Below are 56815 nucleotides of genomic sequence, written 5' to 3' on the forward strand. Positions count from 1 at the left end.
GCGGCGGCGCCGCGCAGCGCGGTGCCGAGCACGGGGTAGTACCAGTCCATCGAGTAGCGGTCCTTGTCGAGGAACCGCTCGGGGTGTTCGGCGATCGCGTGGCGCAGCCGTCCGGCCGCCAACTCCCAGTCGGGCTGGGGCTCTTCGAGGTAGTCGGCGATGGCGAGCCCGCAGCGCAGGGCGTGCAGGATGCTGGACGACCCGGTGAGCAGCGCCTCCTCGGGGGCGGTGCCGTCCTCGTCCAGTCGCCAGGCGATCGGCCCGCCGGGCAGCCGCAGTCCGACGGTGAAGTCCAGCGCGCGACGGACGACCGGCCAGAGCCACTCCAGGAAGGCGTCGTCGCCGGTGCTCAGGTGGTGGTGCCAGGCGCCGACGGCTATGTACGCGCAGAAGTTGGTCTCCTTCGACGCGTTGGTCACCTCGCCGTCGGTGTAGCCGGCGTACCAGGAGCCGTCCGGGTTCTGGTGCTCGGCCAGCCAGCGGTAGGCGTTCTCGGCGGCGGCGTGTTCACCCGCGGTGTCCAGGGCCATCGCGGCCTCGGTGTGGTCCCAGGGGTCGAGGTGGCCGCCGCCGAACCACGGGATGGCGCCGTCGGGCCGCTGGTCGGCCAGGATGGAGCGCACGGTCGCGGCGGCCTGCTCGGCGTCGAGGACGCCGTCCAGCAGCAGGGCCTCCGGGACGGCGGCGGTCACTCGGCTGCCCGGTGCGGCTTGGAGGCGTACACGACGAAGCTCTTGCCGATCACCGGGTTGAGCGCCTTCTCGGCCGCCTTGGTGAGTGTGCTGATGACCGGTGTGCCGACGATGTCCCAGACCAGCAACTGGTGGTAGGCCTTGACCGGCAGCGCCTTGTCGTTGTTGACACCGACGGCGCACTTGATCCACCAGTACGGCGAGTGCAGCGCGTGGGCGTGGTGGGTGCCGTAGGGCGTGAGGCCGGCGTCGCGGACCTTCTGGACCAGTTCGTCGCCCTTGTAGATCCGGATGTGGCCGCCCTCGACCTCGTGGTACTCGTCGGAGAGCGCCCAGCAGATCTTCTCGGGCAGGTAGCGGGGCACGGTGACGGCGAGCAGTCCGCCCGGCTTCAGCACCCGGACCATCTCGGCGAGCACGCCCTTGTCGTCGGGGATGTGCTCCATCACCTCGGAGATGATGATCTTGTCGAAGGTGTCGTCCTCGAAGGGCAGCGCCAGCGCGTTGCCCTCCATCGCGACGGCCGAGGCACCCGCCGGGGCCTCACCGGCCTGCTCCATCGCCGCGAACCACTTGCGCACCTCGGCGATCTCGTCGCCGTTCTGGTCCAGGGCGACGACGTTGGCACCGCGCCGGTAGCACTCGAACGCGTGTCGGCCCCCGCCGCAGCCCAGGTCGAGCACCCGGTCGCCGGGGGCGAGCGGGAAGCGGGAGAAATCGACGGTCAGCACTGCGGGCTCCCATTCATTGCTGCTGTACTCGACCCCGAGGGGTGATCCCCGGGATCCGTTCTCCTACTGCGAAGTTGACGAGGTGCCGGGGCGGCCTCAGGCGACGTAGCGCCAGCCCTTGCCGGAGCGGGCACGCTGCCCTGTCCCGGTGGCGATGGCCGCCCGGTAGCGGTCGGCGGTCAGTTCGGCGGCCCGCCGCCAGGTGAAGTTGGCCAGCACCCGCTCCCGTCCGGCCGCACCGAGCCGCTCGCGCAGCCGCGGGTCGTCCAGCAGCCGCCCGAGGGCCGCCGTGAGCGCGCCCGCGTCGCCGGGCGGCACCGCCAGGCAGGTCTCGCCGTCGGGGCCGGCGACCTCGGGAATGGCGCCGCCGGTGGTCGCCACCAGCGGGGTGCCGGTGGCCATCGCCTCGGCGGCGGGCAGCGAGAAGCCCTCGTACAGCGAGGGGACGCAGGCCACCTCGGCCGAGCGGTAGAGGTCGACCAGCTCCCGGTCGCTCAGACCGTTGCGGAACTCGATGTGCTCCTGCAAACCGAACCGCCGTACCGCCTCGGCCACCGGGCCGTCCTCGCGGCGCTTGCAGACCACCACCAGATGCGCCTCGCGCTCGGTCCGCAGCTTGGCCAGCGCCTCGACCAGGTAGATCAGGCCCTTGAGCGGGACGTCCGCGCTGGAGGTCGCGACGATCCGGCCCGGCACCACCGGGACCGACTCGTCCGGTGACCAGAGCCGGGTGTCAGCGCCGATCGGGACCACCGAGATGTTCCCGGGCGCCGCGCCCAGGTGCTCGGCTATCTCGCCCTTGGAGCTGCCGGAGACGGTGATGATGTGGTCCAGGCGGCGGGTCACCCTGCCCTGCATCCGGGTGAAGCCGTACCAGCGCCGCAGCGACAGGCGGCGCAGCATGGTGGCGGCCGCGTCCAGCTCCAACTGCCGGTCCACGGTGATGGGGTGGTGGATGGTGGTGACCAGTGGGAAGCCGTGCCGGGCGAGGCCGAGCAGGCCGTAGCCGAGGGTCTGGTTGTCGTGCACCACGTCGTAGCGGCCCTTGTGCGCGGCCAGGTACCGGCGGGCCCGCAGCGAGAAGGTCAGCGGCTCGGGGAAGCCGCCGGTCTTCATGGTGGCGACCTCCAGCACGTCCACCGCGCCCCGGTACTCGGCGAGCCCAGGGGTGCGGAACGGGTCGTCGGCCCGGTACAGGTCCAGGCTGGGCAGTTCCACCAGCCGGACCGAGCCCGGGCCCTCGACCTCGTCCAGAACCGGGTAGGGCTGCGCGCCGATCACGTCCACGTGGTGGCCGAGCCGGGCCAGCTCACGGGAGAGGTGCCGGACGTAGACCCCCTGGCCGCCGCAGAACGGGTCACCGCGGTAGGAGAGCAGGGCGATCCGCAGCGGTGTCGGCAGCGCGGTCATCCGGGGCCCCTTATCCCTACTCACCCGGGCACGGACTGCCTCGGCGGTAAAGTAGATCACGTTTCATGGCGGTGTGGAGCTCACCGCCCAGCGAGTGAACAATGAGAGACCTCGAAGATACCGGCCCGTAGCTTGCGCTCAGGATCCAGGGCTGGTGATTCACGCCACGCTGCGCCCCGCCCGACCGCGGGCGAACGCCCGGCCGGGGTCCGCGAGCCCGCAGCGAGAAGGAGCCCGCCTTGTCCACCCTGCCCCCAGCCGCCGCGCTCTCCACCTCCGCCCCGCCGGCGGATGACCTCACTCCACGTCAGGCCGAGCGCCGGCGGCGCATTCTGCGGGCCTCCACCGCGCTGGCCGCCCGGGGTGGCTACGAGGCGGTGCAGATGCGCGAGGTCGCCGAGGGCGCGGACGTCGCGCTCGGCACGCTGTACCGCTACTTCCCGTCCAAGGTGCACCTGCTGGTGGCGGTGATGCTGGAGCAGCTCGGACGCCTGCACGAGCAAGTGCTGCGCCGCCCGCCCGCCGGGGAGGACCCGGCCGCCCGGGTGGCCGAGGCGCTCACCCAGGGGTTCCACGCGCTCGGGCGCGAGCCCCGGCTGGCCGAGGCGATGGTCCGGGCGCTCTCCTTCGCCGACCGCTCGGTGAGCCGCGAGGTGGACGAGGTCAGCTCGCTCACCTCGGCCATCGTGCTGGCCGCCGCCCGGCTCGGGGGCGAGCCCACCGCCGCGCAGCAGGCGGCGCTGCGGGTGATCGGGCACACCTGGTACGCCGCGCTGCTGGGCTGGCTCTCCGGCCGCGCCTCGCCGGCGGACGTACGGGCCGATCTGCACACGGCAGCGCGGCTGCTCACGCTGCCTTAGCGTCGGGGAGCCCCGGTACGGCCTGTCCACCGAAAGCACTCGCAGGCGTACGCGCCTTCCCTCGCGCGCCGTTCGTGCGCCCCTGTGGGCGCGATATCCGTCCACGCTCCAATCGAGCCGTAACTGATACCTGTTCCAGTTCGGGCGGCGCGGTGGCACCCGGGCGGGCCGGATAGAGTCGATGACTCCGGCCCGGTGATCCCGTCGAGGTCCACGGACCGCCCGTACGGGCCGCCGCACCGCTCATCGAAAGGCATTCCACCGTCATGCTGACCGCCGCCCGCCTGGGCGCCACCTCGCTGGCCGGCCTGCTGCTGGCCGGTGCCGCCAGTGCGCCAGCGCTGGCCGACACCGCCTCTCCCGCCGCCACCGCGCCCGCGAGCGCGCCGGCCGCCCAGCCCGCCCCCGCGGAGCTCTACGGCAAGGGCGACCCGACGTACGACGGCGTCTGGCGCCAGTCGCTGGCGCTCACCGCGCTGGCCGGTGCCAAGGTCACCCCGTCCGACAAGGCCGTGGGCTGGCTGACCGGACAGCAGTGCGCCGACGGCGGCTGGCCGTCCTACCGGGCCGACACCGCCGCCTGCGACCCCAAGACCGAGGACAGCAACGCCACCGCCGTGGCGATCCAGGCGCTGTCCGCGCTCGGTGGGCACCAGGAGGCGGTCGGCAAGGGCGTCGAGTGGCTCAGGAACAACCAGAACGCGGACGGCACCTGGTCCTTCAACCCCGGCAACCCGGGTGACGCCAACTCCACCGGACTGGCCGTCAGCGCCCTGCTCACCGCCCACACCGACCCGGCCGCCGTGGCCAAGGACGGCAAGTCGGCCTACGACGGCCTGGGCGGCTTCCAGCTCGGCTGCGCCTCCCCTGCCGCGCAGCGCGGCGCCTTCGCCTACCAGCCCGGCCCGGACGGCACCCTCGCCGCCAACGGCCTGGCCACCACGCAGGCCGCGCTCGCCGCGGCGGGCGGCGGACTGCTGGTGACCAGCACCGACCGGGCGGAGAGCGCGCCCAAGGCACTCGACTGCCCGACCGGTTCGACCGAGAAGACCGTGCCGCGCGCGCACTCCGCCGAGGCCGCCACCGCGTACCTGCGCGCCCAGCTCGCCGCCAACGGCCAGCACCTGATGCAGGCCCTGCCCGGCGCCGCGCCCGCCCCGGACTTCACCGCCACCGCCTGGGCCGTGCTCGGCCTGATCCAGGCCGGGCACCCGCAGGAGGCCGCCAGCGCCGCCGACTGGCTGGCCGGGAACGGCTACGACTGGGCCGCCAAGGGCAAGTCGGGCACCGACCCGTCCGCCGCCGCCGCGATGCTGCTGGTCGCGCAGGCCGCCAAGCTCGACCCGTACAACTTCGGTGGCACCGATGTGGTGCACCTGCTGATCAACGCGGGCCCGGCCCCGAAGCAGGTCCCGGCCGCCGCCGCCTCCGCCGCCTCGGACAACCCCGATGGCACCAAGGCCCCCGGCTCCGGCATCACCGAGGCCGACGACAACAGCGGCTTCTCCCCGATCTGGCTGGTCGGCATCGGCCTGCTGGTAGGTGTCGGCGGCGGTCTGCTGCTCAGCCTCAACCGCCGTCGCGGCGCCCACCAGCAGGACGCCGAGGCCAAGCCCGACGCCTCGCCGGCTGTCGACAAGCCCGCCACCGACCAGCCCGAGCAGGGCACTTCCGACAGCGGCAAGCCCGAGCAGGGCACGCCCGACGACGGCAAGCCCGAAGGCGACCCGAAGAAGTGACCCGCGTCCCGCGCCGTACGGCGGCGGCCCTGCTCGCCGCCGTACTGGCCGTCCCGTTCACCTTGCTGCTCGGCGCCGCGCCCGCGCAGGCCGCGGGCTACCGCTACTGGTCGTTCTGGAAGTGGTCCAACTCGGCCTGGACGTACCAGCAGCAGGGTCCCACCGTCTACGTCCCGCAGGACGGCGGCGTGGACGGCTGGCGCTTCGCGGTCAGCCCGGACGGCGGTCAGGACGCCGCCCGGCCCACCGCCGCCGGGGACTTCGGCGCGATCTGCGCCGCCACCCCGGCCCAGCCCGGCAGGAAGCGGGTCGCCGTGGTGCTGGACTTCGGCACCGCCGCCGACGCGCCCTCCGGTGAGACCCCGCCCGCCCCGCGCACCGCCTGCGCCGCCGTCCCGGCCACGGCCAGCTCGGCCGAGGTGCTCGCCGCCGCGCTACCCCCGCTGCGCTACAGCGCAGGCGGCCTGCTCTGCGCCATCGCCGGCTACCCGCGCACCGGTTGCGGCGAAACCGTCCCGGACGCCGGAGCCGCCACGGCCGAGCACGCCGACCACCCGGGCAGCGGCCCGTCCCTCGGCCTGATCGCCGGTGGCGCCCTGGTCGCCGCCCTGGCCGGCGGGGCGGTCTGGCAGGCCCGGCGCCGCCGCAACCGGCCGATTCCGTAAGCGTTTCCGAGGAACTCCCGCCGTGCCCAAGTCCCGCACCCCACGCCCTGCCACCGGCCCCCGCCAGCTGCACCCCGGCGCCTGGTGGCTCTGGGCGCTCGGCCTGGGCGCGACGGCCTCCCGGACCACCAACCCGCTGCTGCTCCTGCTGATCGTCGCCGTCGCCGGGTACGTGGTCGCCGCCCGCCGCGGGGACGCGCCCTGGGCGCGCTCGTACGGGACGTTCCTGCGGCTCGGGCTGCTGGTGCTCGGCATGCGGATGGTCTTCGCGGTCTTCCTCGGCTCGCCCGTCCCGGGCACCCACGTCCTGGTCACCCTGCCCCAACTCCCGCTTCCGCACTGGGCGCAGGGAGTGCGGATCGGCGGCCGGGTGACGGCGGAGGGCCTGCTCTTCGCGCTGTACGACAGCCTGCGGCTGGCCACCCTGCTGGTCTGCGTCGGTGCCGCGAACGCGCTCGCCAGCCCGGCCCGGCTGCTGCGCGCCCTGCCCGGCGCGCTCTACGAGGCCGGGGTGGCCGTGGTGGTGGCGATGACCTTCGCGCCCAACCTGGTCGCCGACGTCCAGCGGCTGCGGGCCGCCCGCCGGCTGCGCGGCGGCTCCGACCGGGGCGTCCGCGCGGTCCTCGGCGTCGGACTGCCGGTGCTGGAGAGCGCGTTGGAGCGCTCCGTGGGCCTGGCCGCCGCAATGGACACCCGGGGCTTCGGCCGCACCGCCGCCGTGCCGCCCCGGGTCGCCCGGACCACCGCCGCACTCACCCTGCTCGGACTGCTCGGCGTGTGCGTCGCCGCGTACGGGCTGCTCTCGGCGGACGGTGCGGGCTGGGCCCTGCCGCTGCTGCTGCTCGGCCTCGCCTCGGCGGCCGGCGGTCTGCTGCTCGGCAGCAGACGTGCCGTACGGACCCGGTACCGCCCCGACCCCTGGACCGCGCGCGAGTGGTCGGTCGCCGGCTCTGGCGTGGCCGCCGCCGGGCTGATGGTGTGGCTGGCGAGCCGTGACCCGGCCGCCCTCACGCCGTCGCTGATCCCGCTCACCGCGCCCGGGCTGCCGCTGCTGCCCGCCCTCGCCGTACTGGTCGGCCTGCTGCCCGCCGCCACCGCCCCTACCCCGCCCCGGAGTTCCTCGTGATCACCTTCGAGCAGGTCTCGGTCCAGTACCACGAGTCGGCCGAACCGGCTTTGCACGGCGTCGACCTGACCATCCCCGAGGGCGAACTCTGTCTGCTGGTCGGCCCGTCCGGCGCCGGGAAGTCCACCCTGTTGGGCACCGTCAGCGGACTGGTCCCGCACTTCACCGGCGGGGTGCTGCACGGCCGGGTCACCGTGAACGGCCGCGACACCCGCACCCACCGGCCGCGCGAACTGGCCGACGTGGTCGGCACGGTGGGCCAGGACCCGCTCGCCCACTTCGTCACCGACACCGTCGAGGACGAACTCGCCTACGGCATGGAGTCGCTGGGCCTCGCCCCCGACGTGATGCGCCGCCGGGTCGAGGAGACCCTGGACCTGCTGGGCCTGGCCGAGCTCCGCGGCCGCGCGCTCACCGCCCTCTCCGGCGGCCAGCAGCAGCGGGTCGCGATCGGCTCGGTGCTCACCACCCACCCCAAGGTGCTGGTCCTGGACGAACCCACCTCCGCGCTCGACCCCGGCGCGGCGGAGGAGGTGCTGGCGGTGCTCCAGCGGCTGGTCCACGACCTCGGCACCACCGTGCTGATGGCCGAGCACCGCCTGGAGCGGGTCGTCCAGTACGCGGACCAGGTGCTGCTGCTCCCCGGGCGCGGTCAGACGCCGGTGCTGGGAGAGGCGGCCGAGGTGATGGCCCACTCCCCCGTCCACCCGCCAGTGGTGGCACTCGGCCGCGCCGTCGGCTGGTCACCGCTGCCACTCTCGGTCCGCGACGCCCGGCGCAGGGCCGCACCGCTGCGCGCCCGCCTGGACGGCCGCACGCCCGCGCCCGCCACCGTCCCAGCGCCTGCGCGGGCTACCGCCACCGTGGACCGCCTCGCCGTCCAGCGTGGACCGGTGCCCGCACTGCGCGGGGTCCGGCTCGACCTGCACCCGGGCGAGATCACCGCCCTGATGGGGCGCAACGGCGCCGGGAAGTCCACCCTGCTCGGCTCCCTGGTCGGACTGCACCGCCCTACCGCCGGCTCGGTCCGGGTCGGCGGCCTGATCCCGCACCAGACCCGGCCCAAGGAGCTGATCCGCCAGGTCGGCCTGGTCCCGCAGGACCCGCGCGACCTGCTGTACGCGGAGACGGTCGCCGCCGAGTGCGCCGCCGCCGACCGGGACTCGGCCGCTGAGCCCGGCACGTGCCGTGCCCTGGTGGCCCGTCTGCTCCCCGGCATCGACGACGCCACCCACCCCCGGGACCTCTCCGAGGGCCAGCGGCTGAGCCTCGCGCTCGCCGTGGTGCTCACCGCCCGGCCCGGCGTGATCCTGCTGGACGAGCCGACCCGCGGCCTCGACTACGCCGCCAAGGCGCGCCTGGTCGAGATCCTGCGCGACCTCGCCGCCGAGTCGCACGCCGTGCTGCTCGCCACCCATGACGTCGAACTCGCCGCCGAACTCGCCCACCGCACGGTCATCCTGGCCGAGGGCGAGATCGTCGCGGACGGACCGACCCCCGAAATCGTGGTCTCCTCACCCGCGTTCGCCCCCCAGGTCGCGAAAATCCTCTCCCCCGTCCCCTGGCTGACCGTCCCCCAGGTGGTCGAGGCGCTCGCCGCCGAGGAGGCGCGGTGAGCACCCCGGAAGCGCTCGCCCGGCCGGTCCCGCTCGGACGGCGGTCGATCGCCCTGCTCGTCCTGATCTCCGCCATCGGCGTTGCCGCCTTCGGCTGGCCGCTGCTCGCCGACCGCTCCTCCGCACTGGTCGGCCACTCTGCCGACGCGCCCTGGCTGTTCGCCATGCTGATGCCGCTGCTGCTGGCCGTGGTGATCGCGCAGATCTCCGAGGGCCGCTCGGCGGGCGGCGGCGAGCGCGGCTTGGACGCCAAGGCGGTGGCCCTGCTCGGCGTGCTGGCCGCCGCGGGCGCGGCGCTGCGGCCGCTCGGTGCGGGGACGGCCGGGCTGGAGCCGATGTTCTTCCTGATGGTGCTGGCCGGCCGGGTGCTCGGGCCGGGTTTCGGCTTCGTCCTCGGCTCGGTCTCGATGTTCGCCTCCGCCCTGCTCACCGCCGGGGTCGGGCCCTGGCTGCCGTTCCAGATGCTCAGCATGGGCTGGGTCTGCCTCGGCGCCGGCCTGCTGCCGGGGGCGGCCTCACTGCGGGGAGTCCGCGAACGCGCACTGCTCGCCGGTTACGGCAGCCTGGCCGCCGTCGCGTACGGGACCGTGATGAACCTCCAGGGCTGGCCGTACATCGGCGGTCTGAGCAGCTCGATCGCCTTCGTCCCCGGCGACCCGCTCAGTGCCAACCTGCCCCGCTTCATCACCTACTGCCTCACCACGTCCCTCGGTTGGGACCTCCCCCGCGCCGCCCTGACCGCCGTCCTCTGCCTCACCGTCGGCGGCCCGGTCCTCCGCGCCCTGCGCCGGGCCGGCCGCCGCGCCGCCTTCACGGCCACGGCCGACTTCCGACCCTGAACCCTCCTGACAGGCGCGGGGAACCGCACGAGGGGCCACCCTCAAGTCGCCCGGCTTCTCGCGCAGTTCCCCGCATTCCTCGCCCGCTGCCGAAAGTGCGGGCCGATGGGACTACTTCTTCGGCCCGGCCGACTGCACGACCTCGAAGGACCACAGCGTGGAGTCGCTCGCCGCCGGGCGCTTGGGCGCCTCGCCGCCCTCCGCCGCCGGCCCCTGACGGTGCGCCGCCTGCATCGGCCCCTCCATCCACGCCTTGAAGTGCTCCTCGCTCTCCCAGCGCGTGTAGACGAGGTACTTGTCGGTCCCCTCGACCGGACGCAGCAGCTCGAACCACTCGAAGCCGTCCGAGTTCTCCACCGCACCGGCCCGCGAGGCGAACCGCTTCTCCAGCGTCTCCCGCATCTCCTCGGGCACGGTCAGCACATTGATCTTCACCACGCTGGGCATATGACACCTCTCATCGCTGGGCCCGCTACCGGGCGTCCAGTCTCGACCATGTGGGAGCAGTCTCCTACATACGACAGCCCGCGAAGCGAGGACGACTCTCAGGCTTCGGCGGCTGCCCAGCGGACGGAGACCGAAGCCCTGATCGTCGCGAAGGGCTGGGAGAGGAGCCGGTGCAGGGGCTCTTTTTCTGTGGCCTGATGCCCTCTTAACGCTGATCAGCCGGAAGGGTGAGGCTCGTGCACATCGGTGCAACCCACTCGCCAGCGGGAGCGAGCATGGCCCTAAAGTTCCTCGGCATCATCCCGAACACGCCCGTTGACGACTCGCCCACCATCTGGCTGGACGAGGACAGCGGCGATCTGTTGATCCAGTCCTACAAGGCCACGGCAGAGGAGGTGAAGGCATGTCAGGAGCTCGGCTCAATTCCCGGTCACTCGAGAGACGTTCCCGATCACGAGACGATCATTCGCCTTCCCGCTGTGATGCTGCAGTACATTCCGCGACCGGAGGGCGGCGACGGTGAAGTACCCCGTTCGTGAGGGGTTGGTCAAGGCGCAGCACTCTGCCATGCACCTTGAGATGCGCGACAGCTACACACCGAACGACCCCGAGTTCGCCCGTTGGCGCGCTGGTCACCGCTACGGCAACGATCCCGCGAAGCTCCCCGGCTGGTGGGGTTCATGGCGGGACTTGGTGGGCGAGACGACAGCGCGCGGGGTCCTAATGCGTAGGGCGCGCATCATTTCGGAGCCGATCACGGACTACATCCGGTATGAGCATGACCTGACGTTCGCGAACGTCGCGGCTGGGGAGCAGGTCCGCTGGCTGCCCCGGCGCAAGGCTGCCGACATCGCACTGCCTGGGACCGACCTGTGGATGTTCGACGGGTCGGCGGTGCTGTTCACCTACTTCTCGGGAGTCGGTGAGGTGGTGGACCGGGAGTGGCGCACCGAACCCGACGTCGTGAGGTTGGTCAGCACGGCATTCGAGGCGATCTGGGAGCGGGCAACACCGCACTCGGAGTACGACCCGGTCTGATCCAATCGTCCCAATGGTCACATCCGCTTCATCAAGTGCCCAGCAGGCCCGCCAGGTTCTCGCTGATCGTCTCGGCGAGATCCGGCGGGATGCTGGCCTGACCGGGCGCGACCTGGCCGGCCTGTGCGGCTGGCATCCCTCGAAGTCGTCGCGCATCGAGAACGCGCGCACCCCGCCGTCCGCCGATGACATCCACGCATGGTGCCTGGCATGCGGCGCTGAAGACCAAACAACAGACCTGATCGCCTCCCTGCGCGCTGTCGAGGGAATGTGGGTCGAGTGGCAGCGCATGGAACGCGCTGGCCTACGTCAGGCGCAGGAAGCCGTCCTGCCCCTATTCGAGCGCACACGTCGTTTCCGGTCCTACTCGTCTTGGCTCGTCCCCGGGCTGATCCAGACCCGCGCATACACCGAGGCCGTCTTGCGGGCCGTTCAGCGGCGGCGTGTAGCGGTGGACGACGTGGATGCCGCTGTTGCCGTCCGCATGGAGAGGCAGCATGTTCTCTCCGAGGGTGACCATCGGTTCGCGTTCCTGGTCGAGGAGTCGGTGTTGCGCTCTGCTATCGGCGGCATAGACGTGCTGGCCGGGCAGCTCGGGCATCTGGTCACGGTGGGGTCGCTGCCCAATGTCAACGACAACGGATCGCTGTCCTCGGACTGGCTAGGAACGTACAACGCCGTACCGCGCCACCTGTTCGCCCCTGACACCATCTGGCCCGGCATGGCGGATGGAGTCCGACAGGGCGAGGCGGTGAGCCGGAAGACGGACCCTGAAGCCTGGTGGAACCGCCGTCTACTCGGACATCCCGCTGACGACGCAATGGGACGACGGCGACCACCTGGGCGTGACCCGGGGCACCGTCCCCACGTCATCCAGCTCCATGCCGACCATGGTGTTCTCCATGCTGAAAGCACTTGAAGTCAGCGACGGAGACCGGGTGTTGGAGATCGGCACCGGCACCGGGTGGAACGCCGCTCTGCTGTCCCACCGCCTTGGATCGGGCAACGTCGTCACGGTGGAAGTGGACGCGAGCAGCGCAGCGGCAGCGCAACGACGCCTCGCAAGGGCCGGATACGCTCCGCTGCCGATCGTCGGCGACGGCGCAGCGGGCTACGCGAAGGGTGCGCCGTATGACCGGGTGATCGCCACGTGTTCCGTTCGGGAGATCCCGCACGCCTGGGTGGAGCAGACCCGGCCGGGCGGGGTGATCCTCGCGCCGTGGGGACCGGAGTACGGCGGAGAGGCATTGGTCCGGCTTACAGTCGGCGACGACGGCACGGCGAGCGGCCCGTTCGTGGCGTCGTCCGCCTTCATGCGCCTACGCCAGCAGCGCACCGACCGGCCGAACAGCCTCACCTACCTGTCCGGGCCGTGGCCTGCCGACGGCAAGCGTGGCACTACCGATCTCTCGCCGGACGAGATCGGCGGATGGCTCGACATGTTCGCAATCGGCGTGCGGGTCCCTGAGGCGTTCCCGCTGACCGAGCGCTACGCGGACGGGTCCTACACGCTGTGGCTCCACGACACTGCCGTCACGTCATGGGCAACGGCCGACTGGGAGCCGAACCGGACCGAATTCGAGATCGTGCAGTCCGGACCCCGCCGACTGTGGGACGACGTGTCCGCCGCACGGCACTGGTGGGACAAGCAAGGCCGACCCGGATTCGAGCGCTTCGGGCTCACGGTTGCCCCCGACCGTCAGACGGTCTGGCTGGACAACCCGACCAACCCGGTACCCGTCCGGGGCTGACCCTCTGAGCAGCCCCGTCCCTGCGTCTTTCCCCCGTGGCGCATGGGCGGGGCTTCGCCGTCCGGCTGCGCTTCCCATGGTGGGCGTCTATATGAGTCGCTTGACACACTCATTGATCTTCACGACAGCCATGGAAAACCTCTCGCCGTGCGACTCTCGGGCGACCGGACGCCGCCCTCGCCAAGCGTACGAGCCATGACCTGGGCTGCCGCCCCCGGCCACTCCCCTGGCCGTCTCCGCGCGCCGCGCACGTGCGCGGCAGGACCGGACCCACGCCCGGCCGACGGTCGCAAAGTCCTCAGACGCGCCGCCTCCTGACCGCCGGACGGCCGGGGTGCCGCCGGTACCGGCCGCGGATCAGCCGACCGGCGCGGATCAGGCCGAGCGCCCCTCGCCGCACTGGGGGTGTTCCGGCCCGGTGCGGTCCGGTCGGTCGCGGTCGTCGGCGCAGAGCTGCCTGCTGAGGCGGTTGAGCAGGTCGGCCAGGTCGCCGTAGCGCCTCTCGTCGTAGTCGTCCAGCAGGGCGGCGAGTTGGGAGCGCCGGGCGGCGACCAGTTTCTCGGCCACCTGCCGGCCGCGCTCGGTGAGGCGGATCGACAGGCCGCCGCGGACCGCGAGGCCGCGGCTCTCCACCTCCCGGACGGCCGCCTCGACCACCTCGATCGGGACGGTCCGGCGCTCGGCGAGTTCGGCCGGTTCGACCCGGCCCTGGTGATGCATGGCGAGGATCAGCCAGCTGGAGGCGGGTTCGAGGTCGAGTCCGGCCTCCTCGGTGATCCGCCGGAAGAGGTCGCGCCGGGCGTCCCGGGAGCCGAGTAGGGACAGCGCGCGGGCGATCTCGTCCAGCGAGGAGCGTTCGACGGGGTTGACGCCGATGCTCTCGCCCAGGTCGGGGGCGGTGACCGTGGTGCGGAGCCGCTGCTCGCGGATGAACAGCGACAGCACGAAGGCGACGACCGCCACCGGTACGGCGTACAGGAAGACCCGGGTGATCGACTCGGCGTACGCGCGGTGGACCGCGTCCTGCACGGCGGCGGGCAGGGCGGCGACGACCCGCGGGTCGGCGGTGACGGTCGCGGGGTTGAAGCCGGGTGGCAGCAGGAGTCCGGCCAGCACCTCGGGCAGCCGGCGGCCCAGGCCGGACGCGAAGACGGTGCCGAAGATGGAGACCCCGAAGGAGGCACCGACGGAGCGGAAGAAGGTCGCTGCGCCGGTGGCCACCCCGAGGTCCTGGTAGCCGACCGAGTTCTGCACGATCAGCACCAGCACCTGCATGACCAGGCCGAGCCCGAGGCCGAAGACCAGGAAGTAGAGGCTCGTCTCGGTGGTGGTGCTGTGCTCGGTGAGCCGGGAGAGCAGAACCAGGCCGATGGTGGTGACCGCGGTCCCGGCGATCGGGAAGATCCGGTAGTGGCCGGTGCGGGCGACGATCTGACCGGCGACGATCGAGGTGAACAGCATGCCGAGCACCATCGGCAGCATGTGGATGCCGGACAGGGTCGGCGAGACCCGTTTGACGACCTGGAGGAAGGTCGGCAGATAGGTGAGCGCGCCGAACATAGCGAAGCCGACCACGAAGGAGATCACCGTGATCAGGCTGAAGGTCCGGGAGCGGAACAGCCGCATCGGGATGACCGGTTCGGCGGCGCGGCGCTCGACGGCGACGAACGCCACCAGCAGGACCGCGCCGAGCACCGCCAGGCCGACCACCTGCCAGGAGCCCCACGGCCAGGTGATGCCGCCCAGCGAGGTCATCAGCACCAGGCAGGTGGCGACCGAGGCGATCAGGAAGGTGCCCAGGTAGTCGATGGTGTGCCGGCGCGTCACCCCGGCGCTGGGGAGCACGGCGGCGATCACCGCCAGCGCGACGACGCCGATCGGCAGGTTGATGTAGAAGACCCAGCGCCAGCTGAGGTTGTCGACGAAGACCCCGCCGAGCAGCGGGCCGAGCACGCTGGTGACGCCGAACACGGCGCCGAACAGACCCTGGTACTTCCCCCGGTCGCGGGGCGGGACCAGGTCGCCGACGATCGCCTGGGTGAGTACGATCAGCCCGCCGCCGCCCAGCCCCTGCAGCGCCCGGAAGGCGATCAACTCGCCCATGTTCCGGGCGAGTCCGCAGAGCGCGGAACCGATCAGGAAGATCACGATCGAGGCCCGGAAGAGCCGCTTCCGGCCGTACATGTCGCCGAGCTTGCCCCACAACGGGGTGGCGGCGGTGGAGGCGAGCAGATAGGCGGTGACCACCCAGGAGAGGTGCTTCAGACCGCCGAGGTCGCTGACGATGGTGGGCAGTGCGGTGGAGACGATGGTCTGGTCGAGCGCCGCCAGCAGCAGCGCCAGCAGCAGCGCACCGATCGGCACCCAGAGGTTGTGCACCGTCGTCTGCGGGGGTGCGGGACCGCCCGCTCCGGCCCGGCCGGACGCGGCTGCCGGGTTCGCCATGTCGGCTCCTCGGTGAAATCCGGGCTGACGATCGCCCAGACTCACCATGATGTCAGCATTGTCCGAATTCACCACATCTGATTGCACCCTTTGCATCTCGCCGTCGCGGGAGGGCAGCCAATCGTTCACATGGCACAGACCGTCACAGAACAGGACAACTACCTCAGGATCGGACGCTTGACTCTGTCAACTCCCAGAACGCTCCTGCATAATCAGGCGGGTTCGCCATCAGAGCCAAGGAGGACCGGCCCATGCCGGGAGAGCACTGTGCCGGCTGCGGCACCGTCCGGACGGCCGGCGGCTGCGCATGCACCCCGGTTTCGTACGGCCGGTCGGGCTATCAGCCGGTGCACCCCGACCTGGAGGAGACCGCGGTCCTCCCGCACACCGAGGGCCCGCCGCTGGTCCGCCCGTACGTCCCGGCCGCTGCCGAGTACGAGGAGCCGGACCCGGACGCCTTCCCGACCGCGCTGCTGCCGCCGGTCCCTGCCCAGGACCAGCAGGCCACCACGCTGCTGCCGCCCGTACCGCCGCAGCACCACCCGTCCGTGTCCGCTCAGCAGCCCTACCCGCCGCAGTACCGGCCCGCACCGCCTCAGCGGCTGCCGTACCAGGCACCGCACCGGCCGCAGGACCAGGCCGCCGAGCTCGGGGTCTTCGCCTTCCAGGCGGGTGACGGGCCGGGCGGCAGGGCCGAGCGGCGGGCGCAGCAGCAGGCGGCGCCCATGAAGCGCAAGGTCGTCATGGCGGCGGCCGGGGCGGGAATCGTCGCGATCGGCGCCGGGATCGCCTTCGCCCTGGTGCCGGCTTCGGGGAACAAAGGCGTCAACCAGGCCGACCCGCTTCCGGTCGGCACCGTGCAGCCCCTGCCCACCAGCGCGGCCTCGAGCGTCCCGGCGACCACGGCCCCGGCCTCGGACAGCCCCTCCCCCACCCTGAGCAAGGCCAGCCCCAAGCCGAGCCCCACCCTCAGCCGGCTCCCGGTGATCGCCAAGGCGACCACGACCAAGCCGACCGCGTCCCCGTCGCCCAAGCCGACCACCGCGTCCCCGACGCCGAGCGGCCCGCGCACCCTGGGCCCGGGAACGAACGGTCCGGACGTCGCCGCCATGCAGCAGCAGCTCTCCAACTGCGGCTACCACGTACGGGCGAGCGGCAGCTACGACGACCGGACGACCAAGGCCGTGCGCAGTTTCCAGTGGGACGCGAACGTCGAGGGCGATCCGAGCGGCGTCTTCGGTCCCAACACCCGAGCGGCGCTGGACGACGCGTTCTGCTGAGCCCCCGGGCCGCCGGCCGGGCACCCCTGGACGGCGCGGGGAACCGCGCGGCCGAAGGCCCCGGCCGACCGCGGCACGCCTCACACGCCCGGGCCGTCACCCGGGCGGGTCAGCCGGTGACGGCGTTGAAGACGCTGAAGACGGCCATCAGCAGCATCACCACGGCGGCCACCCGGACGATGACCCGCATCGGCACGTACTGCAGCAGCTTCTGCCCGCCCACGATCGCGATCCCGCCGACCGCGCAGAGCGCCAGCCAGGCGCCGAGGCCGACCGACACCGGGTCGGCGTACTTGGCGGCGAGGTTGGCCGTCATGATCTGGGTCAAGTCGCCGAACTCGGCGACCGCGACGACCACGAAACTGGCACCGGCGACCTTCCAGAAGCTGCCCGAGGACGGCTCCTTGGCGGCGTGCCCCTCCTCGTCCTCGTCCTTGTGCCAGAGCAGCATCAGCGCACCCACCAGGAACAGCAGCCCGGTGATGCCCTCCACCCAGCGCTGCGGCAGCAGGGCGAGCAGGCTGCCCGCTGCCAGGGCGAGGCCCACATGGAGGGCGAAGGCGGCGGCGATCCCGGCGAAGACGTAGCTCGCCCGGTAGCGGGTGCCGAGGACCAGGCTGGCCAGGGCGGTCTTGTCGGGCAGTTCGGCGAGGAAGATGATGCCGAAGGTGAGGGCGGCGATGGTCAGGCTCATCGGGGGTGGATTTCCCTTGGTCGGGCTGCCCGGCCGGATGGCCGCCCATCGGGGGACGCCTCGGCCCGACAGCACTGGTCATGGTCACAGCACTGCGGCCGAAGGTCTCGCCGACACCCCCGTCACGGGCGGGTGTCCCGGGCGCCGGGCCCGCACGAGGCGAGGCCAGTATGTCGACGGTCCGGTGGAGGGCTACTCCCCTTCAACTCCGACCAGCCTACCTGACCCGGTGAGCGGCCTCGCGGGTCACCAGTCCCCGCCCCACCAGCTCGAGCACCGCAACGATCGCCACCGCCTCCACCGCGAGCAGCGCGATCAGCACGAACAGCTGGACCGCCCCGGCCTGGACGGGCGTCGCCCCGCCCAGCAGCATTCCGACGAAGGCGCCTGGCAGGGTGACCAGGCCCACCGTCCTGGTCTGGTCCAGTGCCGGGACGAGTGAGGTGGCCGCCGCCGTGCGGCAGATCTCCAGGCGCGCGTCCCGCTCCTCGAAACCGAGCGCCAGCGCCGCCTCCACCTCGCCGTGCCGCAGGCGCAGCTCGTCCAGGGCCCGGCGGCCGGCCAGCGAGGTGGCGGTGAGCCCGCCGCCGATCAGGATCCCGGCGACCGGGATGACCGACAGGCCCTTCGGCGGCAGGAGCCCGCCGGCGAGCAGCAGCACCAGCACCGGCAGCACACCGGCCCCGATCGGGACCGCGGCCCAGACCCAGCCGGGGCCGTCCGTCATCCGCCGCCCGGCGGTGCGCACCGCGACCGCGAACATCACCACGACGAACAGCGCGGAGGTCAGCACCGAGCCGACCACCCAGGTGATCGCGAAGGCGACGGCCGCGAGCTGCAGCACCGCCCGCAGGCCCGCCCGCAGGACGTCCCGCCCGTGTCCGAGCCTCCCCCATCCGGTGACCGCGACCGCCGCGAGCAGCAGCGCGGCCGCGACGACGCCGAGTGCGGGCGTGACCGGGAGCAGTTGGCCGGCGGCCGCCACCGCGCTCAGATCCAACTGGTGAACCACATCCGGCTCTGCCACTGAGTCATCGGGATCACCTCCGCCGTGTAGAGCGGGTAGAAGTACGCGAAGCAGGCCACGATCGCCAGCACGACGGCGCCCGCGCCGATGGCGCCCGTGCGGCGGCGCTGCGGTGAGCAGCCGGGCGGGCCGAGCATCGCTCCCAGCATCAGGGCCACCGCCAGGCAGAGGAAGGGCACCAGCACCACCATGTAGAAGGAGAAGATCGTCCGCTGCTGGTACTGGAACCAGGGCAGGTAGATCCCGGCGACGCCCGCCAGGATCGCCCCGGCCCGCCAGTCCCGGCGGAAGAACCAGCGCCAGAGCGCGTACGCCAGAGCGAAGCAGGCGGTCCACCAGAGCAGCGGGGTGCCGAGCGCCAGGATCTGGCTGCCGCAGCCGTCGGGAGCGGTGCAGCCGTGCTCGCCCTGCGACACCTGCTCCCAGTACATGCTGACCGGGCGGCCCTGGACCAGCCAGCTCCACGGGTTGGACTGGTACTTGTGCGGGCTGGTCAGGCCGGTGTTGAAGTCGTACATCTGCGCGTGGTAGTGCCACCAGCCGCGCAGCGCCGCCGGGACCCAGGTCATCGGGAGCTGCGGCAGCGGGACGTCCACCACAGGGGTGCGGGGCGGGGAGAGTCCGGCTCGGCCGTCGGCCCAGTGGCGGTCGAAGCCGCCGTCGGTGGCGAACCAGCCGCTCCAGGACGCCAGGTACACCAGTACCGCGACGCCCACCATGGAGAGGAAGGCGGGCAGCGCGTCCCGGCGGAGCATCGAGCGCCAGGGGCGGGCGGCCCCGGCCCAGCGGCGGCCGGACTGGTCCCAGACCACCGTCAGCAGGCCGAAGGCGGCCAGGATCTGCAGGCCGTTCCACTTGGTGGCGCAGGCGGCGCCGAGCAGCAGCCCGGCGGCGATCCGCCAGGGGCGCACTCCCAGCCGGACCTCGTCGCCGGCCCGGCCACCCTCGGCGCGGGCGGCGCGCAGCACGGCGCGGGTGTGGTCGCGGTCGATCAGGAGGCAGCCGAAGGCGGCGAGCACGAAGAACATCACCACCCCGTCCAGCAGCCCGACCCGGCTCATCACGAAGTGCAGACCGTCCACGGCCATCAGCAGCGCGGCGGTGCAGCCGAGCAGGGTGGAGGAGAAGAGCCTGCGGCCGATCCTCGCCAGCATCAGCACGCTGAGCGTCCCGAGCAGCGCGAGGACCACCCGCCAGCCGAAGGGGTGCAGCCCGAAGGCGGCCTCTCCGAGTGAGATGACCCACTTGCCGAGCGGCGGGTGCGCGATGAACTCGGGTGCCGCGGTGAGCGGGATGCTCTGCGGGACGGACAGGATCTGGAAGTTGGCGCTGTCCGGCCAGACGCCCTCGTAGCCCTGGTGAAGCAGCGACCAGGCGTCCTTGGGGTAGTAGGTCTCGTCGAAGACGAACGCGTTCGGGTGGCCGAGGTTCCAGAACCGCAGGACTCCGGCGAACAGCGCGACCGCGACCGGCCCGAGCCAGCCCGAGTGCCGGACCGCCCACTGCGGCGCGCGCAGGTACCGGGCGGCCGGCGCCGAGGCGGCGGGAGGGGGCAGGGGGTCGGTGCCGGTGACTGTCGGGTACGCCATGGCCTCGCCGGTTCCTCGCTTCGATCGCTGTGGTGGACGGCCCGGGCTGACACTATGTCGCCTCGAGGCCTAAACCCTAGCCAGCATCCGACGCGCCAGGCCCGGCTGCACCTCGTACTACGGTGGGCGTCCGGGTTGACCCTCGACCTGGTCGAGGCCGCAGAGTCGTCGGCGTGGAGAGCGGAGTGACGCAGGGCAGCGCGATGCGCAGCATCGGTGAGATGGCCAGGGACAGCGGGCTGAGCGTGAGTGCGCTGCGGTTCTACGACGGGGCCGGGGTGTTCGGGCCGGCCTGGGTGGATCCGCAGAGCGGGTACCGCTGGTACGCCCCCGACCAGGTGGCCGATGCCCGGCTGATCGCCCGGCTGCGCCGGGTCGGGCTGCCGCTGGCGGACATCTCTCGGGTGCTCGGCGGGCCCACCGAGGCGGCCCAGCTGGTGCTGGAGGGGCATCTGCGCCGGCTGGAGGACGGCCTGGCCGACGCGCGTCGCGAGCTCTCCGCGGTACGGACGCTGATCGACCTGAGGGAGAACCCGATGAATCTCGTTGCCGTGACCCGACTGACCGTTGCAGCAAAGGAGTTGGCCTCCGCACTGGACGCGGTGCGGTTCGCCGTGGGCACCGATCCGCAGCTGCCCGCCGTGGGCGGGGTGCTGCTGGAGGCGGACGGTGAGCTGCTGCGGCTGGTCGCCACCGACCGCTATCGCCTCGCCGTCGCCCAGGTACCGCCCACCGGTCCGGCGGAGGGCACGATGAGCGTGATCGCGCCGACCGCGTTCGTGGACGAGCTGCGCCCGCTGCTGGACGGCGCCGGGGAGGTCCGCCTGCTGGCGGAGGGCGACCGGCTGATCGCGACCGTCGGCGACCGATCGGTGCTGGGCGAACGGGTCGACCAGGACTACCCGGACTACCGCGCGCTGATCCGACTGGAGCCCACCCACCGGCTGACCCTGGACACCACCCACCTGCGCGAGGCGCTGGCGGCCGGGGCCACCCGCAGCACGGTCCGCGGCCAGGACGGGGTGGCGTTCGAGCTCTCGGTCCTGGCGGTGTCCGCGGACGGCTCGTTCACCGTGGCCGATCCAGAGGGCCCGGCGGACGGCCTTCGGGTGGGCGTGAACCGCGACTTCCTGTTGGAGGCCGTCGCGGCGGGCGGCGGGGAGCAGCTGGTGCTGGAGCTCGGCGGCCCCATCGCCCCGCTCGCCATCCGCTTCCCCGAGCGCGCGGACACCTTCTCCCTGCTGATGCCCACCACCCTGTCCTGAGTCCGCTCTTCCGGCCGGCCGCCCAGGGGCGCCGGCCGGAAGGCCCGGGGGATCGGCCGGGCGTGAACGGTTCCGGCCGCCATCCGCAGCACCTCCCCCGAGGATCTGCGGACGGCGGCCGAAGGTCGGCGTCAGGCGACGACCTGGAGCTCCCCGGTCGAGGTGAGCGACGTCCGAGTTGGGACCCGGTTCGCCGGGAAGCCTGCCGGCAGCACGGCGTTGTCCTGGACCGGCGTCAGGTGGGCCCGCAGCCGCAGGGCCAGAGTGACGATCAGCAGGGTGCAGAGCACCATCACCGCCAGGTAGAGCGGCCAGGTGCCGGAGCCGACCAGCAGCACACCGACGGCCGGGCCGACCGCGACGGCGATCTGCTTCACCAGGGCGTGCGCCGAGTTGTAGGTACCGAGCAGTCGGGTCGGCGCGAGGTCGGCGACGATCGGGCCCAGGGTGGGGGCCAGCAGGGACTCGCCGACGCCGAACAGGGAGTACACCGCGACGATCGCCACGGTCGCGGCCATCGCGTCGGAGCGGACCAGCCCGGCGGTGAGCGCCATCACCCAGGCGCCCAGCCAGACCACACCGGCGGCGGCCATCGCGGTGGTGCGGCGGCGGCGCTCGGTGAGCCTCACCACGAACATCTGGAGCACCACGATGGTCAGCGCGTTGACGCCGACGGCCAGGCCCAGGGTGGACGGCGCGGTGCCCACGGTGTCGGTGGCGAAGGCCGCGACACCGGACTCGAACTGGCCGTAGCAGGTGAAGAAGATCAGCCCGGCGAGCAGGCAGAGCCGCATCATGGCCTTGTCCGCGAACAGCGCGCGCAGCCCCTGCGGGCCGGCCTCGCCCTGCTCGACCTCGACCACGATCGGCTGAGCACCCGGGATGCGGGCGGTGCCGGCGACGATCGCCAGGCCCACGAAGGTCAGCGCCTCGATGGTGAACAGCCGGGTCAGGGTGGCGGGCTCGGCAACGTCCACGATCTGGCCGCCGACCAGGGCGCCGATGCCCATCCCCAGGTTGACCAGGGTGAACTGGAGCGCGAAGGCCCGCGAGCGGGTGGCCCGGGTCGAGCAGCGCACGACCATCGTGGCGAGGGCCGGCTGGCAGGTGGTGACACCGGCGCCGAACAGGAAGGACGCGATCATCAGGTCGGGCGTGCCGGTGGCGTGGCCGAACGCGAAGGCACCGGAGGCCGCCAGGGCGGTACCGGCGAGCAGCACCGGGCGAGGACCGTACCGGTCGATCCCGCGGCCGGTGAAGGGCAGCACGGCCAGCGCGGCCAGCGCGAAGACGGTGAAGACCATCCCGGCGGCGAGCGAGCCCAGGCCCCTGACCTGGTCCACGTAGACGAACATGTACGGCATCGTGAATCCGCTGCCGAACGCGCTGAGCGCATTGCCGATCTGGACGCGGCGCAGCGGGCCGCCCGCCCCGTGACGCTGCTGCCTCTGCTGCTTCACCGTGCCGGTCACCGTGCACACCCTTTCACTGGATAGCCTTCGATGGAGAAGACTTCAGGACTAAACTTCAGAGCTAAACTCTAAGCATCGGAAGCCTGAAGCGTCAAAGGCTTAACGCCTGCAGCCCTTCGTGGGAGAATGAGCGCCATGAGCGCACCGAAGCCCGGACAGGAGACCGACGGCGAGCTGGCTATCGCCGACCAAGTCGCCGTCTACCAGCGGGAGTTCCCCACCGTCGACCCACAGGTCGAGACCATCGTCTCGACCCTGTCCCGGGTCGCCCGACGGATGAGCGTCGCCTACGGCAGGCAGCTCACTGTGCTCGGAATCACCTCCGCCGAGTGGGAGGTGCTCAAGGCGCTGGTGGTCGCCGGCAGCCCGTACCGGATGGGCCCGGGCGAGCTGGCCAAGCGGCTCGGCCTCACCCCCGCCGCGATGACGCACCGGATCGACCGCATGGTCACCGAGGGCCTGGTCACCCGGGAACGCGACGAGGCCAACCGGGTCCGGGTGATCATCGAGCTGACCGAGGAAGGCCGCGACAAGTGGCTGGAGTCGATGCGGATGGCCGCGGTCTTCGAGGAGGAGCTGCTCCAGGACATCGCCCAGGCCGAGCGCCCCGTCCTCTCCACACTGCTCGGCCGGATGCTGCGCCGGATCGAGGAGACCCAGCCGGACGCCCTGGGCCGCACCGACGACCTGGACTGAGACCGACCGGGGAGCGGACCCGGGTCAGCTCCCCGTCGGGTCGTCCGGCCGGACGGCGACATGGTCCGGCTCCAGGTCCACCGCCACCCGGTGCTCCATGCCCAACGCCTCCAGGAACTTGCGGGGCAGCTGTACCCGGCCGGTGCGGTCCAGCATCACGTACTCGCGCTCGCTGACCGTCTCCGCGCCGTGCTCGTCCACCACCGTCCGCCGCAGCACCTCGCTGCTGGTCCGGCCGTCCCGGATCGCCACGGTGCGGCGCACCTCGCCCGCCACCATCGGGTCGTGGGTGACGATCACCACCGTGGCGCCCAACTCCCGGTTGACGGTGCGCAGCGCATCGAAGATCCCGGCGGCGGTCTCCGAGTCCAGCTCGCCGGTCGGCTCGTCGGCCAGCAGCACCGCCGGGTCGCCCACCATCGCCACCGCGATGGCCGCCCGCTGCTGCTGCCCGCCCGAGAGCTGGGCCGGCCGGAAGTGGGCGAGTTCACCCATGCCCAGCGCCTCCAGCAGTTCGGCCACCCGAGCCGATCGGCGCGCGGCGGCCCCGCGCGAGCGGGCCCGTCCGCGCAACTGCAGTGGCAGCGCGATGTTCTGAGCAACAGTCAGGTAGGGCGGCAGATTGCGCGCGGTCTGCTGCCAGACGAAGCCGACCACCTCCCGGCGGTAGCGCAGCCGGTCCCCGGCCGACATCGCCAGCAGATCGCGGCCCGCCACCCGGGCGCTGCCGGCCGTCGGCACGTCCAGGCCCGCCAGGATGTTCAGCAGCGTCGACTTGCCGCTGCCCGAGGCGCCCACCAGCGCCACCAGGTCACCCCGGTCCACCACCAGGTCGAGGCCCTGGAGGGCCTGCACCTCCACCCGGTCCGCGGTGAAGATCCGCACCAGCCGGTCGCAGACGATCGCCGCGTCCGCCCCGTAGCCGCTCGGCTCGGCGGCGGCCAGCGCCGCCCGCCGCAGGTCCTGGTAGCTGGGTGCCGCCTGGTCGGCGCTCATCGCACATCCCCCGCTCTCAACTCGGTGGTGATCTGTCGCCGCCCGGACACCGCCACCTCCGCGGCGACCGTGGCGGTCGCGACCGCCACGAGGGCCAGCACCTGGAGCAGCACCGGCAGCCAGGCGGTCCGCAGCCCGGCGGGCACGGGCGCGCCGACCAGCGCCGCCAGGTCGACCGCTGGGCCCAGCAGGGGTGCCGCGGAGAGGGCCACCAGACCCCCCGCGAGGGCGGCCACCAGCGGCTGCGGCAGCGCCTCGGCCAGGATCAGGGCCAGCCCCTGGCGCGGCCGCAGGCCCATGGTGCGCAGCCTGGCCAGTAGCGCGGCCCGCTCCGGCGCCGCCCGGACCAGGGTCAGCAGTACGGCCAGCAGCGCGAAGCCGCCCGCCGCCGCGACGGACGTCCAGAACAGCCGGGCGGCCGTGTGCTGGAGCGGGTCAGCGGCCAGCTCCTCAGCGGTCTCGGCCTTCGTCCGGACGGAGTAGGAGTCCCTGCCCTGCTGCCGGGACGCGGCACCGCTCGCGGACCCGGCACCGCTCGCGGACCCGGCACCGCTCGCGGACGCGGCGGCACTCGCACGCGCGGGGCCGGTCGCGGCCGCGTCGGCCGGGGAGAGCCGCTGGAGCAGCTCCCGCAACGGGTCGGCGGCGAGCCGGCCGGTGGCCAGCCACAGGTTGGGGCGGCCGATCCCCGGGAACCGGCGGGCGACCGGCCCGGCCGGGAGCACCATGGTCTTGCTCCCGCCCGCGCCGTTCACCGCCGGGGTGCCGTCGACCACTCCCGCCACCCGGACCTGGAGCTCCCCCGACCGCAGGCGCGCGGCGCGCGGCGCGCCGCCGAGCCGCTCGGCCACATCCGGGCTGGCCAGCGCCGGGACCGGGGAGCCGGCCCGGCCGTCGTCGGCCAACAGCGCCGGGTCGAAGACGCCCTGCCCCAGGTCGCGGGCGAGCGCGGCGTACACCACCGGGTCGATCACGATCACCGTGACGTCCGAGATCAGCGCACCGCCGGGGGTACCCACCGGTGCTGCGTCGAAGGTCCAGGCGGCGGTGGCCGCGCCGGCGCCGGGCAGCCGGGCCGCCGCCGTCGCGAAGCCCTCGGGCAGCGCGGCGGCGGAGACTGCCGCCACCCTGGCCCCGGCGCCCACCGCGGTGAGCGCGGCCCGCTCGCGTGCCGCGGCCACCGAGTCCAGCACGGTGGCGCCGAAGCCCGCCGTGGTCACCGCGAGCAGCAGGGCGAGCAGCGGCAGGACACTCGGCCGCTGGTGTCGGCCGTCGCCCCGGGCGGCCCGGGCCAGCCCGAGGAAACCCACCAGCCCGGGGCGGCGGCCCGCCCGGCGGGCCGCCCAGCCGATCAGCACCGGATGGAGCCTGGCCAGCACCAGGGCTCCGGTCAGCGCGAGCAGCAGCGGGGCGCCGACCAGCAGCAGGTCCACCCCGTCGCCGCCCGAGGCCACCCCGCGCCGCCGGACGGCGGCCAGCGCGCCGGCGGTGGCCGCCGCCACCGCGAGTTCGGCGACCAGGCGGCGCCGGCCGCCTCCCGGGCGCGGGGCGGCCGACAGTGCGAGGGCCCGCAGCGGAAGGCCCAGGGCCGCGACCAGGGTGACCGCCAGGGCGGCAAGCACCGAGGCGACCCACCGCCCGGTCGGCAGTACCACCAGCGCGAGGAGCGTCCCGGCGAGCCCGGCGGGCAGCACCGTCACCGCCGTCTCGCCGAGCAGTCTGCCGAGCACTCCGGCCCGCGAAGCGCCGCGGGCGCGGAGCAGGCGCAGCTCGCCGGCCCGGCGTTCGGCGGCGAGGGCCGCGGCCAGGCAGAGCACCGCGACGGCGACTGCGGCCGCGCCCGCGGGGCCGACCTCGGTGAGCGGTGCGACTGCGGTCTGCCGGTGCGCCGCCTCGTCGAACAGCTGCGGCAGCGTCGAGGTGACCTGGCTGCCCGGCTGCCCGAGGTCCGCGACCAGCCGGGTGTTCGCCGGTCCGGCGATCAGCGAGGCCACCGCGCTCCGGGCGGCGGGCAGCCGGTCGGCGTGCAGCGCGGCGAGGTCGAACGGGAGCTGGTAGAAGTCCGTGCTGCCGGCGCTCCAGGCGCCCAGCCCCGGCAGCCCGTCGCGGCCGACCAGGCCGGTGGCCGACCAGAACGGGACGGCCTCGAAGCCGATCCGTACGGTGCTCAGGCAGGCGGCGGCCAGGCACGGGGTGCCCGCCCAGAACGCGCTGTCCACCTGGTCGGGGCGGTACAGGCCGACCACCTCGGCGCTCACCCCGGCACCGGTCTCCGCCCCCGGGGCCCCGGCGTTCAGGGTCGAGCCCGCGCGTACGCCCAGGGTCGCGGCGGTGGCCTCGGACAGCGCCACCTCCACGTGTCCGCGCGGCGCCGCTCCGGTGGGCCACCGGCCGGCCACCAGGCGGGCGTGCCCGGCGGCGGCGTTCAGATAGACCAGGCCGAGCTTGGGCGGCAGCCCGCCGGGGCGGGGCAGTCCGCCGTCCGGCAGCTCGCGTGGGAACCGCCCGGCCGAGCCGTACACCGGGCCGCCGGCCGCCAGCCGCAGCGGCGCCGGGACGTCGCCGGCGATCGCCCCGGCCTTGCGGTCCAGGTCGGCCGCGGGATCACCCGACGCGGCTTCCGAACCGGCCGCGGGCGCGAACCGGCCGACCGTCACCGACACCGAGCCGGCCAACGGCCCGTGGCGGCGGACCAGTTCGCGCAGCGCCTGGTCCGCGCCCCGGTCCAGTGCGCGGGGCAGGGCGGCGGCCAGGAAGGCGGTGACGAACACCAGGGCGGCCGTCAGCAGTGCGGCGGTCGGCGCCGTCCGCAGCCTGGTCCGCACCCACGGCGCCCCGGCGAGAGACCGGGCGCGCGGCTCGCTCATGTCTCCTCCACGTACCGCAGCCGTGCGGTCAGATCCCGGTTGCGGCGAGGGCCGAGGAGCACCAGCAGCGGAAGGGCCGCGATCAGCAGGGCCATCAGCACGGCCTGGCCCAGCGGGAGGTGCACCAGCACCCCGGGCACCGGGCGGCGGGCCGCCGGGCTCAGCACGATCAGCGGGAGCACCAGGTGCGCCAGCAGCGCGCCGAGGCCGAGCCCCACGCCCAGCCCGAGCAGCACCAGCAGACCCTGCTCGGCCGCCACCGTCCGGGCCAGCCGGCGCCGGGAGGCGCCCAGCGCCAGCAGCACCGCGAACTCGCCCGCCCGCTCGGCCGCGGCGCCGGCGGCCGCGGCGGCGAAGCCGATCGCGGCCAGTACGGCGGCGGCCGCGGCCAGGGCCGCCAGGGCGTTCTGCGGGGCCGCGCCGATCGGGTCGTCGCGCAGGGCGGCCGCCACCTCGTCCCGCAGCTGCAGGGTCTGGGCACCGGCACCGGCCCGCAGCGCGGCCGCGGCCCTCGCCGGCACCGCATCGCCCCGTCCGGTGCCGGGCAGCCACCACTCGTCCGGGGCCGAGGGCAGGCTCTGCTGGTCGACCAGGGAGCGGTCCAGCGCCGCCAGGTCGACCGCGAGCGCGGGGCCGTCGGCCGTCGGCAGAGCGGCCACGGCGGCCGTGATCCGCACGCCGACCGCGGCGCCGCCCACCGGGACCAGGATCCGGTCGCCGACCGAGGCACCGACCGCCGTCAGATAGCCGCGGGTGGCGATCCCGGTGAGTTCGGGCACCGGCGCGGGGTGTCCCTGTGCATCGGCCGGGATCAGCGAACTGGTGCCCTGGGAGGTGCTTCCGGTGCGGTAGCGGAAGACCAGCGGGTTGTGCCCGTCCGTGCCGGCGGTGCCGCCGGAGGACGCCTGGTCCTGCTGCCCGGTGCCCGTCCGGACGGACCAGCCGAGGCCGGCCGGCACGGCTGCCGCGGTGGCGGGCCCGTCCGCGCTGTCGGCAGCGGATATCCGGTGGAGCGTCAGTTCACCGTTGAGCCAGCCCTCCTGGGCCGGAGTGGGAGTGACTTGGATCCCGGCGACGGTCAGCGGTGCGGCCGCCGAGCCCAGCGGTGCGCCCAACTCGGGCCCGAGGTCGACGGAGACCGTCCGGTCACCGGTGACCGGCAGCTCGGGGAGCCGCTCCTCGTACAGCACGCCGAACCGGTCGCGCAGCAGCAGGATCACTCCCGGGCCCTGCGAGGCGGCGGCCTGGCCGCTCAGCGTGAGGCTCAGGTCCAGGTCGATCCGGCGCGGGCGGCCCGGCAGCACGATCCCCGCCTGCGGGCCGGCGGGCACCGACCCGGCCAGCGGCCCGAACAGGTCGGCGACGGCGCGGCCGCCGAGCACGTCCGGACGGATCCGCAGACTGCGGGCGGCCGCCGCCGCGTCCAGTGCCAGCAGTTGGGCGTCGTTGCCGCCTGGCACCATCAGGTGCTTGCGGACGACCGGGATCAGGCGGTCACCGCCCGGCAGTGCGGCGTACCGGCCGCCCTGGCCCATCGACGCCAGGCCGGAGTTGGAGATCCGCAGGCCCGAGGCGGTGGCGAAGTCCGCCTGGTCGCCCTGGGAGCCGGACCAGGCGGTGCGCTGCCCCAGCGCGAGCATGCCGATCGAGACGGCGAGCACCAGCAGTAGCACCGGCCCCGCGCTGCGCCCGGGCCGGCGGGCGAACTGCCAGCCGAGCAGCGCCACCTCCAGGCCCGGCCGCAGCTCGGCCAGCCGCTCCCCCAGCCTGGCCACCAGCGGCAGCAGCCGCAGCACCAGGACGGTGCCGGCGGTCAGCGCCAGGGTCGGGGCCACGACGAGCAGCGGGTCGATGCCGAGCCGGCCGGCGCGGTCCTTGCTCAGGCCGCCGCCGGAGTAGTGGGCCAGTTGCTGGTAGGCCACCGCGGCAAGCGCGAGCAGGGCGAGGTCCGCGCCGGAGCGGGCCGCGCCTGCGACCAGCGCCCGACGCCGTCCGGCGCGCCGCAGTGCCGCGCTGCCGGCTGAGCGGAGCAGTGCGGGCACGGCGGCCAGCAGGACGCAGCCGAGTGCGCAGGCGGCCGCCGGCGGCCAACTGGTCCAGGGCAGAGCGGTGTTCAGCCGCGTATCCGCCAACGGCCCCCAGCCGGCCAGCAGCCGCACCAGCAGCGGGGTGAGCGGCGGGGCGAGCAGCGCGGCCGGCAGCGCGAGCAGGGCGGCCTCGGCGGCGGTGAGCGCGCCGATCCGCAGCCGCGAGGCGCCCCTGGCGGCCAGCAGCGCGTTCTCAGCGATCTGCCGCGTCGTCAGCAGGTGCACCACCAGCAGCAGTACGGCGATGGCGAGCACCGCCAGCTGCAGCAGTCCGATCAGCAAGGTGGACCTGGCCACCATCCGGTCCGACTCCAACTCGCCGAGGAATTCCGGGAGTTCGGTCTCGACCTGCAGGCCGTCGAGCGCCAGGTGGCCGGCCCGCTCCCGCAGCGCCTCGGCGTCGGCCGCCCGGAGGGCGCCGAAGTCGGCGGCGAGCAGGTAGTTGCGGCCGTCCTGGGCGAGAGCGGCCGCCGTGAAGGCGGTGTCGTCGACGAGCAGCGGTCCGTAGGTGGTGAAGGACTGGATCTGGACACCGCGCCCGCCCAGTTCGTCCAGTTTCCAGTAGGGTCCGTCCCGGTCCACGGCCTGGTACACGCCGGTGATCCTGACGGCGTGCGCGGTGCCGTCGTACCGGTCGACGAGGTTCACCACCGTCGGGAGGGCCGACGGAGTCAGGTGCAGCCGGTCGAGTGCCGCCTGCGGGACGGCCGCCTCGATCGGCGCGGTGGCGGCGGTGGCGGCTTGCGGCCACTGCCCGGCGAGCAGCCGGGCCTTGGAGCGGTCGAGCGAGGCGAGGTGGGTGATGTCGGGATTGGCGCCCGCGGCACCGCTCACCGGAGCACCGGGCAGGGCGAAGGACCGGCTGACGGCCACGCTGCGGACGCTGTCGGGCAACGGGGCGAACAGTCCCCGGCCCAGCCTCGCGACGGCGGCCTCCTCCGCGGCCCGCGCGCGGACGCCGCCGTGTCCGCGGACCAGCACGACCGTGCGGGAGAAGCCGGGCCCCTGGAGCGCGTGCCGCAGTCCGGCCTCGCCGACGCTCCGGTTGAACGCGGTGAGAGCGGTGAGCGAGGCGGTGGCGATCAGCACGGTGAGCATCGCGGCGAACGCCGTCAGGAGCCGCCCGCGGAGTCGGCGCACCACGAAGCCGACCATCTGCGCACCTCCCCCGACCGGGCCCACTGTCACCGGATAGCGGAGATTATGGTCAGATTCAATCCGACTACGAAAGGGTCTTGCGTGAATCATGTGACAGAAGCGCACACTTGAGCATGGCGATCCCCCAACAAGACTCATCCGTACCGATGGTGACGGTCCGGAACGTGACCAGGCGCTTCGATTCCGGTGCCGGCCAGGTGTTCGCCCTGCGCGGGGTCTCCTTCGAGGTGCGGCGGGGCGAACTCACCGCACTCAAGGGCCGGTCCGGATCGGGCAAGACCACCCTGCTCAACCTGGTCGGCGGCCTGGACCGCCCGACCAGCGGCGAGATCGAACTCGACGGCACCGGTCTGACCCGGCTGGACGAGGAGGGCCGGCTGGCCCTGCGGCGGGAGAGGATCGGCTTCGTGTTCCAGTCCTTCGGGCTGATCCCGATCCTCAGCGCCGCCGAGAACGTGGGCGTTCCGATGCGGCTGCGCCGCGTCCCGGTACGCGAGCGCGAGGAGCGGGCGCGCACCCTGCTCGCCCTGGTCGGCCTGGCCGACCACGCGCAGCAGCGTCCGGGTGAGCTCTCCGGCGGCCAGCAGCAGCGCGTCGCCATCGCCCGCGCCCTGGCCAACGAGCCGTCCTTGATCATCGCGGACGAGCCGACCGGCCAGCTGGACTCCGAGACCGGACGGTCGGTCATGGAGCTGCTGCGAGCAGTCGTCCGCAGCGAGGGCGTCACCGCGCTGGTGGCCACCCACGACCCGGCGCTGATGGAACTCGCGGACCGGGTGGTGGAGCTCGCCGACGGCCGGATCGTCGAGGCCGCCCCGGGCGCGTCGGCACCCGGGGCGGCCTGACCTGTCGGTGGGCCGGTCAGCAGGGGCCGTTGTCGGCCCAGACGCCCCACTGGCCGCTGATCGACGGGTCCTCGCCCTGGGTCCACCACTTGTTGGTGTAGTAGTGACCCTTCCAGGAGACCTTGGTCCCCGGGGCCGCGTAGACCGTCGAGGGGTTCCAGCCCGGGGCGCCCGCGCAGGAGGTGGGCGACGGGCTGGGCGAGCCGCTCGGGGAGGAGGACGGAGAGCTGCTGGTGGAGGACGACGGCGAAGAGGTCGGCGGCGCCGGGCAGTTGGCCGCGGAGCCGTTGGTCGCGTTCACCATGGTGTCGAACGGCGAGGTCTGGGTGCCCAGGTCGTAGAGCGAGAAGGCGAAGGAGCCGCCGAGGCCGTTGCAGTGCGCGTAGTCCAGCTTGGCCTGGATGGACCGGGCGTTCTCACCGCTCCAGAAGGTGGTGCCGTCGTAGAAGTAGGAGGTCTTGGCGGCGTCGTCCCAGTAGGTGTAGGCCGGATTGTCGACGAAGCCGTTCAACTCCTTGTACATCCGGGTGCCGTTCACGTTGCCGGACATCGGAGCGCCGGTGGCCGGCCCCGTCGCGCTCTGGAACAGGCCGTGGTTGTCGCCCGCGGGCGCCCCGGTCCAGCCGCGGTAGTAGAACGGGACACCCATATTGATTTTGTTGGCGGGGAAGCCGCCGGGGATCCCGTACTGCGGGTCGCCGACCGTCCAGGCCTTGATGGCGTTGTCGATCGAGTACTTGCCGTTGCCCGGCTTGACCGGCGTCATCGGGTCGTTCGGGCCGGAGTAGATCGGGGCCTGGTGGTTGGTGGGCCCGGTCGGGTCCCAGGCGCCGTGCATGTCGTAGGTCATCACGTCCAGGAACGTGAGGTACTGGCCGATCTTGTCGGTCTCGACGTTCTGGATCTTGTCCTGGCCGGCGCCGACCGCCGCGGAGAGCGCGTAGGTCTTGTTGTCCGCCTTGCCCTGGGCGTCCAGCTCGGAGCGGAACTCGCCCAGCAGCGCGGTGAAGTTCTGCTTGTCGGCCGGCGAGGCGTGGTTGCCGAGGTGGCCGCCGCCGCCCGGGTACTCCCAGTCGATGTCGAAGCCGTCGAAGATGCCCGCACCCGTGCCGGGCCCGCCGAAGCCGCCCTGCGCGGGCAGGTTGCCCTTGACGAACATGTCGATGCAGGAGGAGACGAGCTTCTTGCGCGAGCCGTCGCTGGCTGCCGCATCGGAGAAGTACTTGGAGTAGGTCCAACCGCCGATCGAGAGCAGGACCTTGAGGTTCGGGTTCTTCGCCTTCAGCTTCTTCAGCTGGTTGAAGTTGCCGACCAGCGGCTGGTTCCAGGTGTCGGCGACGCCGTCCACGCCGGTGCTCGCGTCGTACGTCTTCTGGTAGTCGGCGTAGGCGTCGCCCGCGCCGTCACCGGCGCTGGGGTTGTTCTCGTCCTGCGAGGCGGCTTTGGTGGCCTCGAAACAGGTGAGGTTCACCGGGTCGATGTTGGCGAAGTCGTAGATCAGGTAGTCCAGTTTGGAGGCCACGCCGGTGTCCTGGACCGTCTTCGGGTAGTACGCGTTGGCATAGATCGACCACTGGTCGAAGTACGCCACCTTGATGCCGCCGCTGGTCGCCGGGGCTCCGGTGGAGTTGGTCGGCGCGGCCTGGGCGGTGGCACCCGCGCCGAGCGTGAGGCCCGCGCCGAGCAGCAGGGACGCCGCGGCGCCGACCGCCAGCCCGGTCAGGCTCTTCGACCGCCCTCTGCGGGGCGGCTCCTGGTACCTGGGGAGAACACGGTCCATGAGTGCATGACTCCTCGTCGTGGGGGACTGCCGCCCCCTTGGGGGAGCACACGCGGGGTGGGGCCACGTGGCCAGGGGCATGACAGCGGAATGGGGACAAGCACGGTGCTGCGACGGGCAGATGAGTGCGCGGAGCCGGCACTGGAGGTCTGGACCACCGGCGCCGGCCCAGGGCTCCCTGCACCTGCCCTCAAAAATGGACTAGACCAACTCCGCCGTCAAGGGACCGAGTTGCCACTTGACCCCGCCTTAAGGTTCCGCCCGGGCCCGGACAGCACGACGCCGGCCCCGCGGCTGCGCGGGACCGGCGTACGGGAGCCTCAGAGCTTGTCGATCTCGGTCAGGTCCAGGTCGATCTCGAACGGGACGACGACCTTGAGGTGATCGTGGAAGATCCCGGTGGGGACGTAGGTCTCGGTCGCCGGGTCGAGCTCGTAGACGTAGACGACGGGCCGCCGCCCCTCACCCTTCTCCACCCGCCAGAAGTGCGGGATCCCGGCCTGCGCGTACTTGCGCGGCTTGGTCTCCCGGTCCCGCTCGGCCGAGTCCGGTGAGACGACCTCGACCGCGAGGACCACGTCCTGCGCCCGGTAGCCGGTCTCCTCCGCATCCTCGGTGACCGCCTCGGCGCGCACGATCGAGACGTCCGGCTCCGGCCGGTTGTGCTTTCCGAGCACCACGCTCATCTCGCGCACGACGCGGAAGCCGTTCGGACAACTTCCCCGCAGCCTCCACTCGAGCAGAGAGACCACCAGCGCGTGGAAGTACTTCTGCGGACTCATGAAGACGAGGCTCCCGTCGATCAACTCCGTGTGCGGCGGGAGGCCAGGCATGTTGTCGAGATCGTCGGCGGTGAACCCGCCCTCTGGCGGGATGAGCCAGTCTGGTACGGCAGTCATCATCACTCCCATGGGCACGACTCTGGCCGACAGAGCCAGCGTACCGAGCGGGTACCGCAAGAAGGCACTCTTCAGAGTGAGGATTCAGTAGCGCAGCGCGGTCACCACCACGGCCGTCACCTGGCCCGGGAACTCGCGGTGGCTGCGGGCCGCCGCGTCGGCGGTGGCGCCCGGCGCGACCTCGGGGACGTTGACCACCACGGCGTCCAGCAGCTTGCCCGACCCGTCCTTGAAGTCCACCTCGATGATGTAACGGAACGGCTTGGACTGGTGGTTGGTGATGGTGAGCGGCGCGTCCGTGGTCCCGTCGGTACCCCGGACCACCGGCCCGATCACCACGTCATCCGTGGCGTTCAGACCACCCTTCACCCCGGCCAGCGCGGACGAGGCGGCGGACTCGGCGGAGGCCAGTGCCGAGGCCGCCTGGGACGCCAGACCGCTTGCCGCCGAGGCTAGTGCCGATTGGGCGGCCGAGACCGCCGAGGAGGCCGGCGAAGCCGGCGGCTTGCCGGACGAGGCGCACCCTGCCAGCCCGCCTCCGGCGCACAGCACGGCTGCGGCCGCCGCGAGCATGCCCTGGACTTGACGGTGCTTCATGACTGCTCCTCGCCGGGCTCTCCCCGCTCCATCGCTCAGGACAGGCCGGTGCCCTCGACCTGGAAGGCCTCCTCGTCGGCGGCGCGGGCCTCGCGGCGGCGGATCACGTCCTTCCGGCGGGTCACCACGGCGGCCGCGGCGAGCGCGGCGGCGGCGAAGGAGATCAGGCCGATCGAGGTGCGGTCGAGGCAGTGCCCGGTGACCTCGTCCAGGGAGAAACGGCCCGCCCCGGAGATGCCGAGGGCGAGGCCGCAGGCGCCGAGCAGGGCCGGGTACTCGTAGCCGCCCGAGGTGACGAAGAAGCCGGCCGGGGCACTCACCGAGACGGCCCCGGCCATGGTGCCCGCGACGATCGATCCGGCGGCCGGGGTGGCCAGCCCGGCGAGCAGCAGGGCACCGCCGCCCGCCTCGCCGAGGCCCGCCGCGAGAGCGCTGCGACGGCCCGGCTCGAACCCCATCTGCTCCATCGCACTGGCGGTCCCCTCCAGACCGCCGCCGCCGAACCAGCCGAACAGCTTCTGGGTACCGTGAGCGAAGAGCACCCCGCCGACGGCGGCGCGCAGGGCGAACAGCCCTAGGTCCTTACGGCTGAGACAGGTCATGATGGGCCCTCGGATCGTGCCGGTTGACGGTGCGCCTCCCATACCAGCCGAAGGGCGGGCCCGGAACGACCCGGGAACGCCATCCGGGCGAACCCGACCCCATCGGCCGAGTACCCCGAACGCAAGGACGTACCGATGCAAGAGCAGCAGCCCGAGTACCACCTGGACGGCCGGACCGTGTCCGACGAGCCGTCGTTCTACACCGCACTGGGCCGCGCTCTCCGTGCCCCGGACGGCTACTACGGCAGCAACCTGGACGCCCTGGCCGACTGCCTACGCGGCGGCTTCGGCCCCGAGCCGCCGTTCACCCTGGTCTGGGAGGACTCGGCCCACGCCCGCCACCACCTGACCCGCCGCCTCCCGACCTCCGGCGACCGCACCCGGAGCTACTTCGACGCCATCCTGGACGTCCTGTACGAGTACGGGGTCACCGTCCGGCTCGAGTAGTACGACGCCGATGCTCGCCCTCAGGCCCGACGGCACGGCCGTCGACGTGGTAGACGGGCGCGAACGGGTCGGCGAGGCGCAGCAGGGCGGACCGGATGCGGCGGGCGTGGCCATCGGCGCAGCGGCCGGGGACGTGGCCGGGTCCGACCCAGGCGATCTCACCGATCCGGGCGAGTGCCCTGGCGGGGATGGTCGCGGTGGCCGCCGCCTGGGTGGTGACCTGGGCGCCGAAGACGTGGTTCACGGTCTGCGGCGAGTGCGGGTGCGGCGTGATGTCCACGATGAGGGCGTCACTGAAGTGCAGCTCCAGCCCGGTCTCCGCGCGTACCGTGCGGGTGGCGGCCAGGTGCGGCAGCTCGCCCGAGCGGGCGGGACCGCCGGGCAGGGTCCAGCCGTCGCGGTCATCGGGGTTGACCAGCAGGACGAAGCCCCGGGGGTCGGTGATCAGGCCCTGGCACTCCATCCGGATCGGGGAGTACTGGGCGGGGGCGAGGTCGGCCCGCCCGGGAGGATCCGACCAGGCGCCGTAGTCCGTGTTCATGAAGGTGGTGGGGCGGTACGTCATTTCGTCAACCCCCCTTCCAGGGTGCCGCCCAGTGCCTGCACGACCGGCACGCCGTGCAAGGCGGCCACGACGGCGGGCCAGCAGACCCCGAACCGGCCACAGGAGCATCGCCAGGGGGCTACTCCATCAACTGCACTACCGTCCCAGCGAGTTGAGTTACGACATTCCTCGCCGGGGCAGGTCGGCGGTTCGTCCACGCCGGCCGACTCCGCAACCTGGGGCTCTTGCAACGAGCCTGCACCCACTCCAAACACAGCCACTACCGCTCCTCTCCGTGATCGAGGCTGCCGTGCTGCGCGGCAGCATCACTCAGGACCAGGCGGACGAACGAGTCGCCTTTCTGGCGAATCGCCAGCGCCTGCTGGAGCAGAAGTCCCCACCGATCATCCATGCGGTTATGGATCAGAGCTGCCCGGCCCGGCCGATCGGCGGACGTGAGGTGATGTTTGAGCAGTTGTCTCACCTGGAGCACCTGGCAGTTCGCCCGAACAACACGGTTCAGATCGCCCCGTTCAGCCTTGGCGAACACCGTCCGTTCACGTTGCCCGTGGCTCTGCTGACACTGCCCGATCACACGGTGGTCGGCTACACCGAATCCCAAGCTCGAGGCTACCTGGAGCGTGCGCGTGAAGCCGTCGCGGCCTGGGAACGAGACTACGATCAGCTACAGGTGGAGTCGTTGTCCAAGGCGCGTCCCTGGCCCCGATCCGCGACGTTCGAAAGGACCTTGAGAATGCATGACTTGGCTGACGCTTCCTGACTCAAGTCCTCCCACAGCGACAACGGCGGTTCCTGCGTCGAAGCAGCCCCGGGCTTCCCCGGCGCAGTCCCCGTCCGCGACTCCAAGGACCCCGAAGGCCCGGCCCTGATCTTCTCCATCGAAGCCTTCGCCGTCTTCGTCGCAGGCGTCAGGAACGGCGAGTTCGGCGAGGTCTGACCGCCCGCCCGAACCCGAGGACCCTCGAACGGCCAGAACGTGGTCACCGGCATCAGCGAGCTCTACCACCCCTAGCTAGAGCCGGTACCGTGCGAGGTCCGGCGCCCTACCCCTCGCGCCGGCCCTGGCGCTGCTTCGGGACGGTGCCACGGTCACGTTCGCGGGACGGCAGTCACAGCTCGCGGAACAGCCCCGGCTCGTGCACCAGCCACTCGAACGGCCCCTGTTGCAGGATCGCGCCCAGCTCGAGCACCACGATCCGATCGGCCACCGCCCACCCTCGCCGCCGCCTCCTCGCGCAGCATTCCGATATATCTAAACGATCGACATATCTCAATCGATGACCTATGGTCTCCCCATGGCAGACCGTCAACTCCAAGAGCCGACACGCCTCGTGCTCACCGCACTGGCCGACGCCCCCCGGCACGGCTACGCGATCATCCAGGAAGTCCTGGCCATCTCCGGAGGCCGGACCAAGCTGCTCACCGGCACCCTCTACACGGCCCTGGACCGCCTGCTCCAGCAGGGCCTCATCCGGATCGACCACGAGGAGGTCGTGGACGGACGCCTGCGCCGCAGCTTCACTCTGACCGAGCAGGGTCGCAGCGTCCTCGGCGAGGAGACCGAGCGCCTGCGCGCGGGCGTGGCCGAGGCCGACCGCCGGCTCGCGCTCGGCCGACTCCAGCTGCACGGGGGGACGGCGTGAGCGACCCGACCGCGGTGACGACCACGAGCACGGCCACGCCTGCGACCACGCCCGTGGCCGGCACTCGCCCGCTCCCCGCGAGGCTCCCACTACGCGCCCTCTACCCCGCCAAGTACCGTGCCGCACACGGTGACGAGATCACCGCCGTGTTCGCCGAAGTCGTCCAGGATGCCGAGCTCGGCACCGGGCTGCGCGAGTGGGCCGCGCTCGCCGCGCACGCCCTGCGGCTGCGCACCCGCCTCAGCTCGGCCGACCCCGTCGGCCGGATCGCCGCCGGCGCCGCGCCGTTCGTCCTCGCGGGCGGCGCCGGCCTGAGTGCGGTCCACCTGCTGCTCGGGTTCATCCACCCCGACTTCCCCTACGGCTGGGGGAACCCCGTCCGGGCCGCCGCGGGCCTGCTGCAGACCGGTCCCTGGCTCCTGGCTCTGCTCTGCGCCGGTCTCGGCCGCTGGTCGGCGGCTCGCGCTCTGGTCGTGGTGGGCACCCTCGGGCGGCTCGCGATCGTGCTGGCGTTCCATCACGTCCACTCCGGGCCGGCGTGGGCGCAGTACCACGGCCTCCTCGGCTTCTGGACCACCCTCGGCGCACTGCTGCTCGTCGCCCCACCGGACGGCGTCGACCTGTCCCGGCGCGGCCGCAGCGGAGTCGCGCTCGCCGCCATTGCCGTCGCCGTGCCGCTCTGCACGCTCCTGGTCCTGTGGCAGGTCCCGCGGCCCTCCCGCCCGGACGCGTTCTTCGACCTGGCCTTCTCGCCGACCCTCGAACGCCTGACGGACGACTCCAGCCATTGGCCCGCTGCGGTGCTGAGCCTCGCCCTCCTCCTCCACCTCGGTGCCCGGCGCCCCGACCGTCTGCGCGCCGCCGGCATCGCGCTGGCGGCGCTCCCCTGGACGGTCCTGGTCAGCCCGCCGTTCTCCGAGCAGCCCGCGTTCGACAGCCGCGAGCTACTGCACAACACCGTGGTCGTCCTCGGCCTGCTCGGCGGCGCCACGCTCCTGGCCGCCGTCAGCCGCACCTACTGGCGCACCCGCCCCGTCGAACCCGCCGGTCTGGTGTGACAACCCACCTCCCCGGCTGACCCTCCGGCCCCGCTCTCCCGCCACCTCAGGCGCCCACTTCGTGGGCGCCTGAGGTGTATCCGGCCGCCGCAGCGCCGCCATCTGCGGTGCAACCGACGGCGCGGCCGGTCGGGCCCGACGGCCGTCGCCCCCACTGCATGAATTGACCATCGACATATGTTGATCGATGACTTATTGTCTTCAGGTGACGGCCAGTCAGCCATGCGGGCTGACAGACCTCGCGCTCGCCACTCGGCCGCCCCCGCACGCGCCGGAAACGGTTCGCCGTCAGGCCCACCGGCCCAGTGCGCCCGACCGAGCGGGCCGCCCCCACTCGCCCGGATCCGCCGATCCGAACACCCCGACACCCCGTCAGGCAACCCGAAACACCCCACGCGCAACCTCCGTTCCCGCATCCCGTGAAAGGACTGCCGTGCATCACCGCACTTCCAGGCCCAAGGCGCTCGGCCTCGGCCTGACCACCTTCCTGGCCCTGGCCCTCGTCGCCCCTCCCGCCCTGGCCGCGGCATCCGCCCCGGCGGCCGACGCCGACCCGGTCCCCGGCCTGGTGGCCGGTGAGGACACCGCCACCCCGCAGCTGGTCACCGGCCTGGCCGAAGCGGCCCCCGGCAACCCGGCCGACGCCGCCCGGGCCCACCTCGCGGCCCACCGGGACCGGTACCGGGTCGACCCCGGACAGCTGACCGCGATCGCCACCGACCGCACCGACGATGGCGGACACACCGTCAGGTTCCAGCAGGACCGGGGCGGCATACCGGTGCTCGGCGCGCAGTACCTGGTCCACCTCACCGGCGACGGCGCCCAGCAGCGCGTCGAGTCGGTCGGCGGCAAGTACTTCACCGGCCTCACCGCGCCGACCAGGCCCACCATCCCGGCCGAGACACTGCGCAACCTGGCGCTCAGCTCGATCGAGGACGAGCACGCCCGGGCCGGGGCCAGCGCCGAGGACCGCGGCCTGGTGATCCTGCCCGGCGGCACAGGCCGGCTGGCCCAGCACTTCACCGTGCACAGCACCACCCCGGCCGCCGGCGGCCGACTCGTCCGCGAGGTCTACGTGGACGCCACCGTCGGCGCGATCGCCCTCGCAGGCGCCGCCGCCCCGTACACGGTCGGGGCGGACACCGGCACCGGCCCCACCACCCCGAGCGACACCGGTATCGAACCCGCCACCGGCACCGCCCCGGACGCCTTCGGCCACTCCACCAAGGTGAACATCGGCCGTCTGCCGGACGGGAGTTACCAGCTCACCGACCTCACCCGTCCCGCTGCCATCACCACCTACGACGCGGCCGGACGGGACTGGGGCGACTTCCAGGGCAGGATCCCCGCCGACAGCCACCCGGTCCGCTCCCCGAGCCCGGACTTCCCGGCCGCCACCGGCAGCAGCGGCGCCACCGACGCCCAGCTCGACGCCGCCATCGTGTACGACTTCTACCACGACCGGCTCGGCCGCAACGGCCTGGACGGCAAGGACGGCCCGATCACCTCCGTGGTCGACGTGACCGACGGCGGCGACCCGTTCCCGAACGCCTACTGGGACGGGCAGAAGATGGTCTACGGCGGTGGCGGCCCCCAGTACAACCCGTTCTCCGTGGCACTCGACGTGGCCGGGCACGAGATGACCCACGGCGTCATCCAGCACACCGCCAACCTGGTCGGCTTCGGCCAGGCCGGCGCGATGAACGAGGCACTGGCCGACTACTTCGGCAACGCCATCGAGGTGACCGCCCGCGGCATGTCGATGAACGACCCGAAGGCCGCCCTGCTCGGCGAGAGCCGGTGCCGCACCGGCACCCCGGAGGCCTGCGCCCAGCGCCGGTTGGACGACCACCGCACCACCGTGAACGACTACCTCGGCGCAGGGATCGGGCTCGACAGCGGCGGGGCGCACCTCAACTCCACCATCTTCTCCGGTGCGTTGTGGGACATCCGGCGCACCCTCGACCCGCTCACCGCCGACCGGCTGGTCTACCGCGCGCTCGCCGACTACCTGACCCCGATGGACGACTTCGTGGACGGGCGCAACGCGGTGCTCGCCGCCGGCCGGGCGCTCCACCTCAGCCGCGCCCAACTCCGAGCCGTGGCAGGCGCGTTCGATGCGCACGGGATCCAGGCCGGCTGGCAGCACCGGCTCGGCATGGACAGCCGCACGCTGCTGAGCGACGCCTCCGCCCCGTCTGCGCCGGCTGTCGCCGACGGCCACTGGGTGATGGCCGACGCCGACCCGACCGGCAAGGCCCAGCCCGCCCTGTACACCGGCTCCACCACCGGCCGCGGCGCCCCCACCCGGCTCAGCCCGGACGACGGCCGCGTGCACGGCTGGGCCGCCACCGACGGCACCTCCGCCGCCTGGCTGGCCGTCGGCACCGACGCCCAGGGCAGGTGGGGGATGGAGGTGCTGACCCGCTCGCTGGCCGGCGGCCCGATCCGCAGCCTGTTCAACTCCACGGGTACCACCCGGGAGCCCGGTGAGGTCGCGATCTCCGGCAACGACATCGCCTTCAAGGTGACGGACTCCGCCACCGGCCGGACCCGGATCCACCTCTCGCACGGCGGCGGCCCGGCGGTGGAACTCCCGCTGTCCGACGGCCACCGGATGTCCGGCCTCACCCTCAAGGACGGCAACCTCGGCTGGACCGAGTCCTGGGCCTCCGGGCAGGATTACGTCGACGCGGCGACCGTCTACTCGATCCCCGCCGGCAAGGTCACCGCCCAGTACGTGGCGGACGCACCGGGTGGCAGCAGCCCCGACGCGATCACCTCCACCCTGCTCGCGGGCGGCCGCCTGCTCTGGGTGGAGACGCCCGGCGACCGTACCAAGCGCAGCTCGGTCCGCTCCGGTGCCCTGGACGGCTCCGGCGTCACCGACGTGCTGCCCGGCACCTCCCCGGACGCCCCGCCCGCGGGCACCGCCGTCACCATCACGGCCTCCGACCTGGCCGTCACCTACGGGGGCGAGAGCCGCAAGCCCGCCGACGGCTGGACCAATGCCGCGCTTCCCAAGCTCTGGCAGCTCCCGATCACCGGCGGCACCCCCGAGCGCGTCTCCTGCAACCGCGGCGGCCAGTACCAGGCCGCAGCCGACCAGGGCACCCGGGTCCTCTGGCTGGACGCCACCCCCGGCCGCACCGACCTGGTCACCCGCGACCGCCCCGCCGCCGGCTGCTGACCCGCGCTCGCTCAGCGCACGAGGAGGGGCCGGGCGTGCACACCGCTCGCCCGGCCCGCTTCGACCTCAGGCCGTGACGGCCGCCTCCAGCTGCTCGGCGCTGTCGGTGCGCTCCCAGGTGAGGTCCGGCAGCTCGCGGCCGAAGTGGCCGTACGCCGGAGCCGTACGGGCAGCCCGCGCGCAACCACCACAGGTCAGGCACCCCGGTGGATACCGCCTCCGCCGAGGGCAGCACGAAGTGCGACCAGGGCTGCCGGTGGACGTCAGAAGAAGGTCCGCACCAGGTCGACCACGCGCGGGAGTTCGGCGTCGGCGTCGTCGAGCACCGGGATCATCGTCCACTTGTCGAAGACGGTGCAGGGGTGGGAGAGGCCGAGCCGGACGATGTCGCCGACCTGGACGTCGGTGTCCCGCAGGAAGGCGTGCTGGTCGTTGAGCGCGGTGATCCGTCCGCCCGCCAGCCGGCCGCCGCCGCGGACGAGCTGGGGCTCGGGCAAGTCGTAGTCGTAGGAGAGGTCGCGCTTGCCGCCGTCGAGCAGGGCGAGGCCCGGCTCGGGGCGGGAGACGGCCCTGGTCCAGGCGTGCAGGGCGGAGCGGAACGGCCGCTCCGAGTGGGCCCGGGCGAGCGGGGAGATGCCCCGGTAGAAGCCGTCGTCGTGGGCCAGGTAGGCACCGGAGCGCAGCACCACCCGGGTGCGCGAGTCGCCGAGCGGGGCGAGGAGTTCGGTGACGGTGTCGAAGTAGGCGCTGCCGCCCGCGGTGACCCAGACCTCGTCGGCCTGGTCGAAGAGCCCCTCGGCGTCCAGGAGCCGGTACAGCTCGGCCAGGTCGGCCACCCAGCCGGCGACCGCGGCGAGGGAGTCGGCGGTGGCGTCGTGGGCGATGGCGCCCTCGTACCCGCTGACACCGGCCAGCCGCAGGCCGGGCGCGGCGTGCACGGCCCGGGCGACGGCCTGGGCCTCGGCAACGGTGCGGCAGCCGGTGCGGGCGCCGGGCGAGCCGAGTTCGACGCAGACGTCCACGGGAGCCGGGGCGCCGCGCAGTGCGGTGTCCATCAGCTCGACCGAGCGGACGGAGTCCACCCAGGAGGCGAAGCGGAACTCCGGGTCGGCGGCGAGGTCCGCGGACAGGCGGCGCAGCCCGGCGGGGTCGAGCAGGGTGTTGGCGAGGTGGATCCGGCGCAGGCCGAAGGCGCGGGCGACGTTGACCTGGGGCAGGTTGGCGAGGGTGATGGCGGTGGCCCCGGCGTCGAGCTGGCGCTGCCAGAGGACGGGAGCCATGGTGGTCTTGCCGTGCGGGGCGAGGTCGACGCCGGCCTTGGCGCACCACTCGGCCATGGTGGCCAGGTTGTGGTCGAGGGCGCCCGCGTCGAGGGTGACCAGGGGGGTGGCGAGGTCGTCCAGGGTGGGGCCGGTGGCCAGGTACTCGGCGACGGTCGCGCCCCAGGCCGCGGCGGGGACGGCCTTGAACCGCCAGTCGAGCCGCTCCTCGGCGAGCGCCGCCACCCGGGTGCGGTCGATGACCTGTGGGATCTGCACCATAGCCGTTGTCCTCCGAATTCGGCGCTGCACAATACGCAAAATTCCTCGCATAATATGCCTTTACTGATCTGACCTCAGCCCTGGACCGAGGTCAAGGCACTCTCCGAGGAGCACCCAGGTGACACCGCCCGCCGCCGTCTGCCTCGGCGAGTCGATGGCCGCCCTCCTCCCCGACCGCCCGGGACCACTGGAGCGGGCGGAGAGCTTCCACCCCGGCTTCGGCGGCCCCGAGTCCGACGTCGCGTGCACCCTGGCCGCGCTCGGCGTCCCGGCCGCCTGGATCAGCCGGGTCGGCGCGGACGGCTTCGGCCGGCAGCTGGTCCGGCGGATCGCCGCGCACGGCGTGGACACCTCGGCGGTCGGCTACGACGAGTCCCGCCCCACCGGCCTGTACCTCAAGGAGACCGGCTCCGGCCAGGAGCACCCGTACGACCTCGGGGCGGGCCGCACCCGGCTGCACTACTACCGGCGCGGCTCGGCCGCCTCCGCGATGGGCCCCGAGCTGCTGGCAGAGCCGGCCGCCGCCGCCCTGCTGGCCGCCGCACCGCTGATCCATCTGACCGGCGTGACGCCGGCGCTCTCCGACAGCTGCCACCGCCTGGTGCGCACCCTGCTGGCCGTCCCGGACAAGCTGGTCAGCTTCGACCTCAACTGGCGCCCCGCGCTCTGGGCCGGGCGGGACCGGCAGGCGCTGCGCTTCCTGATGAACGCCTCGGGCATCGTGCTGCTCGGCGCCGACGAGGCGCGCGAGGTGCTCGGCACCGACGACCCGGCCGCACTGCGCAAGCTGCTCCCCCGTCCGACCGTCCTGGTGCTGAAGGACGAGACGCACCGCGCCACCTCGATCGCCCGGGACGGCTCGACCGTCTGTGAACCCGCCCTCCGGGTGGCCCCGGTGGAGCCGACCGGAGCGGGCGGCGCCTTCGCTGCGGGCTATCTGGCAGGCACACTGAGGAACTTGACCGAGCCCCAACGCCTGCGGCTCGGACACCTCGCGGCGGCGGCCGCCCTCACCACCCGTGGCGAGCTCGGCGAGCTGCCGCCCGCCGCCCTGATCGAGCGGCTGCTCGCGGCGGACGAGGCGGGCTGGGCCGCGACCACCGTGGACGGCGCGGGCTTCCACCCGGCGGCCGTCGGCTGAACCGCCCTCAGGCCGACCGGCCACGAGGAATGTCGGTATCAGGGTGACCGCCCCGGGCTGACGCATGCTTGGGCCATGTCCGTTTTCAACCTGAGCAGTGCTTTCATCACGTTCTTCGCCGTGGTGGGCCCGCCGAAGGTCCTGTTGACCTTCGCCCACCTCGCCCGGAAACGCACCGGGGCCGAACTGCGCCGACTGGTCCTGGCGAGCACCGTGCTGGCCGCGCTGGTCGGCGTCACCCTGGCGTACGCGGCGGACTTCCTCACCACCTTCTTCCACATCAGCGACCAGTCGCTGCTGCTGGCAGGCGGGGTGATCTTCTTCATCTATGCCGTCGCCCTGGTGCTGGGCATGCACCTCGTCGGCGGGGAGACGGCGGGGGCCGAGTGGGACAACCCGCTCGCCGAGGGGCTGCGCGAGCTGCTGCTGCCGTACATCGCCAGCCCGCTGGCGGTCACCGCCGTGATGGTCGAGTCGCTGCAGAGGGACACCTGGTCGTGGCACAGCACCATCGCCGGGGCCTATCTCGCGGTGGTGCTGATCAACTGCTTCTCCGTACTGGCCCTCTCCAGCGTGCTGCACCGCAGCCACCAGACCTCGCTCCAGGTGCTGTCCCGGCTGCTCGGACTCCTGCTGGCCGCCGTGGGAGTGGAGTTGTTCCTGGCCGGTCTGGAGAGCCTCGGCGCCCACTTCCCGCACCACTGACGGTCGTTGACCGCAAGGTCAGGGGAGCTCGACCGGGCGCCAGGGGACCGGGGTGGAGAGGATCATCGAGCTGGACGGCTGCCCGTAGACCGCCAGGCGGTCGATCAGCTGCTCGAAGTCGGCCATGCTCCGGGCCGCCACCAGCAGGACGCAGCAGGCCCCGCCGGTGACCCGGTGCAGCTGGAGCACCTCCGGCCAGCGGGCGACCTCGGGATCGCGCAGCACACAGCGCCGGCCGTAACACTGCATCTGCACCAGCGCGGTGACGGTCAGTCCGGCCGCGTCGAGGTCGATGTGCGCGTGATAGCCGCTGATCACCCCGTCCGCCTCCAGTCGCCGGACCCGCTCGGCGACGGCCGGCGGGGAGAGCTTGACCCGGCGGGACAGCTCATTGAAGGAGAGCCGGGCGTCGCCCTGCAACTCGGCGATCAAAAGACGGTCGACGGCGTCCACGGCTGCTCCCGGAGTGAGGGTTTCGTTCCATAAGGTCTGATCGGGCCAACAGGTTCCGAACGTAAACCGGTTTCGCCGATCCGGTGTGCACTGCCCATTCAAAGGCCACTGCGGCCGCCGCACAATGGTGTCGCGGGAGATCAGCAGCCGATGGCTCGGCGGTGACCGCGGCAACCCGCGCGTCCAGGAGGAACCGGCATGGTCCAGAACGGCATCACCACCCCGAAACTCTCCTTCCGCCCGGCCGAGGACGTGGTCCACGGCACCCCGTACGCCCAGTACGCCCGGCTGGAGACCCTGCACAGCCTGCAGCACCCGCGCAGCGCCGAGGACGCCGAGCTGTCGTTCATCATCGCCACCCAGGTGATGGAGCTGCTCTTCGACCTGCTCCGGCACGAGTGGACGGCGGCCCAGCGGTCGCTGCGCGGGGACGACGTGCCGGCCGCGCTCGCCGCCCTCCGGCGCGGCACCCACGTCCAGGACGTGCTGATCTCCTCCTGGGACCTGCTGGCGACCATGACCCCGCGGGAGTTCGGCGCCTTCCGGCCGCTGCTCGGCGAGGCCTCCGGCTTCCAGTCCTCGGCCTTCCTGCGGCTGGAGTTCCTGCTCGGCAACAAGAGCGAGTCGCTGCTGCGGATGTACGAGTCCGACCCCGCCGTGCACACCGAGCTCACCGCCGCCCTGCACGCGCCCGGCCTGTACGACGACGTACTGGCCCTGCTGTCGCGGCGCGGACTCGCCGTGGCGCACCGGCCAGGCACCGCCCGCTACCGGCCCGCCCCGGAGGTCGAGACGGCCTGGCGGCAGGTGTACACCGAGCCCGGGCACGCGGAGCTGGCCCGGCTCGGCGAGGCGCTGCTCGACACCGCCGAACGGGTGACGCGCTGGCGCCAGCGGCACCTGTCCGCCGTCAAGCGCGCCATGGGCGCCAAGCCCGGCACTGGCGGCTCCAGCGGCCTGGCCTGGCTGAAGCAGTCCGCCGACCAGGACGTCTTCCCCGAGCTCTGGACCGTCCGCGACCAGCTCTGAACGGGCGCGCATCCGGGGTGCGCCCTCCCGTGCTGCGGCCCGTGCCGCTTCGGTGCGTGCCGCCACGGCCCGTACCACTACGACGTGAACGCGCTCTCCAGACCGTCGAGCCGCAGCGGCGTACCGGGGAGGATCGCGGTGCGGTCCGCGACGTCCACTATCCGCACCGCGATCCGGTGCACCGCCATCTCGTACTGCTGCCGGTACTTGCGCAGGCTCGCCAGCCCGTACAGTCCCTCCTCGACGTAGGACGAGCCGAGCCCGCTCTGCACGTACTGCAGTCTGGCCGCCACCGGCGGGAGTTCGGCCAGCGGCACCGGCGACCAGAGCACCGGCACGATCCCGCTGGCCCACCCGGTCGCCCGCCCCCGCCGCTCGAAGGCCGTCCACTCCCTCCCGCACCGCTCGGACCGGAAGTAGCTCCGCGAGTACAGCGGCACCAGCACCCGGCAGCTGGCCAGCGCCTCGGACACCCCCCGGTCCGCCTCCGGATCGGCCGGGTCCAGCCGGTCCATGAAGCCGGCGGGCACCGCGCCCGGCAGTGCGGTCAGCTGCAGTACCTCCTCGGTCAGATCGGCGAACAGCTGCTCCACCAGCGGCTGCGGGCGCTCGGTCACCGGGTAGCTCAGGAAGAAGTACGGCTGCGCGGGCCCCGGCGGCTCCGCGTCCCACGCCGTCTCCTGGCGGAAGTTGCGCGAGTGCGAGGCGGCGTTCGGCCGACGGGTCGGCACGCTCTGCGAGGAGCGCGGCGAGGGCCGCCCCGTCTCCCCGGTGACGGCCGGGTTGCGGGAGAACAGGAAGGGCCGGTCCCCCCAGGAGAAGATCCGCGACTGGGCGAGGTCCACCTCGCGGATGCCCCGCTCGTGCACCTCGCGGATCAACTGACCAACCGTCAACTCCGCAGGGGATCCCGGGCTTCCGTCCCGCAGCACCCGGGCGAGCCGACTGGCGTAGGAGCGCGCCGACGGCTGCCGCATGCTCACCACCACGTGCGTGTCGGAGGAGTCCTCCATGATCGCGGGCTCGTCGGGCAGCACCTCCTGCCAGCCGTCGATGACCAGCAGCCGACTGCGGGCCCGCGCCGCCGCCATGGTCTCCAGCATCGCCACGCAGTCCACCGACCTGGCCGCGGGGCCCAGCGTCAGCCGCTCGACCGGCGGCCCGGCCGCCTCCCCGCCGACGTAGACCACCAGGACGTCCTCCGCCTCGGCGACGGCGGACCGCAGTGCGCGCTGGAAGGCGACCGGGTCGTCCACGCCGGCCCAGACGCGTTCCGGGGCGAGTCCGACCAGGGCCCGGCTGGAGAGCGCGGCGGCGAGGCCGGTGACGTCGCCGCTGGCGCGGAACTCGTGCTCGGCGAGCGGCTCGGCCGTCGAGGCTCGCGAGGTGGTGAGCAGCAGCACGGCCCGGGACCGCTCGGGGTCGGGCAGGCCGGGCGGGGCCTGCGGCACCGGGACCGGCCGCCGGTCCGGCTGCGGCACCTGCTGGAGCACGGGTGCGGTCGGGCCGTCCAGCAGCCGCAGCGCGGCGGGACTGATCAGGGCGAAGGCGCGGCGTTCCAGCGCCACCGCCGCTCCCCCGCTGTCGGTGGCCGCCAGGGCGGCGAACTCGCCCGGCGCCCGTCCCGCCCGTTCGGCGATCTGCTCGCCGACCCTGGCGAGCAGTCCGACGGCCTGGTGGGTGGTCGAGCGCGGCAGCGTGTTCAGCAGCAACTCCCGCACCCCCGACCGGAATTCGAAGTGGTCTCGGCGGCCATCGCGCTCCTTGAGCAGCCCGCTGACCACCACCTCGGCAAGGTGCTGGGGCTGCGGGCGGGTGAAGCTGGCGCGCTGTAGCAGCCGCATCACGGGCAGGGCGGGGGTGGTGAGTGCAGTGAGCCCGGCCAGGGTGAAGGCCTCCCGGGAGGCCACCGAGCGGAAACGCAGGACCAGTTCCTCCGGGCCGAGTTCGTGCGGTTCGGGCAGCGGTTCGACGTCGTCGGCGTACTCGGCCGGGGCGGGGCCGACCAGCAGCGCCGAGCCGACCACCTGGCCGCCGGCCGGACTGCCCACCAGGCGGGCCCAGTTGGCGATCCAGCCGGCGTTCGGTTCCAGGACGGGCAGCGGCAGCTCACCTGGCCCGGGCGGCAGCTCGCTGAACGGCGCGAAGCCGTACGCCGAGTTGGGGACCCCCGCCTCGGGTGCGGACAGCAGGCCGACCTCGGGCGGCAGCGCGGCCAGCTGCCACAGCCGCTCGGGCAGCGGCTGCACCACGGCGACCGGGGCCCGGCGGGCCAGCGTGTGCAGGGTCCGGTACCAGTGGTTGCCGGCCGCGCCGGGCCGCCACTGCGGGCCCATGCAGTCGCTGAGCACCAGCACCACCGTGCGGGCGTCGGCCATCGGGCGGGTCGCCAGCCGTCCGCTCGCGTCGAGGCGGGTCCGCACCACCTGGCGGAAGGCGCCGGTCTGCACCAGCAGGGTGTGCAGTTCCTGGAGCAGCGGGCGCCAGAGCGCCATGGTGGGGCCGCAGTCGAAGACCAGGTGCAGGTCGAGCCAGCGCTCGGTGCTGGGCCGCAGCACCGGCAGTACCGGGCGCCGGCCCTGCGCGCACCCCGTCCCGTGCGCCAGGCGGTCCGCGGTGGCCGCGTCGGCCAACCGGTTGGCGGTGGCGTCCTCGTCCAGTTGGACGTGCCGGGGGTCGGGAACCCGCCGTTTGAGCGGGCGCAGCGCCCGCTGCAGGGTGAGCGGGCGGGCCAGCATCGGCACGCTCGGGGTGGGGACGGCCGCGACGGCGGCCACCGCGTCCTCCGGATCGCCGGAGGCCAGGTGCAGGGCGGTGCGGACGCTCTGCCCGGCGCCGGCCGCGGTGCCGGTGCTGCGGCCGGCCGTCCGGTTCGGGTCGACCAGGCGGTCCTGGCGGCGGGCGCCCGGCCCCCCGGCACCACCGCCCGTCTCCTGGCCCGCGTCGCCCTCGCGGCCGCGGGCGGCGAGCCAGAGCAGTTCGGCGAGTTCCACCGGCCCCGGATCGGCCAGTCCGAGCTCGGTGAGCAGGGCGGCGAGCTGGTCGAGCGGTCCGGCGGTGCCCGGCGCCTGGTCAGAAGACATCGTCGTCCTGGCCTCTGCTGAGGTACGGCATCACCTGGGCGGCCAGGGCCGCCCGGTCGGCGGCCTCGGCGAGTTCGGGGCGGGAGGTCAGGTAGATCGCGTTGAGCAGCTGGTCGGTGGCGAGTTCGCCGTCCTCCCGGCGGCCCAGGAAGACCTCGACGATCTCGCCGACCAGCCGGGCGTCGGCCTCGGGCAGATGGGCCTTGACGATCTCCTCCAGCTCGGCGCCTTCGGGACGGCGCAGCTCCAGCACCACGCAGCGGCGCAGGAAGGCCGCCGGGAACTCGCGTTCGGCATTGCTGGTCAGCACGGTGAACGGGAAGGCCCGGCAGCGCACCCGGCCGCCGCTGATCGGCGCCCGGTGGCAGCCGTCGGCGGTGAGCACCTGGGCCTCGGGCTGCTGCGGTGCGGCGCGGACGAGTTCGTCGATCTCGTACTGGCCGTCCTCCAGCACGTGCAGCAGGTCGTTGGGCAGGTCGAGGTCGCCCTTGTCGATCTCGTCGATGAGCAGCACCCGGGGCCGCCGGTACGGGAGCAGGGCGGTGCCGAGCGGGCCGAGGCGCAGGTGCTCGTCGAGGGCCGCGCCGTACGTCCGGGGCCCGGCCTGGTTGGCGGCGTAGAGGCGGGAGAGCGGGTCGTACTGGTAGAGGCCGTCGCGCAGGGTGGAGCGGCTGGTGATGTTCCAGCGGAGCACCGGGCCGAGGCCCAGCTCGCGGGCGACGGCGTACGGGAGGCTGGACTTGCCGCTGCCGGGCGGACCGGTGACCAGCAGCGGGCGGCGCAGGTAGAGGGCCGCGTTGACGAGCTCGACGGTCTCGGGGGTCGGCCGGAAGGTGCCCGCCCGGTGGCCCGCGGTGGTGGCCCAGCGCTGGTCCGCGCCGTCCGCCCGACCGACCGGACCGTCCAGCGGCGGTCCGCCGTCGAAGGCGCGCCAGGGCGGCGGCGGGGGGAGTTCGGCGAGCGCGTCGTGGGGCTCCTCGACGCCCCGGTAGATCGGCTTGAGCGGCATGCTGCGGCCCTCTCGTGCTAGTCGCTCGGGTGGCGGGGTGGTTGGGCGGTCGGGGCGACCCCGTAGGGTCGGTGCGGGCTCGGCACGACCTGCGGGTCCTCCCAGAGCAGCACGAGCCCGGCCGACCAGTGCGCGCCCGGGTCCTCGCCCTCCTCCGCCTGGTGGCGCAACTCCCTCACCCGGCGCGGCAGGTCGTCCAGCTGGAGATCGGCCAGCTCGACTGCAAGTCTGTCAAGGAACCGCCTGTTCCGGCAGGTCTCGACGTAGGTGTGGTCGGTGGTACAGGTGTGTTGGGTCCACATGACGGCGGGCGCACCGGCCTTGAGCGCCGCCGCGAGCAACGGTTCGTACGGGGTGCCCTTGGGCGGGCCGGGCAGGACGGGCAGGTCCGCGCGCGCCACCGGACGCAGCCGCTGGTAGAGCCGTTTGCTGTCCGGGACGGCGTGGCACGGGATCGGGTACAGGGCGGCGCTGTGGTCCTCCCGCATCCGGGCCCACTTCATCTCCAGGTGGCGCCGGTCGGCGGCGTTGGCCCGGCGCAGCTGGTCCACCACCACGACCGCGTGGTCGGCGCCGAGCGGACCGAAGTCCTTGCGCCTGGCCCAGCTGTGCACGGGCTGGGTGATCCACTTCCGGGGCAGCGCGAAGATGATCAATTCGGCGCCGTCCGGCTCCAGTTGGCCGATCTCCTCCTCGAGCCGCTCGCGGACGAAACCCGGCAGCATCGAGCTCAGCATGGTCCGCGAGTGCGGCTCGCCGAGCACACCGTCGCGGATGGCGGAGATCGACACATGGAACATCCTGGTCCCGGCACCGCTCGGCTGGATGTCCACCAGGATCGGGCGCCAGCACTCCCGGCGCGGGGCGGCGCGCACCGGCTCCCCTGGCGCGGGGACGGTGCCGCGGGACGCGCCGGCGTACGGCACACCGGCGGCGAGCCAGCGGGAGAGCCCGGCGCGCAGCCGCTCGTCCTCGGCCGACTCGGCCAGCCGGCCGACGAAGTCCAGCACCGGATGCAGCCGGCCGACCGGCTGCGGAACCTCGGAGAGCAGGTACCAGGCCGCCTCCCAGAGGTTGCGCGGCCGGGTCGGCGGGTCCGGGCAGCCCAGCCGGCCGGCCGCCGCGCGGTACAGCTCCAGCGGGTCGGCCGCCACGTCGGCGTCCGCCAGCAGCAGCCGCAACTCCCTCACCGCGTCCGCCGGTACGGCCGCCCCCGGGAGCCGGTCGGCCACCTCGGGCGCGTACCGGGCGATCGCCTCGTCGGGCAGCATCTGGCCGAGCCGGACCGCCGGGACACCGCCGTGCCGCCGGGCCCGGTCGTCCACGCCTCGCCAGAGGGTGTCCTGCGCCGCCGTCACGATGCCGACCACCTCCCCGGTCCCGGCGAGCACCACCGGGCCGCCGCTGAACCCGGGCGCGAGCGGCATCCCCGTGCCCTCGTGCTCCAGTTGGACCAGCTCGCCGCCGATCCGCAGCGCGCCCCTGGTCAGCCGGACCTCGCTGCTCAACCCGCCGTCGTGCCCCTCGGGGAACCCGTACGCGGCCAACTGCGGCGCGTGCAGCCCGCTCCAGCCGTGCAGCGGCGCGAACCTGGCAGGGGTGGCCGTGTACGGCGAAAGCGCGGCGTCCAGCTCCAGCACCGCCACATCGCCGGTGCCGCCGGACCGTTCCACCCACGGGCCGCGCACGGCGACGGTGGCGCCGATCGGCGGGTGGTCGGGGCGCGCGGCGAGATGGACCCGCGCCCGGACACAGCCCTGCACCACATGGGCGCAGGTGAGCACCCGGCGGTCGGAGATCAGCAGCCCCGCGCCGGTGGTGGCGAACGGGCCCTCGGTGGTGATCCGGGTGAGCCAACTGACGTCCTGCCGGGCCGAGTCGGCGCCGGGGTCGAGCCGACCACCGCGGTCACGCTGAAGCGGCACGCCGTAGGCGGGGGCTTCGGGAACGTCGGGGGCGGGGTCGCGGTACGAGGACTCGCCGCGTGCGGGATCGCCGTAGCCCGCCGGGGCCGGGAGGTGCGTCACCTCCTGGTCCGGCAGGTAGTTGGCCGTCTCGTCGAACATGGTGTCGTCCCGGGTCCGCGGGCCGGCCATCAGGGTTCGTCGCGACCGGCCGGGATTCTCTCCGGCGCCCAGACGAGTTTGACCGTCAGATGGGCGTCGGTGGCGGTCTTGGCGATCAACGCCCCCGCCTCGGCCGAGAGTTTGACCCCGAACGCGATCTCCACCGCGTCCGGCTTCAGACTGCCGTCACGGAACGCCGCGAGCGCCGATTCGGCAGCCACCCGGACACCCGCGAGCGCCTGCTCGAAGGTCGCCGACGCGCGCTCCACCCCGGCGGTGACCGCTGACGAACCACGACCGACCGGCTGCATGCCGTACGGCTCGTCGTCCCCCAGGCCCTCCGTCTCGGCGCCCTCGACGCGCACCACGGCGCCGCCGACCGTCACGAACTCCGCATACTCAGGCACGACTTCCCCCTCAGCCTTCACCTTTGTTCTCCCAGGATGCCCTACCGGGGAGGAATGATTCCTCGACTCGGAGTCTCGAATCGCGCACCGATTCCCGCCGGATCCCCCCGAGCGGGTGACCGACTCATCGGGCCATCGGGCGGCAGGGGGCACTCCGCTGCTCCGCTACTCCTGCGCGGGGTTCGCAACGGCCTGCCCCGGCCAACGCCGGATGACTCCTCCCCGTGGGCCGCCGGTCACCGAGGCGGGTTCCCCGATCAGCGGGCCGCACCTGCCGCGGAGCCGCCACGTCAGCACTGACCGGCCCTTCGAGGGCTTCCGGACCGGAAGCAGCCGCTCACGCGCTGTGCTCGGCCACCCCCGACCACCGGGCGACCGACCACCTGGTGTTAGCGTGCCGAGGGCTCCGTCGACCGGACCCCGCCGGCTGCCCGCCGTCCGTCCGCCGGGCCCGGCCACCGTCCGCGAAGGGTGTCTCCTCCCATGGCCAAGCTCCTGCTGAGCCTGCACGTCCTGGCCGCAGTCCTGTTCATAGGCCCGGTGGCCGTCGCCGTGAGCATGTTCCCGGCCCGCGCCAAGGCCGCCCTGGCCGCCGGCCCCGACCAGGCCTCGGCCGCCGCCTCGGTGAAGCTGCTGCACCGGATCACCCAGGTCTACGCGCTGCTCGGGATCGCCGTGCCGGTGATGGGCGTCGGCACCGCGCAGGTGATGGGCATCATCGGCCAGGCCTGGCTGATCGTCTCCATCGTGCTGACCGCGCTGGCGGCCGGCGCGCTGCTGTTCTTCGTGCTGCCCGCCCAGCAGAACACCATCGACGCGCTCGACGCCGCGCCCGAGAGCGAGGAGCACACCCGGGCGACCGGCGGTCTGCGCCTGCTGCCGATGACCGCCGGGGTGTTCAACCTGCTGTGGGCCGTGGTGACGGTCATGATGGTGATCCGCCCGGGCTCGACCACCGGCGCCTGACCCCCGGCACCACGGCCGTCCCCGCGCGGCGGAAGCCCGCCCGGAGCGCCTGCCGCATCGAAGCCCCCGGCCCGCACCGGGGGCTTCGCCGTTCCCCCGGTCCGGCTCACCTCACGCGGCGAGCTCGTTCACGCGTCCCGGCCAAGGGCCGCCGCCGGAGGCGGTCGTCCCCGGTCAGCGGCTCGCCCTGACGGGCCTCCGCCCGCCGGGTGCGGGTTCGCCGCGCAGTGGTACGCCTGCCCGTTTCACCGCCCGGGCGACGATCGCGGTCTCGACCCGGGAGATCCCGAGTGGGCCGAGCGTCTCGGTGGTGAAGCGGTAGAGCCCGGCGTGGTCCGGGCAGAACACGGTGGCCATCAGGTTGGCCGGCCCGCTGGTGGCGAGCACTCCGTGCACCTGCGGGTGTCCGGCCAGCCGTTCACCGACCTCGGCGAGGCGGCCCGGTGGGACGTCCAGCCAGAGGTTGGCGTCGACCGTCATCCCGAGCAGCCGGGCGTCCACGGTGGCGTGCGTCCGCAGCAGGCCGCCGGCGGCCAGCCGGGCGAGCCGGCGGCGGACGGTCGACTCCGGCGCGCCCACTGCGGCGGCCAGTGCGGCGTGCGACCGCCGCGCGTCCTCGCCGAGTTCCGCGAGCAGCCGCCGGTCCAGCTCGTCCAGCGCGGGCGGCGGGGTGGTCGGCGGCTCCGGTTCCAGCGCGGCGGTCTGATCTGCCGTCAGATATCCGGCCCGCCACCGGCCGGCGTCCGTGAAGACGTGCAGGACGGCGTGTGCGCTCGCCTCCACCACCGAGCCGGTCGCCGGGAGTTGGGCGTGCACCAGGTGGTCGCGCGAGCCCGGGTCGGCCAGCATCACCGCGCTGACCTCGTGCCCACCCAGCATGATGTCGACGAACGGCACGTCCGGACGTGCCGCGAGCGCGTGCGCGATCGCCTCGACCTTGCCGCGGAGCACCCGGACCCGCAGCAGCAGCGCGCCGAGCGCGGCCTCCTCCACCGCGGGCAGCCGCACCACCCGCAGCGCCCCGGTGTGCTGGAGGCGGGCCAGCCTGCGGGTCACCGTACGCGCCGAGACCCCGAGCACCTCGGCGATCCGGCCCGGCTCGGCCCGGCCGTCCACCTGGAGCGCGCAGACCAGCGACCGGTCCAACTCGTCCAGGACCTGATCCGCCATTTCAACCTCCCCCGTGTCTGACTTCCGCCACTGGGGCCGCAGGAAGCGTCCGCAGTCGCTGCCCTCACGGTACTTCTTGTCACGGCCGAGCACGAGAGCCGAGTACGAGAGCCCGGCCGAGAACCGAACCCGAGAACCGAACCCGGGGAGAACCCGCGATGGACGAGATCACCGCCCTGCTGCCCGCCGCCACCGAGGCCGTCGTGGCCGTGGGTGCCCACCTTGTCGAGCGGCACCGCCCGGAGCCCGCAGCCGCCGCGAATCTCGCCGGGGCGATGGCCGTCTTCAACGAACTGGACACCCCGGCCTCGGACTTGCTGCGGGAGCGGCTCACCGGCCTGCGGCCGCAGGCCGGTTGGCTGGCCGACGAGCTGGCCACCTCCATCCCGGTCAACGGTGAGTGGTGGAGCTGCGACGCCACCGACGGTGCGATCCAGTACCTGTGCGGACTGTCCCAGTGGGCGGTCACCGCGACGCTCATCCGGGACGGCGAGCCGGTGCTCGCCGTTGTGCACTCGCCGGTCCAGGGCTTCACCTACACCGCGGCCCTCGGCGGCGGCACCCGGCTGAACGGGCGGACGGTCCGGCCGCAGGTGCGCGAGCTGTCGGCGGCGGTCGCCACCACCAGCCAGCCGCCGACCGTCGCCGAGGACCCGGTCGCGCTGCGCCGGGCGGGCGAGTCGCTGTCGGCCCTGCTGCCCCGGGTGCTGGCGGTCCGCAACCTCGGTCCGACCAGCCTCCAGATCTCCCAGGTCGCCTCCGGCCATCTCAGCCTCTTCTGGCAGTACGGCGCGGACCCGGTCAACCTGCTGCCCGGCGCACTGATCGCCCGCGAGGCCGGCGCCCGGGTCACCACCACCGGCGGCACGCCCTGGACTCCCGCCGCCGACGGCTTCCTCGCCGCCGCCCCCTCCCTGCACTCCGACGCCGTCGCCGTGCTCGGTCAGGTCTCCTGATCCGGTGCGCGGCGCACCCGGCTACCTCTCACTGGTCCGACGTGCCCCCGACCGGCCCGTCCTCGCCCGCCACCCCGAACAGCGCCGCCGCGTTCCGGTAGCGGACCGCCCGCAGAACCGCCGGACCTCCGCCACCTCGGTCATGTCACGGGGCTCACGCGTGCCGCGCGCGG

At 73.3% G+C, this 56815-nt stretch carries 49 protein-coding genes and 1 pseudogene (2 of these 50 only partly in view); 25 read left to right on the top strand and 25 right to left on the bottom strand.

Annotated elements, in window-relative coordinates:
• The 3 genes from ACWDAK_RS16990 to ACWDAK_RS17000 form a co-directional block, all read right to left on the bottom strand.
• On the bottom strand, positions 1–692 hold the 5' portion of the coding sequence (locus tag ACWDAK_RS16990; protein ID WP_427393824.1) for a prenyltransferase. The gene continues 367 nt to the left of window position 1, outside the view; 692 of the gene's 1059 nt are visible here — the first part of the coding sequence; it begins with the start codon at positions 690–692; its stop codon lies beyond the left edge, outside the window.
• Positions 689–1423: a class I SAM-dependent methyltransferase gene (locus ACWDAK_RS16995; RefSeq protein ID WP_344634252.1), complete on the bottom strand. Its 735-nt coding sequence runs from the start codon at positions 1421–1423 to the stop codon at positions 689–691. The genes ACWDAK_RS16990 and ACWDAK_RS16995 overlap by 4 nt, the downstream gene beginning before the upstream one ends.
• A gap of 96 nt (positions 1424–1519) precedes the next feature.
• Complete coding sequence (locus ACWDAK_RS17000) at positions 1520–2833, bottom strand: glycosyltransferase family 4 protein (RefSeq protein ID WP_344634253.1); 1314 nt, start codon at positions 2831–2833, stop codon at positions 1520–1522.
• Between the two features lie 239 nt (positions 2834–3072).
• Between ACWDAK_RS17000 and ACWDAK_RS17005 the strand changes: the two genes are divergently transcribed.
• The 6 genes from ACWDAK_RS17005 to ACWDAK_RS17030 all read left to right on the top strand — a co-directional run bounded on the left by ACWDAK_RS17005 (position 3073) and on the right by ACWDAK_RS17030 (position 9678).
• A complete protein-coding gene (locus ACWDAK_RS17005; RefSeq protein ID WP_344634254.1) occupies positions 3073–3693 on the top strand; it encodes a TetR family transcriptional regulator in 621 nt (206 codons plus the stop codon).
• A 266-nt stretch (positions 3694–3959) separates the two neighbouring features.
• Positions 3960–5432, top strand: coding sequence for a prenyltransferase/squalene oxidase repeat-containing protein (locus ACWDAK_RS17010; RefSeq protein WP_427393825.1), 1473 nt, complete (start codon positions 3960–3962; stop codon positions 5430–5432).
• Positions 5429–6097 carry an SCO2322 family protein gene (locus ACWDAK_RS17015; protein ID WP_427393826.1) on the top strand — a complete coding sequence of 223 codons (669 nt, stop codon included), beginning with the start codon at positions 5429–5431 and terminating at the stop codon, positions 6095–6097. The genes ACWDAK_RS17010 and ACWDAK_RS17015 overlap by 4 nt, the downstream gene beginning before the upstream one ends.
• Positions 6098–6119: 22 nt before the next feature.
• Positions 6120–7223, top strand: coding sequence for a CbiQ family ECF transporter T component (locus ACWDAK_RS17020; protein WP_427393827.1), 1104 nt, complete (start codon positions 6120–6122; stop codon positions 7221–7223).
• Positions 7220–8839, top strand: a complete 1620-nt coding sequence (locus tag ACWDAK_RS17025) for an ABC transporter ATP-binding protein (protein WP_427393828.1) — start codon at positions 7220–7222, stop codon at positions 8837–8839. Before ACWDAK_RS17020 ends, ACWDAK_RS17025 begins: the two co-directional genes overlap by 4 nt.
• Positions 8836–9678: an ECF transporter S component gene (locus ACWDAK_RS17030; RefSeq protein WP_344634259.1), complete on the top strand. Its 843-nt coding sequence runs from the start codon at positions 8836–8838 to the stop codon at positions 9676–9678. The genes ACWDAK_RS17025 and ACWDAK_RS17030 overlap by 4 nt, the downstream gene beginning before the upstream one ends.
• Before the next feature lie 111 nt (positions 9679–9789).
• On the opposite strand, the gene ACWDAK_RS17035 is transcribed toward ACWDAK_RS17030, so the two are convergent.
• Entirely contained in the window at positions 9790–10125 is a 336-nt protein-coding gene (locus ACWDAK_RS17035) for an antibiotic biosynthesis monooxygenase family protein (RefSeq protein WP_427393829.1), read from the bottom strand.
• A gap of 275 nt (positions 10126–10400) precedes the next feature.
• Between ACWDAK_RS17035 and ACWDAK_RS17040 the strand changes: the two genes are divergently transcribed.
• The 4 genes from ACWDAK_RS17040 to ACWDAK_RS17055 are packed head-to-tail and all read left to right on the top strand — an operon-like array spanning position 10401 to position 12914.
• Positions 10401–10664, top strand: coding sequence for a hypothetical protein (locus ACWDAK_RS17040; RefSeq protein ID WP_427393830.1), 264 nt, complete (start codon positions 10401–10403; stop codon positions 10662–10664).
• On the top strand, positions 10645–11163 hold the full coding sequence (locus ACWDAK_RS17045; RefSeq protein WP_427393831.1) for a DUF6879 family protein: 519 nt from the start codon (positions 10645–10647) through the stop codon (positions 11161–11163). The genes ACWDAK_RS17040 and ACWDAK_RS17045 overlap by 20 nt, the downstream gene beginning before the upstream one ends.
• A gap of 13 nt (positions 11164–11176) precedes the next feature.
• On the top strand, positions 11177–12082 hold the full coding sequence (locus tag ACWDAK_RS17050) for a Scr1 family TA system antitoxin-like transcriptional regulator (RefSeq protein WP_427393832.1): 906 nt from the start codon (positions 11177–11179) through the stop codon (positions 12080–12082).
• Positions 12009–12914 (top strand): methyltransferase domain-containing protein, encoded by a 906-nt coding sequence (locus ACWDAK_RS17055; RefSeq protein WP_427393833.1) that lies wholly within the window; start codon positions 12009–12011, stop codon positions 12912–12914. Before ACWDAK_RS17050 ends, ACWDAK_RS17055 begins: the two co-directional genes overlap by 74 nt.
• Before the next feature lie 375 nt (positions 12915–13289).
• On the opposite strand, the gene ACWDAK_RS17060 is transcribed toward ACWDAK_RS17055, so the two are convergent.
• On the bottom strand, positions 13290–15359 hold the full coding sequence (locus ACWDAK_RS17060; RefSeq protein WP_427393834.1) for an MDR family MFS transporter: 2070 nt from the start codon (positions 15357–15359) through the stop codon (positions 13290–13292).
• Between the two features lie 251 nt (positions 15360–15610).
• On the opposite strand from ACWDAK_RS17060, the gene ACWDAK_RS17065 reads away from it, so the two are divergent.
• A complete protein-coding gene (locus tag ACWDAK_RS17065; protein ID WP_344634276.1) occupies positions 15611–16639 on the top strand; it encodes a peptidoglycan-binding domain-containing protein in 1029 nt (342 codons plus the stop codon).
• 109 nt (positions 16640–16748) lie between these two features.
• Here the strand turns inward: ACWDAK_RS17065 and ACWDAK_RS17070 are convergent, their stop codons facing one another.
• The 3 genes from ACWDAK_RS17070 to ACWDAK_RS17080 form a co-directional block, all read right to left on the bottom strand.
• Positions 16749–17333 (bottom strand): TMEM165/GDT1 family protein, encoded by a 585-nt coding sequence (locus tag ACWDAK_RS17070; RefSeq protein ID WP_344634277.1) that lies wholly within the window; start codon positions 17331–17333, stop codon positions 16749–16751.
• Positions 17334–17550: 217 nt separating this feature from the next.
• Positions 17551–18360: an ABC transporter permease gene (locus tag ACWDAK_RS17075; RefSeq protein ID WP_344634278.1), complete on the bottom strand. Its 810-nt coding sequence runs from the start codon at positions 18358–18360 to the stop codon at positions 17551–17553.
• Positions 18324–19949, bottom strand: coding sequence for a dolichyl-phosphate-mannose--protein mannosyltransferase (locus tag ACWDAK_RS17080; RefSeq protein ID WP_344634279.1), 1626 nt, complete (start codon positions 19947–19949; stop codon positions 18324–18326). The genes ACWDAK_RS17075 and ACWDAK_RS17080 overlap by 37 nt, the downstream gene beginning before the upstream one ends.
• Positions 19950–20122: 173 nt before the next feature.
• Between ACWDAK_RS17080 and ACWDAK_RS17085 the strand changes: the two genes are divergently transcribed.
• Positions 20123–21214, top strand: a complete 1092-nt coding sequence (locus tag ACWDAK_RS17085; RefSeq protein WP_427393835.1) for a DNA polymerase III subunit beta family protein — start codon at positions 20123–20125, stop codon at positions 21212–21214.
• Between the two features lie 131 nt (positions 21215–21345).
• Here ACWDAK_RS17085 and ACWDAK_RS17090 read toward each other — a convergent pair whose 3' ends face one another.
• The gene (locus tag ACWDAK_RS17090) at positions 21346–22686 is read right to left on the bottom strand and encodes an MFS transporter (RefSeq protein ID WP_344634281.1); all 1341 of its coding nucleotides are present in this window, start codon (positions 22684–22686) and stop codon (positions 21346–21348) included.
• Between the two features lie 135 nt (positions 22687–22821).
• On the opposite strand from ACWDAK_RS17090, the gene ACWDAK_RS17095 reads away from it, so the two are divergent.
• The gene (locus tag ACWDAK_RS17095; RefSeq protein WP_344634282.1) at positions 22822–23382 is read left to right on the top strand and encodes a MarR family winged helix-turn-helix transcriptional regulator; all 561 of its coding nucleotides are present in this window, start codon (positions 22822–22824) and stop codon (positions 23380–23382) included.
• A gap of 24 nt (positions 23383–23406) precedes the next feature.
• Here the strand turns inward: ACWDAK_RS17095 and ACWDAK_RS17100 are convergent, their stop codons facing one another.
• The 3 genes from ACWDAK_RS17100 to ACWDAK_RS17110 are packed head-to-tail and all read right to left on the bottom strand — an operon-like array spanning position 23407 to position 30487.
• Positions 23407–24378: an ABC transporter ATP-binding protein gene (locus ACWDAK_RS17100; protein ID WP_427393836.1), complete on the bottom strand. Its 972-nt coding sequence runs from the start codon at positions 24376–24378 to the stop codon at positions 23407–23409.
• Positions 24375–27245 (bottom strand): hypothetical protein, encoded by a 2871-nt coding sequence (locus ACWDAK_RS17105; protein ID WP_427393837.1) that lies wholly within the window; start codon positions 27243–27245, stop codon positions 24375–24377. Before ACWDAK_RS17105 ends, ACWDAK_RS17100 begins: the two co-directional genes overlap by 4 nt.
• Positions 27242–30487, bottom strand: coding sequence for an FtsX-like permease family protein (locus ACWDAK_RS17110; RefSeq protein WP_427393838.1), 3246 nt, complete (start codon positions 30485–30487; stop codon positions 27242–27244). Before ACWDAK_RS17110 ends, ACWDAK_RS17105 begins: the two co-directional genes overlap by 4 nt.
• Before the next feature lie 149 nt (positions 30488–30636).
• On the opposite strand from ACWDAK_RS17110, the gene ACWDAK_RS17115 reads away from it, so the two are divergent.
• A complete protein-coding gene (locus ACWDAK_RS17115; RefSeq protein WP_425557512.1) occupies positions 30637–31335 on the top strand; it encodes an ABC transporter ATP-binding protein in 699 nt (232 codons plus the stop codon).
• 16 nt (positions 31336–31351) lie between these two features.
• Here the strand turns inward: ACWDAK_RS17115 and ACWDAK_RS17120 are convergent, their stop codons facing one another.
• The 4 genes from ACWDAK_RS17120 to ACWDAK_RS17135 form a co-directional block, all read right to left on the bottom strand.
• Complete coding sequence (locus ACWDAK_RS17120) at positions 31352–33115, bottom strand: glycosyl hydrolase family 18 protein (protein WP_427393839.1); 1764 nt, start codon at positions 33113–33115, stop codon at positions 31352–31354.
• Positions 33116–33435: 320 nt separating this feature from the next.
• Positions 33436–34014 carry a Uma2 family endonuclease gene (locus ACWDAK_RS17125; RefSeq protein ID WP_344634288.1) on the bottom strand — a complete coding sequence of 193 codons (579 nt, stop codon included), beginning with the start codon at positions 34012–34014 and terminating at the stop codon, positions 33436–33438.
• Between the two features lie 84 nt (positions 34015–34098).
• Positions 34099–34611: a hypothetical protein gene (locus tag ACWDAK_RS17130; protein WP_344634289.1), complete on the bottom strand. Its 513-nt coding sequence runs from the start codon at positions 34609–34611 to the stop codon at positions 34099–34101.
• A 35-nt stretch (positions 34612–34646) separates the two neighbouring features.
• A complete protein-coding gene (locus ACWDAK_RS17135) occupies positions 34647–35213 on the bottom strand; it encodes a DoxX family protein (protein ID WP_344634290.1) in 567 nt (188 codons plus the stop codon).
• A 135-nt stretch (positions 35214–35348) separates the two neighbouring features.
• Here ACWDAK_RS17135 and ACWDAK_RS17140 point away from each other — a divergent pair, with 135 nt between their 5' ends.
• Complete coding sequence (locus tag ACWDAK_RS17140) at positions 35349–35660, top strand: barstar family protein (protein WP_344634291.1); 312 nt, start codon at positions 35349–35351, stop codon at positions 35658–35660.
• Here the strand turns inward: ACWDAK_RS17140 and ACWDAK_RS17145 are convergent.
• Positions 35641–36225: an NUDIX domain-containing protein gene (locus ACWDAK_RS17145; protein ID WP_427393840.1), complete on the bottom strand. Its 585-nt coding sequence runs from the start codon at positions 36223–36225 to the stop codon at positions 35641–35643. The two genes, ACWDAK_RS17140 and ACWDAK_RS17145, sit on opposite strands and share 20 nt — an antisense overlap.
• A 274-nt stretch (positions 36226–36499) precedes the next feature.
• On the opposite strand from ACWDAK_RS17145, the gene ACWDAK_RS17150 reads away from it, so the two are divergent.
• The 5 genes and pseudogenes from ACWDAK_RS17150 (at position 36500) to ACWDAK_RS17170 (ending at position 42116) form a co-directional block, all read left to right on the top strand.
• Positions 36500–36985: a DUF5753 domain-containing protein gene (locus ACWDAK_RS17150; RefSeq protein WP_427393841.1), complete on the top strand. Its 486-nt coding sequence runs from the start codon at positions 36500–36502 to the stop codon at positions 36983–36985.
• Positions 36986–37000: 15 nt separating this feature from the next.
• Positions 37001–37162, top strand: a pseudogene (locus ACWDAK_RS17155) (DUF397 domain-containing protein); the annotation flags it as partial.
• 358 nt (positions 37163–37520) lie between these two features.
• On the top strand, positions 37521–37868 hold the full coding sequence (locus tag ACWDAK_RS17160; RefSeq protein WP_344634294.1) for a PadR family transcriptional regulator: 348 nt from the start codon (positions 37521–37523) through the stop codon (positions 37866–37868).
• Positions 37865–38926, top strand: a complete 1062-nt coding sequence (locus ACWDAK_RS17165; protein WP_344634295.1) for a hypothetical protein — start codon at positions 37865–37867, stop codon at positions 38924–38926. Before ACWDAK_RS17160 ends, ACWDAK_RS17165 begins: the two co-directional genes overlap by 4 nt.
• 433 nt (positions 38927–39359) lie before the next feature.
• Positions 39360–42116 (top strand): M4 family metallopeptidase, encoded by a 2757-nt coding sequence (locus ACWDAK_RS17170; protein ID WP_427393842.1) that lies wholly within the window; start codon positions 39360–39362, stop codon positions 42114–42116.
• A gap of 263 nt (positions 42117–42379) precedes the next feature.
• On the opposite strand, the gene ACWDAK_RS17175 is transcribed toward ACWDAK_RS17170, so the two are convergent.
• Positions 42380–43657 (bottom strand): alanine racemase, encoded by a 1278-nt coding sequence (locus ACWDAK_RS17175; protein WP_344634297.1) that lies wholly within the window; start codon positions 43655–43657, stop codon positions 42380–42382.
• Between the two features lie 118 nt (positions 43658–43775).
• Here ACWDAK_RS17175 and ACWDAK_RS17180 point away from each other — a divergent pair, with 118 nt between their 5' ends.
• On the top strand, positions 43776–44798 hold the full coding sequence (locus ACWDAK_RS17180) for a sugar kinase (protein WP_427393843.1): 1023 nt from the start codon (positions 43776–43778) through the stop codon (positions 44796–44798).
• Between the two features lie 75 nt (positions 44799–44873).
• Positions 44874–45503 carry a MarC family protein gene (locus ACWDAK_RS17185; protein WP_344634299.1) on the top strand — a complete coding sequence of 210 codons (630 nt, stop codon included), beginning with the start codon at positions 44874–44876 and terminating at the stop codon, positions 45501–45503.
• Between the two features lie 18 nt (positions 45504–45521).
• Here the strand turns inward: ACWDAK_RS17185 and ACWDAK_RS17190 are convergent, their stop codons facing one another.
• Entirely contained in the window at positions 45522–45956 is a 435-nt protein-coding gene (locus ACWDAK_RS17190) for an Lrp/AsnC family transcriptional regulator (protein WP_344634300.1), read from the bottom strand.
• A gap of 198 nt (positions 45957–46154) precedes the next feature.
• Here ACWDAK_RS17190 and ACWDAK_RS17195 point away from each other — a divergent pair, with 198 nt between their 5' ends.
• Positions 46155–46985, top strand: coding sequence for a tryptophan 2,3-dioxygenase (locus ACWDAK_RS17195; protein WP_344634301.1), 831 nt, complete (start codon positions 46155–46157; stop codon positions 46983–46985).
• Positions 46986–47062: 77 nt separating this feature from the next.
• Here the strand turns inward: ACWDAK_RS17195 and ACWDAK_RS17200 are convergent, their stop codons facing one another.
• Genes ACWDAK_RS17200 through ACWDAK_RS17215 form a run of 4 tightly spaced genes read right to left on the bottom strand, consistent with a single transcriptional unit; the run spans position 47063 to position 53550 of the window.
• A complete protein-coding gene (locus ACWDAK_RS17200) occupies positions 47063–50068 on the bottom strand; it encodes a TIR-like protein FxsC (protein WP_344634302.1) in 3006 nt (1001 codons plus the stop codon).
• Positions 50058–51077, bottom strand: coding sequence for an AAA family ATPase (locus tag ACWDAK_RS17205; protein ID WP_344634303.1), 1020 nt, complete (start codon positions 51075–51077; stop codon positions 50058–50060). The genes ACWDAK_RS17200 and ACWDAK_RS17205 overlap by 11 nt, the downstream gene beginning before the upstream one ends.
• Before the next feature lie 17 nt (positions 51078–51094).
• Positions 51095–53143: a VMAP-C domain-containing protein gene (locus ACWDAK_RS17210; protein WP_427393844.1), complete on the bottom strand. Its 2049-nt coding sequence runs from the start codon at positions 53141–53143 to the stop codon at positions 51095–51097.
• A 29-nt stretch (positions 53144–53172) separates the two neighbouring features.
• Entirely contained in the window at positions 53173–53550 is a 378-nt protein-coding gene (locus ACWDAK_RS17215) for a CU044_2847 family protein (protein WP_344634305.1), read from the bottom strand.
• A 483-nt stretch (positions 53551–54033) separates the two neighbouring features.
• Between ACWDAK_RS17215 and ACWDAK_RS17220 the strand changes: the two genes are divergently transcribed.
• Positions 54034–54516 carry a DUF2269 family protein gene (locus ACWDAK_RS17220; RefSeq protein WP_344634306.1) on the top strand — a complete coding sequence of 161 codons (483 nt, stop codon included), beginning with the start codon at positions 54034–54036 and terminating at the stop codon, positions 54514–54516.
• Positions 54517–54690: 174 nt separating this feature from the next.
• On the opposite strand, the gene ACWDAK_RS17225 is transcribed toward ACWDAK_RS17220, so the two are convergent.
• Positions 54691–55686 (bottom strand): Lrp/AsnC family transcriptional regulator, encoded by a 996-nt coding sequence (locus ACWDAK_RS17225; RefSeq protein WP_427393845.1) that lies wholly within the window; start codon positions 55684–55686, stop codon positions 54691–54693.
• A 158-nt stretch (positions 55687–55844) separates the two neighbouring features.
• Between ACWDAK_RS17225 and ACWDAK_RS17230 the strand changes: the two genes are divergently transcribed.
• Positions 55845–56642: an inositol monophosphatase family protein gene (locus tag ACWDAK_RS17230; protein WP_427393846.1), complete on the top strand. Its 798-nt coding sequence runs from the start codon at positions 55845–55847 to the stop codon at positions 56640–56642.
• A 154-nt stretch (positions 56643–56796) separates the two neighbouring features.
• Here ACWDAK_RS17230 and ACWDAK_RS17235 read toward each other — a convergent pair whose 3' ends face one another.
• Positions 56797–56815 carry the end of an acyl-CoA dehydrogenase family protein gene (locus tag ACWDAK_RS17235; RefSeq protein ID WP_427393847.1) on the bottom strand. It continues 1610 nt past the right edge of the window, so 19 of the gene's 1629 nt are visible here — the last part of the coding sequence; its start codon lies off the right edge, out of view — the gene reads right to left on this strand; its stop codon occupies positions 56797–56799.

This window comes from Kitasatospora sp. NPDC001175 (genome assembly GCF_053598215.1).

Excerpts from the sequence above, each read along its gene's own strand:
- ACWDAK_RS17000 (WP_344634253.1), bottom strand. The coding sequence starts at position 2,833 with ATGACCGCGCTGCCGACACCGCTGCGGATCGCCCTGCTCTCCTACCGC.
- ACWDAK_RS17010 (WP_427393825.1), top strand. The coding sequence starts at position 3,960 with ATGCTGACCGCCGCCCGCCTGGGCGCCACCTCGCTGGCCGGCCTGCTG.
- ACWDAK_RS17035 (WP_427393829.1), bottom strand. The coding sequence starts at position 10,125 with ATGCCCAGCGTGGTGAAGATCAATGTGCTGACCGTGCCCGAGGAGATG.
- ACWDAK_RS17040 (WP_427393830.1), top strand. The coding sequence starts at position 10,401 with ATGGCCCTAAAGTTCCTCGGCATCATCCCGAACACGCCCGTTGACGAC.
- ACWDAK_RS17050 (WP_427393832.1), top strand. The coding sequence starts at position 11,177 with ATGGTCACATCCGCTTCATCAAGTGCCCAGCAGGCCCGCCAGGTTCTC.
- ACWDAK_RS17060 (WP_427393834.1), bottom strand. The coding sequence starts at position 15,359 with ATGGCGAACCCGGCAGCCGCGTCCGGCCGGGCCGGAGCGGGCGGTCCC.
- ACWDAK_RS17065 (WP_344634276.1), top strand. The coding sequence starts at position 15,611 with ATGCCGGGAGAGCACTGTGCCGGCTGCGGCACCGTCCGGACGGCCGGC.
- ACWDAK_RS17070 (WP_344634277.1), bottom strand. The coding sequence starts at position 17,333 with ATGAGCCTGACCATCGCCGCCCTCACCTTCGGCATCATCTTCCTCGCC.
- ACWDAK_RS17080 (WP_344634279.1), bottom strand. The coding sequence starts at position 19,949 with ATGGCGTACCCGACAGTCACCGGCACCGACCCCCTGCCCCCTCCCGCC.
- ACWDAK_RS17095 (WP_344634282.1), top strand. The coding sequence starts at position 22,822 with ATGAGCGCACCGAAGCCCGGACAGGAGACCGACGGCGAGCTGGCTATC.
- ACWDAK_RS17100 (WP_427393836.1), bottom strand. The coding sequence starts at position 24,378 with ATGAGCGCCGACCAGGCGGCACCCAGCTACCAGGACCTGCGGCGGGCG.
- ACWDAK_RS17105 (WP_427393837.1), bottom strand. The coding sequence starts at position 27,245 with ATGAGCGAGCCGCGCGCCCGGTCTCTCGCCGGGGCGCCGTGGGTGCGG.
- ACWDAK_RS17110 (WP_427393838.1), bottom strand. The coding sequence starts at position 30,487 with ATGGTCGGCTTCGTGGTGCGCCGACTCCGCGGGCGGCTCCTGACGGCG.
- ACWDAK_RS17115 (WP_425557512.1), top strand. The coding sequence starts at position 30,637 with ATGGTGACGGTCCGGAACGTGACCAGGCGCTTCGATTCCGGTGCCGGC.
- ACWDAK_RS17120 (WP_427393839.1), bottom strand. The coding sequence starts at position 33,115 with ATGGACCGTGTTCTCCCCAGGTACCAGGAGCCGCCCCGCAGAGGGCGG.
- ACWDAK_RS17125 (WP_344634288.1), bottom strand. The coding sequence starts at position 34,014 with ATGACTGCCGTACCAGACTGGCTCATCCCGCCAGAGGGCGGGTTCACC.
- ACWDAK_RS17130 (WP_344634289.1), bottom strand. The coding sequence starts at position 34,611 with ATGAAGCACCGTCAAGTCCAGGGCATGCTCGCGGCGGCCGCAGCCGTG.
- ACWDAK_RS17135 (WP_344634290.1), bottom strand. The coding sequence starts at position 35,213 with ATGACCTGTCTCAGCCGTAAGGACCTAGGGCTGTTCGCCCTGCGCGCC.
- ACWDAK_RS17140 (WP_344634291.1), top strand. The coding sequence starts at position 35,349 with ATGCAAGAGCAGCAGCCCGAGTACCACCTGGACGGCCGGACCGTGTCC.
- ACWDAK_RS17145 (WP_427393840.1), bottom strand. The coding sequence starts at position 36,225 with ATGACGTACCGCCCCACCACCTTCATGAACACGGACTACGGCGCCTGG.
- ACWDAK_RS17160 (WP_344634294.1), top strand. The coding sequence starts at position 37,521 with ATGGCAGACCGTCAACTCCAAGAGCCGACACGCCTCGTGCTCACCGCA.
- ACWDAK_RS17175 (WP_344634297.1), bottom strand. The coding sequence starts at position 43,657 with ATGGTGCAGATCCCACAGGTCATCGACCGCACCCGGGTGGCGGCGCTC.
- ACWDAK_RS17185 (WP_344634299.1), top strand. The coding sequence starts at position 44,874 with ATGTCCGTTTTCAACCTGAGCAGTGCTTTCATCACGTTCTTCGCCGTG.
- ACWDAK_RS17195 (WP_344634301.1), top strand. The coding sequence starts at position 46,155 with ATGGTCCAGAACGGCATCACCACCCCGAAACTCTCCTTCCGCCCGGCC.
- ACWDAK_RS17200 (WP_344634302.1), bottom strand. The coding sequence starts at position 50,068 with ATGTCTTCTGACCAGGCGCCGGGCACCGCCGGACCGCTCGACCAGCTC.
- ACWDAK_RS17205 (WP_344634303.1), bottom strand. The coding sequence starts at position 51,077 with ATGCCGCTCAAGCCGATCTACCGGGGCGTCGAGGAGCCCCACGACGCG.
- ACWDAK_RS17210 (WP_427393844.1), bottom strand. The coding sequence starts at position 53,143 with ATGTTCGACGAGACGGCCAACTACCTGCCGGACCAGGAGGTGACGCAC.
- ACWDAK_RS17220 (WP_344634306.1), top strand. The coding sequence starts at position 54,034 with ATGGCCAAGCTCCTGCTGAGCCTGCACGTCCTGGCCGCAGTCCTGTTC.
- ACWDAK_RS17225 (WP_427393845.1), bottom strand. The coding sequence starts at position 55,686 with ATGGCGGATCAGGTCCTGGACGAGTTGGACCGGTCGCTGGTCTGCGCG.
- ACWDAK_RS17230 (WP_427393846.1), top strand. The coding sequence starts at position 55,845 with ATGGACGAGATCACCGCCCTGCTGCCCGCCGCCACCGAGGCCGTCGTG.